51 protein-coding genes (2 of these 51 cut by a window edge) are annotated in these 55,717 nt (G+C 67.8%); 21 read left to right on the top strand and 30 right to left on the bottom strand.

What is annotated here, in order from left to right; translation table 11 throughout:
• Positions 1 to 228, bottom strand: partial view of an ABC transporter permease gene (locus tag B161_RS0109190; RefSeq protein ID WP_018633100.1) — the 5' end (the start) only. It extends 459 nt beyond the left edge of the window; only the first 228 of its 687 coding nucleotides appear in the window; its start codon is at positions 226 to 228; its stop codon lies off the left edge, out of view.
• 79 nt (positions 229 to 307) lie between these two features.
• Entirely contained in the window at positions 308 to 1,129 is an 822-nt protein-coding gene (locus B161_RS0109185) for a transporter substrate-binding domain-containing protein (protein ID WP_018633099.1), read from the bottom strand.
• A 234-nt stretch (positions 1,130 to 1,363) separates the two neighbouring features.
• On the opposite strand from B161_RS0109185, the gene B161_RS0109180 reads away from it, so the two are divergent.
• Positions 1,364 to 3,181 (top strand): ABC transporter ATP-binding protein, encoded by a 1,818-nt coding sequence (locus B161_RS0109180; RefSeq protein WP_018633098.1) that lies wholly within the window; start codon positions 1,364 to 1,366, stop codon positions 3,179 to 3,181.
• A gap of 68 nt (positions 3,182 to 3,249) precedes the next feature.
• Here B161_RS0109180 and phoB read toward each other — a convergent pair whose 3' ends face one another.
• The 7 genes from phoB to B161_RS17590 all read right to left on the bottom strand — a co-directional run bounded on the left by phoB (position 3,250) and on the right by B161_RS17590 (position 11,521).
• Positions 3,250 to 3,954, bottom strand: coding sequence for a phosphate regulon transcriptional regulator PhoB (gene phoB / locus B161_RS0109175; protein WP_018633097.1), 705 nt, complete (start codon positions 3,952 to 3,954; stop codon positions 3,250 to 3,252).
• Positions 3,951 to 4,694 carry a phosphate signaling complex protein PhoU gene (phoU, locus tag B161_RS0109170; RefSeq protein WP_018633096.1) on the bottom strand — a complete coding sequence of 248 codons (744 nt, stop codon included), beginning with the start codon at positions 4,692 to 4,694 and terminating at the stop codon, positions 3,951 to 3,953. The genes phoB and phoU overlap by 4 nt, the downstream gene beginning before the upstream one ends.
• Before the next feature lie 17 nt (positions 4,695 to 4,711).
• Positions 4,712 to 5,515, bottom strand: a complete 804-nt coding sequence (pstB, locus tag B161_RS0109165; RefSeq protein ID WP_051085757.1) for a phosphate ABC transporter ATP-binding protein PstB — start codon at positions 5,513 to 5,515, stop codon at positions 4,712 to 4,714.
• 23 nt (positions 5,516 to 5,538) lie between these two features.
• Positions 5,539 to 7,356 (bottom strand): phosphate ABC transporter permease PstA, encoded by a 1,818-nt coding sequence (gene pstA / locus B161_RS20240; protein WP_083922980.1) that lies wholly within the window; start codon positions 7,354 to 7,356, stop codon positions 5,539 to 5,541.
• A 70-nt stretch (positions 7,357 to 7,426) separates the two neighbouring features.
• The gene (gene pstC / locus B161_RS0109155) at positions 7,427 to 8,797 is read right to left on the bottom strand and encodes a phosphate ABC transporter permease subunit PstC (protein ID WP_018633093.1); all 1,371 of its coding nucleotides are present in this window, start codon (positions 8,795 to 8,797) and stop codon (positions 7,427 to 7,429) included.
• Positions 8,798 to 8,970: 173 nt separating this feature from the next.
• Positions 8,971 to 9,984: a substrate-binding domain-containing protein gene (locus B161_RS0109150; protein ID WP_018633092.1), complete on the bottom strand. Its 1,014-nt coding sequence runs from the start codon at positions 9,982 to 9,984 to the stop codon at positions 8,971 to 8,973.
• Between the two features lie 139 nt (positions 9,985 to 10,123).
• Complete coding sequence (locus B161_RS17590) at positions 10,124 to 11,521, bottom strand: sensor histidine kinase (RefSeq protein WP_240471616.1); 1,398 nt, start codon at positions 11,519 to 11,521, stop codon at positions 10,124 to 10,126.
• 167 nt (positions 11,522 to 11,688) lie between these two features.
• Here B161_RS17590 and B161_RS0109140 point away from each other — a divergent pair, with 167 nt between their 5' ends.
• Together B161_RS0109140 and B161_RS0109135 are read left to right on the top strand one after the other, a co-directional pair.
• Positions 11,689 to 12,189 (top strand): DUF1178 family protein, encoded by a 501-nt coding sequence (locus tag B161_RS0109140; protein WP_026310316.1) that lies wholly within the window; start codon positions 11,689 to 11,691, stop codon positions 12,187 to 12,189.
• Position 12,190: 1 nt separating this feature from the next.
• Entirely contained in the window at positions 12,191 to 12,877 is a 687-nt protein-coding gene (locus B161_RS0109135) for an O-methyltransferase (protein WP_018633089.1), read from the top strand.
• A gap of 143 nt (positions 12,878 to 13,020) precedes the next feature.
• On the opposite strand, the gene B161_RS0109130 is transcribed toward B161_RS0109135, so the two are convergent.
• The 10 genes from B161_RS0109130 to pdxH all read right to left on the bottom strand — a co-directional run bounded on the left by B161_RS0109130 (position 13,021) and on the right by pdxH (position 23,041).
• Positions 13,021 to 13,824 carry an alpha/beta fold hydrolase gene (locus B161_RS0109130; protein WP_018633088.1) on the bottom strand — a complete coding sequence of 268 codons (804 nt, stop codon included), beginning with the start codon at positions 13,822 to 13,824 and terminating at the stop codon, positions 13,021 to 13,023.
• Between the two features lie 182 nt (positions 13,825 to 14,006).
• Positions 14,007 to 14,723 (bottom strand): ATP12 family chaperone protein, encoded by a 717-nt coding sequence (locus B161_RS0109125; RefSeq protein ID WP_018633087.1) that lies wholly within the window; start codon positions 14,721 to 14,723, stop codon positions 14,007 to 14,009.
• Positions 14,720 to 15,418: an HAD-IA family hydrolase gene (locus tag B161_RS0109120; RefSeq protein ID WP_018633086.1), complete on the bottom strand. Its 699-nt coding sequence runs from the start codon at positions 15,416 to 15,418 to the stop codon at positions 14,720 to 14,722. Before B161_RS0109120 ends, B161_RS0109125 begins: the two co-directional genes overlap by 4 nt.
• Before the next feature lie 2 nt (positions 15,419 to 15,420).
• A complete protein-coding gene (locus B161_RS17585) occupies positions 15,421 to 16,539 on the bottom strand; it encodes a hypothetical protein (RefSeq protein ID WP_018633085.1) in 1,119 nt (372 codons plus the stop codon).
• Positions 16,539 to 17,375 (bottom strand): enoyl-ACP reductase FabI, encoded by an 837-nt coding sequence (gene fabI, locus B161_RS0109110; protein WP_026310313.1) that lies wholly within the window; start codon positions 17,373 to 17,375, stop codon positions 16,539 to 16,541. The genes B161_RS17585 and fabI overlap by 1 nt, the downstream gene beginning before the upstream one ends.
• A 93-nt stretch (positions 17,376 to 17,468) precedes the next feature.
• The gene (locus tag B161_RS18840; protein WP_018633083.1) at positions 17,469 to 18,755 is read right to left on the bottom strand and encodes a tetratricopeptide repeat protein; all 1,287 of its coding nucleotides are present in this window, start codon (positions 18,753 to 18,755) and stop codon (positions 17,469 to 17,471) included.
• 139 nt (positions 18,756 to 18,894) lie between these two features.
• Positions 18,895 to 20,157, bottom strand: coding sequence for a threonine ammonia-lyase IlvA (gene ilvA, locus B161_RS0109100; protein WP_018633082.1), 1,263 nt, complete (start codon positions 20,155 to 20,157; stop codon positions 18,895 to 18,897).
• A 75-nt stretch (positions 20,158 to 20,232) separates the two neighbouring features.
• A complete protein-coding gene (locus B161_RS0109095) occupies positions 20,233 to 21,480 on the bottom strand; it encodes an MFS transporter (protein ID WP_018633081.1) in 1,248 nt (415 codons plus the stop codon).
• Positions 21,473 to 22,225 (bottom strand): SDR family NAD(P)-dependent oxidoreductase, encoded by a 753-nt coding sequence (locus B161_RS0109090; protein ID WP_018633080.1) that lies wholly within the window; start codon positions 22,223 to 22,225, stop codon positions 21,473 to 21,475. The genes B161_RS0109095 and B161_RS0109090 overlap by 8 nt, the downstream gene beginning before the upstream one ends.
• A 111-nt stretch (positions 22,226 to 22,336) precedes the next feature.
• The gene (pdxH, locus tag B161_RS0109085) at positions 22,337 to 23,041 is read right to left on the bottom strand and encodes a pyridoxamine 5'-phosphate oxidase (protein WP_018633079.1); all 705 of its coding nucleotides are present in this window, start codon (positions 23,039 to 23,041) and stop codon (positions 22,337 to 22,339) included.
• A 186-nt stretch (positions 23,042 to 23,227) separates the two neighbouring features.
• Here pdxH and B161_RS0109080 point away from each other — a divergent pair, with 186 nt between their 5' ends.
• Positions 23,228 to 23,722 (top strand): RT0821/Lpp0805 family surface protein, encoded by a 495-nt coding sequence (locus tag B161_RS0109080; protein WP_018633078.1) that lies wholly within the window; start codon positions 23,228 to 23,230, stop codon positions 23,720 to 23,722.
• Between the two features lie 130 nt (positions 23,723 to 23,852).
• Here the strand turns inward: B161_RS0109080 and B161_RS0109075 are convergent, their stop codons facing one another.
• The gene (locus tag B161_RS0109075) at positions 23,853 to 25,562 is read right to left on the bottom strand and encodes a hypothetical protein (RefSeq protein WP_026310310.1); all 1,710 of its coding nucleotides are present in this window, start codon (positions 25,560 to 25,562) and stop codon (positions 23,853 to 23,855) included.
• A gap of 195 nt (positions 25,563 to 25,757) precedes the next feature.
• Here B161_RS0109075 and B161_RS0109070 point away from each other — a divergent pair, with 195 nt between their 5' ends.
• The 4 genes from B161_RS0109070 to B161_RS0109055 all read left to right on the top strand — a co-directional run bounded on the left by B161_RS0109070 (position 25,758) and on the right by B161_RS0109055 (position 31,548).
• Positions 25,758 to 26,147, top strand: coding sequence for a MerR family transcriptional regulator (locus B161_RS0109070; RefSeq protein ID WP_018633077.1), 390 nt, complete (start codon positions 25,758 to 25,760; stop codon positions 26,145 to 26,147).
• 106 nt (positions 26,148 to 26,253) lie between these two features.
• On the top strand, positions 26,254 to 28,047 hold the full coding sequence (locus tag B161_RS0109065; protein ID WP_018633076.1) for an acyl-CoA dehydrogenase C-terminal domain-containing protein: 1,794 nt from the start codon (positions 26,254 to 26,256) through the stop codon (positions 28,045 to 28,047).
• 81 nt (positions 28,048 to 28,128) lie between these two features.
• Entirely contained in the window at positions 28,129 to 29,340 is a 1,212-nt protein-coding gene (locus tag B161_RS0109060) for an acetyl-CoA C-acetyltransferase (protein ID WP_018633075.1), read from the top strand.
• Between the two features lie 12 nt (positions 29,341 to 29,352).
• Complete coding sequence (locus tag B161_RS0109055) at positions 29,353 to 31,548, top strand: 3-hydroxyacyl-CoA dehydrogenase NAD-binding domain-containing protein (RefSeq protein ID WP_018633074.1); 2,196 nt, start codon at positions 29,353 to 29,355, stop codon at positions 31,546 to 31,548.
• 48 nt (positions 31,549 to 31,596) lie between these two features.
• On the opposite strand, the gene B161_RS0109050 is transcribed toward B161_RS0109055, so the two are convergent.
• On the bottom strand, positions 31,597 to 32,142 hold the full coding sequence (locus B161_RS0109050; protein ID WP_018633073.1) for a DUF3617 domain-containing protein: 546 nt from the start codon (positions 32,140 to 32,142) through the stop codon (positions 31,597 to 31,599).
• A gap of 213 nt (positions 32,143 to 32,355) precedes the next feature.
• The gene (locus B161_RS0109045; RefSeq protein ID WP_018633072.1) at positions 32,356 to 32,958 is read right to left on the bottom strand and encodes a response regulator transcription factor; all 603 of its coding nucleotides are present in this window, start codon (positions 32,956 to 32,958) and stop codon (positions 32,356 to 32,358) included.
• A gap of 608 nt (positions 32,959 to 33,566) precedes the next feature.
• On the opposite strand from B161_RS0109045, the gene groES reads away from it, so the two are divergent.
• The 3 genes from groES (at position 33,567) to B161_RS0109030 (ending at position 36,282) form a co-directional block, all read left to right on the top strand.
• Positions 33,567 to 33,857, top strand: coding sequence for a co-chaperone GroES (groES, locus tag B161_RS0109040; RefSeq protein WP_018633071.1), 291 nt, complete (start codon positions 33,567 to 33,569; stop codon positions 33,855 to 33,857).
• A 59-nt stretch (positions 33,858 to 33,916) separates the two neighbouring features.
• A complete protein-coding gene (gene groL / locus B161_RS0109035) occupies positions 33,917 to 35,557 on the top strand; it encodes a chaperonin GroEL (protein ID WP_018633070.1) in 1,641 nt (546 codons plus the stop codon).
• Between the two features lie 164 nt (positions 35,558 to 35,721).
• Positions 35,722 to 36,282, top strand: coding sequence for a YbhB/YbcL family Raf kinase inhibitor-like protein (locus B161_RS0109030; protein WP_018633069.1), 561 nt, complete (start codon positions 35,722 to 35,724; stop codon positions 36,280 to 36,282).
• A gap of 76 nt (positions 36,283 to 36,358) precedes the next feature.
• Here B161_RS0109030 and B161_RS20040 read toward each other — a convergent pair whose 3' ends face one another.
• Positions 36,359 to 36,490 (bottom strand): hypothetical protein, encoded by a 132-nt coding sequence (locus B161_RS20040; RefSeq protein ID WP_018633068.1) that lies wholly within the window; start codon positions 36,488 to 36,490, stop codon positions 36,359 to 36,361.
• 566 nt (positions 36,491 to 37,056) lie between these two features.
• Between B161_RS20040 and B161_RS0109020 the strand changes: the two genes are divergently transcribed.
• A complete protein-coding gene (locus B161_RS0109020; protein ID WP_018633067.1) occupies positions 37,057 to 37,518 on the top strand; it encodes a RidA family protein in 462 nt (153 codons plus the stop codon).
• Here the strand turns inward: B161_RS0109020 and B161_RS0109015 are convergent.
• Both B161_RS0109015 and B161_RS17570 read right to left on the bottom strand, forming a co-directional pair.
• Positions 37,515 to 38,129 (bottom strand): 2-hydroxychromene-2-carboxylate isomerase, encoded by a 615-nt coding sequence (locus tag B161_RS0109015; protein WP_018633066.1) that lies wholly within the window; start codon positions 38,127 to 38,129, stop codon positions 37,515 to 37,517. The two genes, B161_RS0109020 and B161_RS0109015, sit on opposite strands and share 4 nt — an antisense overlap.
• Positions 38,130 to 38,222: 93 nt before the next feature.
• Positions 38,223 to 39,485: a TIGR04063 family PEP-CTERM/XrtA system glycosyltransferase gene (locus B161_RS17570; RefSeq protein ID WP_018633065.1), complete on the bottom strand. Its 1,263-nt coding sequence runs from the start codon at positions 39,483 to 39,485 to the stop codon at positions 38,223 to 38,225.
• A gap of 273 nt (positions 39,486 to 39,758) precedes the next feature.
• On the opposite strand from B161_RS17570, the gene B161_RS0109005 reads away from it, so the two are divergent.
• The 6 genes from B161_RS0109005 (at position 39,759) to mutL (ending at position 46,421) form a co-directional block, all read left to right on the top strand.
• Positions 39,759 to 40,052: a hypothetical protein gene (locus tag B161_RS0109005; protein ID WP_018633064.1), complete on the top strand. Its 294-nt coding sequence runs from the start codon at positions 39,759 to 39,761 to the stop codon at positions 40,050 to 40,052.
• A gap of 217 nt (positions 40,053 to 40,269) precedes the next feature.
• Positions 40,270 to 40,755, top strand: a complete 486-nt coding sequence (gene lspA, locus B161_RS0109000; protein ID WP_018633063.1) for a signal peptidase II — start codon at positions 40,270 to 40,272, stop codon at positions 40,753 to 40,755.
• A gap of 205 nt (positions 40,756 to 40,960) precedes the next feature.
• Positions 40,961 to 41,572 (top strand): DUF3035 domain-containing protein, encoded by a 612-nt coding sequence (locus tag B161_RS18835; RefSeq protein WP_169338276.1) that lies wholly within the window; start codon positions 40,961 to 40,963, stop codon positions 41,570 to 41,572.
• A gap of 129 nt (positions 41,573 to 41,701) precedes the next feature.
• Positions 41,702 to 43,072, top strand: coding sequence for a M16 family metallopeptidase (locus tag B161_RS0108990; protein ID WP_169338275.1), 1,371 nt, complete (start codon positions 41,702 to 41,704; stop codon positions 43,070 to 43,072).
• The gene (locus tag B161_RS17560; protein ID WP_018633060.1) at positions 43,069 to 44,490 is read left to right on the top strand and encodes a M16 family metallopeptidase; all 1,422 of its coding nucleotides are present in this window, start codon (positions 43,069 to 43,071) and stop codon (positions 44,488 to 44,490) included. Before B161_RS0108990 ends, B161_RS17560 begins: the two co-directional genes overlap by 4 nt.
• A gap of 74 nt (positions 44,491 to 44,564) precedes the next feature.
• Positions 44,565 to 46,421: a DNA mismatch repair endonuclease MutL gene (gene mutL / locus B161_RS0108980; RefSeq protein ID WP_018633059.1), complete on the top strand. Its 1,857-nt coding sequence runs from the start codon at positions 44,565 to 44,567 to the stop codon at positions 46,419 to 46,421.
• A gap of 181 nt (positions 46,422 to 46,602) precedes the next feature.
• On the opposite strand, the gene B161_RS0108975 is transcribed toward mutL, so the two are convergent.
• The 3 genes from B161_RS0108975 to B161_RS0108965 all read right to left on the bottom strand — a co-directional run bounded on the left by B161_RS0108975 (position 46,603) and on the right by B161_RS0108965 (position 49,912).
• A complete protein-coding gene (locus B161_RS0108975) occupies positions 46,603 to 47,760 on the bottom strand; it encodes a site-specific DNA-methyltransferase (protein ID WP_018633058.1) in 1,158 nt (385 codons plus the stop codon).
• Between the two features lie 113 nt (positions 47,761 to 47,873).
• Entirely contained in the window at positions 47,874 to 48,515 is a 642-nt protein-coding gene (locus tag B161_RS0108970) for a ribonuclease HII (protein ID WP_018633057.1), read from the bottom strand.
• Positions 48,515 to 49,912, bottom strand: coding sequence for a glutamine synthetase family protein (locus B161_RS0108965; RefSeq protein ID WP_083922939.1), 1,398 nt, complete (start codon positions 49,910 to 49,912; stop codon positions 48,515 to 48,517). The genes B161_RS0108970 and B161_RS0108965 overlap by 1 nt, the downstream gene beginning before the upstream one ends.
• 325 nt (positions 49,913 to 50,237) lie before the next feature.
• Here B161_RS0108965 and B161_RS0108960 point away from each other — a divergent pair, with 325 nt between their 5' ends.
• From B161_RS0108960 to B161_RS17555, 3 genes are read left to right on the top strand one after another with little or no spacing between them, the layout of a single operon-like run.
• Complete coding sequence (locus B161_RS0108960) at positions 50,238 to 51,641, top strand: circularly permuted type 2 ATP-grasp protein (RefSeq protein ID WP_018633055.1); 1,404 nt, start codon at positions 50,238 to 50,240, stop codon at positions 51,639 to 51,641.
• Between the two features lie 14 nt (positions 51,642 to 51,655).
• Positions 51,656 to 52,600: an alpha-E domain-containing protein gene (locus B161_RS0108955; protein ID WP_018633054.1), complete on the top strand. Its 945-nt coding sequence runs from the start codon at positions 51,656 to 51,658 to the stop codon at positions 52,598 to 52,600.
• Between the two features lie 4 nt (positions 52,601 to 52,604).
• Positions 52,605 to 53,498: a transglutaminase family protein gene (locus tag B161_RS17555; RefSeq protein ID WP_018633053.1), complete on the top strand. Its 894-nt coding sequence runs from the start codon at positions 52,605 to 52,607 to the stop codon at positions 53,496 to 53,498.
• 80 nt (positions 53,499 to 53,578) lie between these two features.
• On the opposite strand, the gene B161_RS0108945 is transcribed toward B161_RS17555, so the two are convergent.
• Entirely contained in the window at positions 53,579 to 55,420 is a 1,842-nt protein-coding gene (locus tag B161_RS0108945; RefSeq protein WP_018633052.1) for a M3 family oligoendopeptidase, read from the bottom strand.
• 109 nt (positions 55,421 to 55,529) lie between these two features.
• Positions 55,530 to 55,717, bottom strand: the 3' end of a protein-coding gene (locus B161_RS0108940) for an AAA family ATPase (RefSeq protein WP_018633051.1). The gene runs 943 nt beyond the window's last position; the window shows 188 of its 1,131 coding nt (coding positions 944–1,131); its start codon lies off the right edge, out of view; it ends in the stop codon at positions 55,530 to 55,532.

Here is a 55,717-nt window from a genome sequence, read left to right as displayed (position 1 = left end):
CCGCTGTCCGCCATAAAAGGCCAGCAGCATCAGCACGAGCTCGGGAACGCCGCGCACCACGGTCGAATAGACTCCGGCGAGGCCCCGCGCGAAGCCTCCGCCCGCGATCTTGGCCGCCGCGCCCAAAGCGCCGAGAAGGGTCGCCAGAAGCATCGCGCAAACCGCGACCGTCACGGTCAGCACGGTCCCGCGCAGCAAAGCCGGGCCATAAGCGATCAGATGCTCCACAGGCGGTCCCCCTCTTCGGCCTCCGGATATGGATTTCGGGCGGCGCCGGATCCTCCCGACGCCGCCCGCTCAAGGCTTCTTATTCGGCGGGGACCGCCTCTTCGGCGGGCGCGGCGGTCGAGCCGCCTTCGCCCTCCTCGGCGCCGTAGACGTCATAGGGGAAATATTTCTCGTTGATCGTCTTATAACGGTCGTCGGCGCGCAGGGCGAGGATCGCGGCGTTGAAGGCCTGCTTCAGCTCCTCGTCGCCCTTGCGGATCGCCACGCCCGCGCCGGGGCCGTGATATTTCGGAACGGCCTGATCGCCGCCGAAGAACTCGAAGCCCTCGCCGTCGGCGGAGCGCAGGAAGCCGAGATCCAGCGTCGCCTTGTCGGCGGCCACGGCGTCGAGGCGGCCCACCGCGAGATCCGCCGTCGCCTCCTCCTGCGTGCCGTAGCGGACGAGGTTCGCCTTCGGGAATTCGCCGACCATGTAGTCGTCGTGGATGGTGCCGCGCTGCACGCCGACCCGCTTGCCCGCGAGGCCCTCGGGCGTGCCTTCGAGGCCCGCGCCCTTCTCGGCCACGAAGGCGCCGGGGGTGTGGTAATATTTATTGGTGAAGTCCACCACCTCCATGCGGGCGGGGGTGATCGACATGGAGGCGATGATCGCGTCGCATTTCTTGGTGTTCAGCGATTCGATGATGCCGTCCCAGTCGGTGGCGACGAGATCGCAGCTTTTGCCCATCTCGTCGCAGAGGGCCTTGGCCATGTCGATGTCGAAGCCGATCAGCTCGCCGGAGGGGGAGATCTCGGAGAAGGGCGGATAAGCCCCCTCGACGCAGATCCGCAGATCCGCGGCGGCGGCGGGAGCGGCGAAGGCCAGCAAGGCGGCGAAGGCCGTCAGCGGCGCATGTCTCATGGAAGCCCTCCTCTTCGTCTTTCAAACCTCTGAAAGGCGAATGTCAATATTTCGTCTTGATCCTTGACGCGCTTTCCCATCGCGTCAAGAGGGGGCGCGCCCTCAAGGGAGAAAACGCGGAGAAAAACGCGGGAGAAAAACATGGCGCCCCGTTCGGCGGCGGGCTATGCGCAGAGAGGCGCCGGCCCGCGATTCACCCAGGGCGCGAGCCCACCTTGAGGAGACTCTTTCCGCATGACCCGCCTCAAGGCGCTTCTGGCGCGCCGCTTCGGCGCTCAAGACGACACTTGGCCCCTCATCGCGCGCCTGCTGCGGGAGAATCTGCCCAAGCATAAGGTCGATTACGCGAAAGCCTTTCTCTGCATGGCTCTGGTGGCGGCCTCGACGGCGGCCAGCGCCTGGATCATGCGCGACGTGATCGACGAGATCTTCGTCGCGAAGAATCTGACGGCGCTCTGGTGGGTTTCGGGCTTCGTGGCGGCGGCCTTTCTGGTGAAGGGCTTCGCCTCCTATGGGCAAGCGGCGATCCTCGCGCGGGTGGGCAACGCCGTCACCGCCGAGGTTCAGAACCGCGTCTACGCCCGCAGCCTGCGGCAGGGGCTCGGGGCCTTCGACGACCGCTCCGCCGGGGCGGAGCTGACCATGCTGCTCGTGCGTCAGGCCGCCGCCGCCCGCAGCGCCATCGAAATGGTGCTGGTCTCCTTCGGGCGGGATCTCGCCATGCTGATCGGTCTGGTCGGGGTGATGGTCCTGCAGAATCCGCGGCTTTCGCTGCTGGTGCTGGTCATCGCGCCGCCGATCATCATCGGCGTCTCGCGGATGGTGCGGCGGATGAAGCGCCTCGCCGCCGACGAGATCGGCATGGTCGCCCATGTCATCGCCCTCGCGCAGGAGACCGGCGCAGGGCTGCGGGCGATCAAGGCCTTCGGCGCCGAGCCGCGCATGGAGGCTCAGATGGGCGAGGCCGTCGAGGCCACGCGGCTTCAGGCCGACCGCATCGCCCGGCTTCAGGCCCGCACCAGCCCGATCATGGAGACTCTCGGCGGATTCGCGGTGGCTCTGGCGATTCTCTACGGCGGCTGGAGCGTCATCGTCCGGGGAGAGAGCTCCGGCGGCTTCTTCGCCTTCATCACGGCGCTGCTCATGGCCTATGAGCCGGCGAAGCGGCTCTCGCGGCTGCATCTGCAGATCGAATCCCAGATGGCGGGCGTGCGCGGACTCTACGCCGCGCTGGACGCGCCGCTCGCGCTGGCCGACAAGCCCGGCGCCCCCGCGCTCCGGGCGACGGCCGGGCGGGTGGAGTTCGAAGACGTCTGGTTCTCCTATGGCGACAAACCCGCTCTGCGCGGCCTGAGCTTCGTGGCGGAGCCCGGCGAGACCACGGCCCTCGTGGGGCTTTCAGGGGGCGGGAAATCCACCGCCCTCGCCCTGATCGAACGGTTTTACGACCCGGATCAGGGCGCCCTGCGGATCGACGGCCAAGATCTGCGCGAGGTCTCGCAAGCCTCGGTGCGGGAGGCTCTGGCCTATGTGGCGCAGGATTCCTTCCTCTTCGACGCCAGCCTGCGCGAGAACATCGCCCTCGGGAGGCCCCCCGGCGCCCCGCAAGCCTCCATGGCCGAGATCGAGGAGGCCGCCCGCGCCGCCAACGCCCATGACTTCGTCACGGCTCTGCCGGGCGGCTATGAGGCCATGGCCGGAACCGGCGGCGGCAAGCTCTCGGGCGGCCAGCGCCAGAGGATCGCCATCGCCCGCGCCATGCTCCGCGACGCCCCGATTCTGCTGCTCGACGAAGCCACCAGCGCCCTCGACGCCGAATCCGAAGCCAAGATCCAGGAGGCCATGGCGCGGCTGATGAAAGGCCGCACCGCCCTCGTGGTGGCGCATCGGCTCTCGACCATCCGCTCGGCGGATCGGATTCTGGTGCTGGATCAGGGGCGGCTGGCCGAAAGCGGACGCCACGCCGAGCTGCTCGCGCGCGGCGGGCTCTACGCCCGCTTCCATCGTCTCCAGTTCGGAGAAGACGCCAAAAACCTGACGGCGGCCCCCTGAACAGGGGCCGCCGCCGGGGTGACGAAGCGACAGAAACGCTTAAGCAAAATCGTCGGGCCGCGCCCTGATCAGGGGCCGACGCCTTCGTAAGTCTCGTCCAGCGCATAGCCCGCCGCGCGCACCGTGCGCAGAGGATCGCGCTCGCCGGGCTCGTTGAGGGCCTTGCGCAGACGCCCGATATGGACGTCCACCGTGCGGGCCTCGATCTCGGTCTCGGCGCCCCAGACCAGCGACAAGAGCCGCTCGCGGCTGAAGACCCGCCCCGGACGGCGCATCAGCGCCTCCAGAAGCCGGAATTCGGTCGGGCCGAGCTTGAGATCCCGCTCGCCGCGCCGCGCCCGATGGGTCACGCGGTCCAGCGTGAGGTCGGCGAAGCGCAGCACGTCGGCCATGGCCTGCGGATTGGAGCGCCGCAGAACCGCCCGCACCCGCGCCAGAAACTCGGTCACGGAGAAGGGCTTCGCGATATAGTCGTCGGCCCCGGCGTCGAGCCCCCGCACGCGATCCTCTTCGGCGTCGCGGGCGGTGAGCATGACGATGGGCGTCTCGCGGGTCTCGGGCCGGGCGCGGGCGCGGCGGCAGATCTCCACCCCCGAGAGATTCGGCAGCATCCAGTCGAGGACCAGAAGATCCGGCGGCTCCTCCAGCAGGCGCAGGAGGGCGAATTCGCCGTCCTCCGCCAGCTCGACCTCATAGCCTTCCTTACGGAGGTTGTAGTCGAGGATCGCCGCGAGGCTCTCCTCGTCCTCCGCGACAAGGATGCGGACGCTCATTCGATCTTCGCGCCGCCGGAGGCCGCGCCCTCGGAGGCCGCGCTCTCCTCAAGCTCGTCGAAGCCCGCTTCGAGCGGCGCCTTGGGGCGGTCGTCGGCGGGGGGCGGCGCCTCGGCGGAGACGACGTAATTGGTCATCTCGGCGATGAAGGTCGCGTGGTCGCCGATGCGCTCGATGTTCTTGGCCACGAACATCAGCTGCGCGCAGGCGCCGATGGTCCGCGGATCCTCCATCATATAGGTCAGAAGCTCGCGGAAGACGCTGTTGTAAAGCTCGTCCACCTCGACGTCGCGCCGCCAGACCTGCTGCGCCAGCTCCAGATCGCCGTTGGCGTAGGCGTCGAGCGCCTGAGTCAGCTGCTGGAGGCTCTGACGCCCCATGCGCACCACCGGACCGATGGAGCGATGGGCCGGGCCCTCGGCGAGGATCTGGGCGCGTTTGGCGGTGTTCTTGGCCATGTCGCCCACGCGCTCCAGCGTGGAGGCGATCTTCAGCCCGGCGATCACCGCGCGCAGGTCGCGGGCCATGGGCTGGCGCATCATGAGGATGCGCACGGCCAGCTCGTCGACCTGCTTCTCCATGCGGTCGAGGCGCTTGTCGTCTTGAATCACCTCGGCGGCGAGGGCGGCGTCGCGTTTGGCGAGGGCGTCCAGCGCCCGCGAGAGATTGGCCTCCGCGACTCCGCCCATCTCGGCGATGGCGTTGGAGAGCTTACGGATGTCCCCGTCGGTTCCGATCATGGCTCTGAGCCTCCCCGTCAGCCGAAACGGCCGTTGATGTAATCTTCGGTGCGCTTGTCGCGCGGCTTATTGAAGATGTCGGTGGTGTCGCCGTATTCGACCAGATGGCCGAGGTGGAAAAAGGCCGTTTTTTGGCTGACGCGCGCCGCCTGCTGCATCGAATGGGTCACGATGACGATGCAGAACTGGCTGCGCAATTCGCCGATCAGCTGTTCGATGCGGTCGGTGGCGATGGGGTCGAGCGCCGAACAGGGCTCGTCCATCAGCAGAACCTCGGGCTTGGTCGCGATGGCGCGGGCGATGCAGAGGCGCTGCTGCTGGCCGCCCGAAAGCCCGGTGCCGGGCTTGTCGAGGCGGTCCTTCACCTCGTTCCAGAGGCCGGCCTTGGTCAGGCTGGCCTCGACCAGCTCGTCCAGCTCTTCGCGGTTGGAGGTCAGGCCGTGGATGCGCGGGCCATAGGCCACGTTGTCGTAGATCGACTTCGGGAAGGGATTGGGCTTCTGAAAGACCATGCCCACCCGGGCGCGCAGCTGCACCGGATCGACGCGCGGGGCGTAGATGTCTTCCCCGTCGAGCTTCAGATCTCCCGTCACGCGGCAGATCGCGATGGTGTCGTTCATGCGGTTGAGGCAGCGCAGGAAGGTCGACTTGCCGCAGCCCGAAGGCCCGATGAAGGCCGTGACGAGGCGGTCCTCGATGTCGATGGCGAGGTCCTTGATGGCGTGGGCGTCGCCGTAATGGACGTTCACGCCGCGGCAGGCGAATTTCAGATCGTTCCGGGGCGCGGCCTGAGCGGCGGGGGCCCCCACAGAGTTTTCCATCGTCAGGGTCATGGTTCTCACTCTCACCAGCGGCGTTCGAAGCGGCGGCGGACCAGCACGGCCGCGGCGTTCATCAGGATCAGGAAGCCCAGCAGCGTCACGATGGCCGCCGCCGTGCGGAATTCAAAGGCGCGCTCGGGGAAATCGGCCCAGCGGAAGATCTGCACCGGCAGGACGGTCGCCGGAGAGGTCACGCCCGTCGGGGTGTCCACGATGAAGGCCACCATGCCGATCATGATCAGCGGCGCGGTCTCGCCGAGGGCCTGAGCCATGCCGATGATCGCGCCCGTCATGATGCCCGGCATGGCCAGAGGCAGCACATGATGGAAGGTCGCCTGCATCCGCGAGGCCCCGAGGCCCAGAGCGCCGTCGCGGATCGAGGGCGGAACCGCCCGGATCGCGGCGCGCGAGGCGATGATCACCACCGGCAAAGTCATCAGACCCAGCACGAGGCCGCCCACCAGAGGCGCCGAGCGCGGCATGCCGAGGAAGTTCAGGAAGACGCTCAGGCCCAGAAGGCCGAAGACGATGGAGGGCACCGCCGCGAGGTTGTTGATGTTCACCTCGATGAAGTTGGTCAGGCGGTTCTTGGGCGCGAACTCCTCCAGATAGATCGCCGCCGAGACGCCGATGGGGAAGGCGAAGAGGAAGGTCACCAGCAAAGTCCAGAAGCTGCCGATGATCGCGCCCTTGACGCCCGCCAATTCGGCCTCGCGGCTGTCGCTGGAGGTGAAGAAGCGCCAGTTGAAGCCGCTTTCGACTTCGCCGCGCGCCTCCAGAGTCTCCAGCATGGCGATCTGGCGGTCGCTGACGCGGCGGCCCGCCGAAGGACGGCCCGTCTCATAAAGGCCCCAGGCGCCTTCGGCGGAATCGCCGGCCGCCGCGCCCGTCAGGGGCTCCAGACGCAGGCCCAGCGGCCCGGCCTCGGCGACGCGCGCCCAGCTCTCGCCGGTGCGGAAGAGGAAGCTCGGAATCTGCGGATTGAGGATCCCCGAAGCGCCCGGCGCGTCGGCCTGAGCCTCAAGGGCGACGGCCTGAGCCGTCAATTCGTCGCGGCGGGCCGCGAAGGCGTCGAGGCTGGCCTGATTGGCGGCGGCCTCCGCTCCGGCCAGCCCGGCGGCGAGGCCCTGATGATGGACGACGCCGCGCTGCTGAGCCTCGGCCTGAGCGCGCAAAGTCGTCGCCTGAGCGCGCAGGTCGGCGTCGAGCGCCGCATAGACCGGGGCGGCCTCGTCATTGGGCAGGGTCAGCCAGAAGGAGCCCTCCGCCTCGGCGACGCGGGCCGTTCCCGCCGCCGGAAGATCGGTCAGGCGGCCGTAATAGCCCTTATAATACAGATCGGCGTCGTCCGAAGCGAGGAGCTTCAGCCGAACCGGCTGATCCAGCGGCAGAGAGCCCGCGGAGACCTGTTCGCGCAGATCGTCCGGCGCGCCGCTGCTGAGGATGGCCGCCAGCTCGCGGCGTCCGGCGCGGTCGGTCACGCCGGGGAACTCGGCCTGCATCGCGCCGCGCACGACGCCCTGATAATCGCCCCGGCGCAGAGCCTCGGGCGTGCCCAAGCCTTGCGGGTCGATCTGAGCGGCGGGCAGGCTCGCGGTCATGACCACCGAATGGGCGGTCATGGCGGCGCCCGCCTTGCCGAAGGTCGACCAGAGCAGAGCCACCAGCGCCAGAGCGGCGAAGCCGATGGCCGCGAGGCCGTAGATCCTCAGACGCAGATCGGCGGCGCGGCGGGATTTGAGCCGACGCGCGGCGGCCTCGGTCAGATGCGGGCTCAGAGCAGCCGGGCGGCCCGGCTCGGCGGAGGCCGCGGGGAGTTCGGGGGAGGCGACGACGGTCATCGCGGAATCTCCGGCGGAAGGCTGGAAGGAGGCGCGCGCGGGATCTCCCGGCGCGCCCAGGCTCGGCTGGTCAGTCATAGGCTTCGCGGTATTTGCGCACGAGGCGCTGGGCCACGATGTTGAAGCCGAGCGTCACCACGAAGAGCGTGAAGCCGAGCGCGAAGGCGGGGCCCGCGGCGGTCGAGGCTTCGGTGTCGCCGGTGATCAGCATGACGATCTGCACCGTCACGGTGGTCACGGCCTCCAGAGGATTGAAGGTGAAGTTGGCGCCTTGTCCGGCGGCCATCACCACGATCATCGTCTCGCCGATGGCGCGGGCGAAGCCCAGAAGCGCCGCCGAGACCAGACCCGGCAGAGCGGCGGGCAGAACCACCTTCTTGATGGTCTCGGCGTGGGTGGAGCCGAGCCCCAGCGAGCCGTCGCGCAGCGCCTGAGGCACCGCCGTGATCACGTCGTCCGAAAGCGAGGAGATGAAGGGGATGATCATGACGCCCATGACCAGACCCGCGCCCAAGGCGCTCTCGGAGGCCACCGAAAGCCCGAGGGCCTCGCCGATGCCGCGAATCACCGGCGCCACCGTGATGGCGGCGAAGAAGCCGTAGACCACCGTGGGCACGCCCGCGAGGATCTCAAGGATCGGCTTGACCGTCGAGCGCATGCGCGGCGAGGCGTATTCCGCCAGATAGATCGCCGCGAACAAGCCGATGGGCAGAGCCACCAGCATGGCGATGAAGGTGATGAGCAGCGTGCCCGCGAAGAGCGGCAGCGCGCCGACGCGCTCCTGATCGAGGCGGCCCTCGAAGACGCCCGACAGCGGCGACCAGGTCGAGCCGAAAAGGAACTTATGGACCGGGATCTGGCTGAAGAAGCGCGCCGTCTCGCCGATCAGCGAGGTGAGGATGCCGACCGTGGTCAGAATCGCCACCACGGCGGCGGCGATGAGCACGCCCATCACGATGCGCTCGGAGAGATTGCGCGCGCGGAAATCCACGTTCACGCGCTTGAGCGCCGTCCAGAGCGTCGCGAGGCCCGCCGCGAGGGCGAGGCCCGGAATCAGAACGGCCGAGAGGCCCGCCAGCGTCCCGTGACGCGCGGCCACCGTCTGGCGCAATTCGTCCACCCGCGAGGGGAAGCCGCCGCCCGAAATGGCCGCCGCGTCCGAACGCACGAGGTCGCGCTCGATGGAGGAGAGGCTCGGCGCCAGCTCGGAGATCAGGGAGTTCAGCGAGCCGTCCACGAACCAGCGCAGAACCAGCGCCGCGACCGCAGCCGCGGCGAAAGCCGCCAGAAACGTCAAAAGCGCCGCATAGGCGCCGTGATAGACGGGCCGGGAATGCAGGACCGAGAGATCCCCACCCGCCGCCGCAGTCGCGCGCCGCCGCCCCAGAACATAGGCGGCGATCGTCAGGACCGCCAAAATCAACGCCATCAGGCCGAACATGTATCCCCCTTGGCCCTAAAAACTCGGCGCGCGATCCGAAAATCCTGAAAGGCTCCCCGAAGGCGTCGCGCGGCCAGACGAAAACTTAGAGCGTTTGAAACGATCCGGATCGGCGGAGAACGCTCTAAAGACCGAAGGCGCGCCCGCGGACGCGCCTTCGGCCGAGGCGAAGCTTAGTGCTGCAGATCGGCGGCCGTCAGGGCCTTGCCCGCGCCGACGGCGGCGCGCTGAGCGGCCAGCTGATCGGCGGGCAGCGCGATCAGGCCCTTGTCGGCGAGATAGCCCTCTTCGCCCGAAGCGGAGTCGGAGAGATATTCCTGCACGAACTCGTCGAGGCCCGGGACCGCGCCGATATGCTCGCCCTTCACGTAGATGTAGAGCGAACGGGCCAGAGGATACTCGCCGCCGGCGATGGCTTCGGCCGAGGGCGCCACGCCCGCGATGGTCGCGCCCTTCACCTTGTCGCCGTTCTCCTCAAGATAGGAGAAGCCGAAGACGCCCACGGCGCCCGGATTGGCGGAGAGCTTCTGCACGATCACGTTGTCGTTCTCGCCGGCGTCGATCCAGACGCCGTCCTCGCGGATCTCCGTGCAGGCCTCTTTGCCGCCCGCGGCGTGGCAGCCGGGCTCAAGGCCGAGCTCGGCGAAGCTGTCGCGGGTGCCGGAGGTCGGCGGGGGGCCGAGAACCTCGATGCGCGCGGCCGGAAGCGAAGGATTGACCTCGCTCCAGGTCTTGGCCGGGTTCGGGGCTCCATCGGGGCGGTTCTTGCCGACGGCGAGGTAAAGATCCTGCAGCGACAGGTCGAAATCCGGACCCGAGACGGCGTTGGCGATGACCACGCCGTCATAGCCGACCATGATCTCGCGGATGCTGACGACGCCGTTGGCGGCGCAGGTCTCGAGCTCCGAGGCCTTGATGCGGCGCGAGGAGTTGGCCACGTCGGGGAAATCGGCGCCGACGCCGCCGCAGAACAGCTTCAGGCCGCCGCCCGAACCGGTCGACTCGACCACGGGGGTCGGGCGGCCGGTGATCTTGCCGAACTGCTCGGCCACGGCGGTGGTGAAGGGGAAGACGGTGGAGGAGCCGACGATGCGGATCTGGTCGCGGGCGGCGGCCTCTCCGGAGACGAGCGCGACGGCGGCGGCCATGAGGGCGGCGGGAAGGATCGCCGAACGAGTGCGCAGCATGGGGATGCTCCAAAATTCCTGCGAGGCGGGTGGGGCCTCGGACCCGCGCTCCTCCTACCGCGCGCTTTGCGATGATTTTGTGACAGGACCGTCATGTTTCGGCGACGCCCTTCGGCGCCGCAACAAAATCCGGCCGCGATCAGGCCCCGGCGCGGGCGCCCGCGCCCGCCTTCGCAGCCCCCCCGACAAGTTGGGCGGCGGGCTTGGCGGGAGGCTGGGGCGTCGCCGGAGCGGTCGGCAGCCAGACCGCGAAACGGGCGCCCTTCCCCGGCGCGCCGTCGATCTCCAGAACCCCGCGATGGCGGTTGACGATATGCTTGACGATGGCGAGGCCAAGCCCCGTCCCGCCCTTCGCCTTGCTGGAGGCCGCGCTGACCCGATAGAATCTTTCCGTCAGGCGGGCGCGTTCATGATCCTCGAAGCCGGGGCCGCGATCCTGAACCGCCGCGCCGACGAGGCGCGGATTCCCTTCGCGCAGGCCCAGCGCCTTGAGCCGCACCGGAGGCCCGCCGGGCTTGCCGCCGTATTTCACGGCGTTGTCGAGAAGGTTGACGAAAAGTTGCGCCAATTGGTCGCGGTCGCCGTAAATCGGCGGGCAGGCGGAGAAATCATCGGCTTCGACGCGGATGCCCCGCTCCTCGGCCAGAGGCCGCACCACGGACAAAGCCTCGTCGAGAATCGCGCCGAGATCCTCGATGCGGCGCGGCGGGACATGCTCGTCGGTCTCGATCCGCCGCAGCGAGAGCAGATCCTCGACGAGCCGCGTCATGCGGCCCGTCTGGGCGGCGATGAGGCGCAGAAACCGCGCCTGCGCCTCGGGATCTTCGCGGGCCGAGCCCTGAAGGGTCTCGGCGAGGCCCTGAATGGCCGCCAGAGGCGTCTTCAGCTCATGGCTGACGTTGGCGACGAATTCGGTGCGGATCTCGGCTTCGCGGCGGGCGGCGGTGACGTCCTCCATCACCACCAGCGCCTTGAGCTTGGGCGCGGGCGCGGGCGGAGAGACGGCGCCGGGCGGAATCGGCCGAACCCAGGCCTGAATCAGCCGCGCGGCGGGGCCATGGCGGGCGATGTCGATCTCGGCGCGGGGAGAAGCGGCGGCCAGAGCCTCGACCAGAGCCGGATCGCGCAGACTGGCGGTCAGGGGGCGGCCCGCCGGATCGCGCTCCAGCAGAACCCGGGCGGAGTGGTTGGCGAAGGCCACGCCGCCCTCGGAATCGATGAGCAGCATGGCGCGCGGGGCTTCGTCGATCAGCCGCGTGGCGGCGGCGAAGGCCTCGCCGGGATCGCGCCCCGGAGCGGGCTGAGGATGGGCGCCGCCCTCCCCCGCCGGATGCGTCGCCAGACGCGCGCTCCAGCGCGCCCTTCTGCGCTCGCGCCGGATCGCCCGCCAGAGCAAAGCCGCCGCGACCGCCGTCGCCAGCAGGCCGAGGAGCGGCCAGCCGCGCCCGAAGGCGAAGCCCGCCCCGACCGCCGAGGCCAGACCCAGCGCGGCCCGCGCCCAGAGAAATCCGCCGAGGTTCGCCGCATCCAACCGCATGACCACGCCCACGCTTTTCCCGGAAAAGCGTTTCCCATATCCGGATCGCGCTTTATGCTCGGTCTGTTTGAGCATGGAGCTTGCGGGAAAGCAACGACGCCTCGAAGACGGCGCTGCGGCCCTCTCTCCGCAGCCCCCGCGAGCAGGCCGGGCAAGGAGGCTGGAAGGTGATCCATTATCGTCTGCGTTGCGGCGGGGGCTCTGAAGGCGGATCTCATGAATTCGAAGGCTGGTTCGCCGACAGCGCCGCCTTTGAGGATCAAAAGGCCCGCGGACTCGTCTCCTGCCCCTCTTGCGGCTCGACGAAGGTCGAGAAGGCCATCATGGCCCCCGCCCTGACGCGCGCCTCAACCCACGACCAAGCTCCGGCCCTCGCGGAGGGGACGCCGGAGGCTCCCCCGCCCCCGGCGGAGGAAGGCCCCCTTGAGGACGCCATTCGTCTGCGCCGCCAAATCCGCGAGCATATGCGCCATCTGCGCCGCCGCATCGAAGCCGAGACCGAGGACGTCGGCCGGGGCTTCGCGCGTCAGGCTCTGGAGATGCATAAGGGCCTGCGCGAAGACAAACCCATCCGCGGAGAAGCCACCCCCGAAGAGACCCGCGAATTGCTGGAGGAAGGCGCTCCCGTGACTCCCCTGCCCTGGTTCGACGACCGCGAGGAGAATTAGAATGAGCCAGAATCCCCCCGATCAGACCTCGCCCGAGCTTTGGGCGGCCGTGGACGCCTATATGAGCGCCGCCCTGCCCGATTCCGATCCGGCCCTTGCGGCGGTTCAGGCCGCCAACGCCGCCGCCGGGCTGCCGAGCATCGACGTGGCCCCCAATCAGGGCAAGCTGCTGCATATCCTCGCGCGGCTGATCGGGGCGCGGCGGATCCTCGAAATCGGGACGCTCGGCGGCTATAGCGCCATCTGGCTGGCGCGCGCTCTGCCGCCCGGCGGAAAGCTCGTCTCGCTGGAGTTTCAGCCGCGTCACGCCGAAATCGCGCAACAGAACCTCGAAACGGCGGGCGTGGGGGATCTCGTCGAGATCCGCGTCGGCCCCGCTCTGGAGACTCTGCCCAAGCTGGAGGGCCATGAGGCTTTTGATTTCGTCTTCATCGACGCCGATAAGGAATCCAACGCCGCCTATCTCGATTGGGCGATCCGCCTGACGCGCCCCGGCGGGCTGGTGGTCTGCGACAACGTCGTGCGGCGCGGCGGCGTGATCGACCCCGACCATCCCAATACGGCGACCCAAGGCACGCGGCGATTCTTCGAGGCCCTCGCCAAAGAGAAGCGCCTCACCGCGACCGGGCTTCAGACGGTCGGCGTGAAGGGCTGGGACGGCCTCGTCATCGGAATCGTGGAGGCCTGAGCGCGATCCGAAAAGTTGAAAGATTTTTCGGACAAATCGCGCGACCCCCCAAAGACCAGCGCGATCCGAAAAGTTGAAAGACTTTTCGGATCAATCGCGCGACCACAAAAAAACCGGCGGGCCGCTGAAGACGCCCTCCGGCCTCAGGCGAGAAAGGCTTCGACCGCCTCGCGGAATTCGGTCGGCTTATCGGCGTGGAGCCAATGGCCCGCCCCCGCGAGGCTCTGAAACCGCGCGCGGGGAAAGAGCGCGAGAATCCCCTCGCGGTCTTCGGGGCGCACATAGCTCGACTCTCCGCCGGTGAGGACGAGCGTCTCGCCCTCGAAGGGCTTGGCGCCCTCGGGCGGCGCCCAGCCGAGAATCCCCGGCATGGCCTCCAGCAGGCCCCGGACGTCGGCCCGCCAGCGCCAGCCCTCGGCTTGGCTCCCCACGAGATTGCTCAGCAGGAAGGCCCGCACCGCCGCCTCCGGGACGACCTCCGCCAAGAGCTTGTCGGCTTCGCTGCGGCGGGTCAGGCTCCCGAGGTCCAGCGCCAGCAGGGCGCGGGCGTAATCGGCCTGCTGCGGATTCTCATAGGTCTTGGGCGCGATGTCGGCGACGATCAGCCGGCGAATGCGCTCCGGCTGGGTCAGCGCCAGAGTCATGACGACCTTGCCGCCCATGGAATGCCCGAGGACGTCCGCCACGCCGCCCGCCTCGCGCGCGATCAGGGCCCCGAGATCCGCCGCCATGGCCGCATAGGAAATCGGATAAGCGCGCGGGCTGTCGCCATGGCCGCGCAGATCCGCCGCGATGGTCTCGCGCTTGCGGGCGAAGGCCCGCGCCAAAGAGCCCCAATTGCGCGCCGAACCGTAAAGCCCATGGGCCACCACGAAAGGCGGCGCGCCCGGCGTCCCCGGCGCCTCTGAGGGCTGACGGGCGAAGGCGAGCGGAATGCTGGGGATCATCTGGCGTCTCCGGGCGGAGGAAGGGGCGGAAGGCTTTACTTGAGCGTTCTCCGATTCTTTGGGATCGTTCAAACGCTCTTGGTTTTCATCTGGCCGCATGTTCACGACGCTCAGCCGTTCCGGCTTCGCTGGAAAACGCTCTTGGCATAAACCCGCAACGAAGAAAACCCCTCGCGGCGCGTTCAGTCCTCTCCAGCCAGATCCCAAAGCCGGGCGGCTTGGAGGAAGGCCGCTTTGCGGCGGGCCATGCGGGCCTCGGCCTCTTCGTCGCGGCCCCAGCGGAGGGCCTGCCATTCCTCGCCGAGCATCGCCAGACGCCAGCCCTCCTCCGGCGTCACGCGCCCCCGCGCAACCGCCAGAGCCAGCACCAGCGAGCCGGACAGCGTCGTCAATTCATGCAGCGCGATCAGCCGGAGGCCGGAGAGCTCCGCGACCGCCGCCCGCAAAGCCGCCAGAGCCTCCGGCGCTTGATCCTTAGGCATGATCCCCGCGACCGGCTCCAGCCGCGCGCCCAGAGCCTCGGCGGCCCAAGCGAGCAGAGGATCCCAAGCCTCGCGCTCCAGATCCGCCAATTCGCCCTCATCCGTGCGATGGGCCAGAGCGTCGGAGCCGCCATAGGCCGCCGCGTCGTCGATCACGGCCTCGCGGGTCTCGGGCAGACGGTCGATGACCAGATTCAAGACGCGCGTCAGCGGGATGGTCTCGAAATCGAGATGTTCGCCCTGAGCGCCCCATTCGGCGGCCAGAGCCTCGCCGAAAGCGCGATTGGGCGCGAGCAGCAGATTTTTGCCCGGAGTCCGCGCCTCGCGCCCGTCGAGCAGCAAGGCGAAGCCCTCGGGCCGCTCTTCGGCGCGGGCCTCTTTCCAGAAACGCTTGGGCCGCAGGATTCCGCCGCTCACGCCTCCGCTCCTTCTCCGAAAAGCTCGCCCAGAGCCTGATCCAGCTCTGAGAAATCGCGGATCACCGCGTCGGCGCCGGCGGCGCGCAATTCTTCTTCGGCGTGATGGCCCCAAGTCACCCCCACCGCCTTGCAGCCCCGCACCGCCTTGGCCATGAGGATGTCGAAGATCGTGTCGCCGATCATCACCGACTCTTCGGCGGCGCATCCGGTTTCGGCGAGCAGATGCAGGATCATGCCCGGATCGGGTTTGCTCGGGGCGTCGTCGGCGGTCTGGGTGGCGTCGAAGAAGGGCCGCAGCCCGTGAGTCTCCAGCACGAGTTCAAGTCCGCGCCGCGAATTCCCCGTCGCCGCGCCGATCAGCGCCCCCCGCGCCTTCAGCCGCTCGACGGCGGCCCATGCGCCGGGGAAAAGCTCGGAATCGGCCTCGCCGGTGCGGCGGCGCTCCTGAAAGCGGGCGCGGTAATGGTCGACGATGGTCTCGACGAGATCGGCGGGCGGATTGGGCTCGATGGCGGCCACGGCGTCGGAGAGCGAAAGCCCCACCACCCGCAGACAGGCCGCAGGCGCCGGAGGCTCCAAACCAGCCCGACGGAAGGATTCCTGCATGTTCGAGACGATCACGGCGCCGCTGTCCACCAAGGTGCCGTCGAAATCGAAGATGGCCAGCTTCAGGGGGGCGGCGGATCGGGACATGCTCAACCTTTCCAAAGCAGCGTCTCTAGGCTTCCCGGCTGATCGAGTTCGGCGGGGAAGTCGGGATAGCGGATTTCGCCCTGAAGGCGGCGGAAGATCGCCCAATCGCCTTCACGGCGCAGGAGATCCTCAAGCTGCGCTTTTCCGAGCGGGCTGTCGAGCGCCAGACGTATGGCGCTGATCCATGAGGGATTCGTCTGACGGAATTCGCGCCAGATGGTTTCGATCCGCGCCAGACTCACGCGATAGGCCGCCGAGCCGTGGATGGGCTCCGGCACGAAGACCGAGAGCGTGCGCACGCCGAGATCGTCCAGCTTCTCGACGATGCGCGCCAGAACCTCGGGATGATCGTTCACGCCGCGCAAGAGCGGGAATTGATTATAGAGCCGCACGCCCTCCGCCTGAAGCTTGCGCAGGCCCGCCTCGACCTCGCCGCAAATCTCATAGGGATGGACGACATGCAGCACCAGCCGCGCCCGCGCCGCCCCCAGAGCGGCGGCCTTGGCGGCGGTGACGCTTTGCGGCGCGAAGATCGGCGCGCGGCTATGGACCCGCGGCGCCCGCAGGCCCGGACGCGCCGTCACCGCCTCCAGCACCCGCCGCAGAGCCGCCGCGGGCAAAGTCAGAGGATCGCCGCCCGAGATCACCACCTCGCGCAAGGCGGGCTCGGCGTCGAGCAGCGCCTCCAGCCGGGCGAGCCGGACGTCGAAGGCGTAATCCTCGCGTTCGTGGCGTTCGGCGAGGATGTCCTGCCGGAAGCAATAAAGGCAATGGCCCGCGCAGATCGAGGTCGGGGTGAAAAGCACCCGGTCGGCGTATTTGCGGATGGTCGCGTCTTCGCCGCCCTCGGGGGTGTTGGAGCGGTCGTCCACCCAATCGGCGATCTCATGAGGCGCCGAGAGGCTCAGCCGATCCTCGGAGGCCAAAGCCCCCCGCGCCAAAGGCCCCTCGAAGGAGCCGAGCGCCTCGAATTCCTCCTCCAGCTTGCGCCGGTAGAAGGGCGAGATTTTTTCCGGCAGAAAGCGCCGCGCGCGCGCCAGCTCCAGATAGCGGCGGCTGCGGTCGGCCTGAGCCTCCCGCGCCTCCTCCTGAGACATCCGGCGCGCGTCGAGGGGAGACATCAGGTCGCTTCAGCCTCAGGGCGATGCACGGAGATGTCCGGCGCGTCCTCGGCCTTCATGCCGACGACGTGATAACCGCAATCGACGTGATGGGTCTCGCCGGTGACGCCCGACGAAAGATCGCTGAGGAGGTAAAGCCCCGAGCGGCCCACGTCGTCCTGAGTCACGTTGCGGCGCAGGGGCGAATTATATTCGTTCCATTTCAGGATATAGCGGAAATCTCCGATGCCCGAAGCCGCCAGAGTCTTCATCGGCCCCGCCGACAAGGCGTTGACGCGGATGTTCTTCGGCCCGAGATCCATCGCGAGATAGCGCACGCTGGCCTCAAGGGCGGCCTTGGCCACGCCCATCACGTTGTAATGGGGCATGACGCGCTCGGCGCCGTAATAGGTCAGGGTGACCAGAGATCCGCCCTCGGTCATCAGCGGCTCGGCGCGCTGAGCCACGGCGGTGAAGCTGTAGCAGCTCACGTTCATGGTCAGATCGAAATTCGCCGAACTGGTCTCGACGTAGCGGCCTTTCAGCTCGTTCTTGTCGGAGAAGGCCACAGCGTGCAGCACGAAGTCGAGCTTGCCCCAGCGCTTTTGAATCTCTTCGAAAACGGCGTCGAGGCTGGCGGCGTCCGTGACGTCGCAAGGCAGCACGAAATCGCTGCCCAGGCTCGCGGCCAGCGGGACGACGCGCTTCTTCAGCGCCTCGCCCTGAAAGGTGAAGGCCAGTTCGGCCCCCTGCTCGGCGCAGGCTTTGGAGATGGCCCAAGCGATGGATTTATCGTTGGCGACTCCCATCACCAGCCCGCGCTTGCCGGCCATGAAACCCTGGTGGTGCGACGACATTCAGACCTCGTCCCTCGCGGCCCGAAAAGGGCCTTTCAGCCCCTTGGGGGCGCGCTCAAGAACCAAGGCTTATAGCGTCCCGCGTTCGGCCTGTCAGCGTCCTTCTCGCTCCTGCGCGGCGAAGGCGGTCTCCAGACGGTCGAGATCCGCCGGGTCCATACGGATGGCCAGATTATGCAGCGCCGTCACGGCCCCGCGATGGCCCTTGGCCGCCGCCGCGCGCCAGAGCATCCAGGCGGCCTCCACGTCCTGCGCGCCGCCCTCGCCGCGATTGGCCATGCGCCCGAGCCGGAAGGAGGCCTCGGAATCGCCCTTCGCCGCCAGAGGCGCCCAAAGCCGCAAGGCGGATTCGTAATCGCCGCGCTCATAGGCCGCCAGAGCGGCCTGCGCCGGAGTCTGAGGCTGAGCCGAAGCGGCGGAGGCGGGCGCCGTCCCGGCCGCCCCAGTCGCGGGCGTCGCGACGGCGACGCGGGTCGTCGCGGCCGGAGGCTCGGCTTGGGCGGGCGCCTTGGGCGCGGTCGTCTGGACCGAGGGCGCGGAGGGCTGGGCCGGAGCCGCAGCGACTCTGGGCCCGGTCGGAGCGGCGGTTTGGGCGGGCGCCTCCTCCTCTCCCGAGCGGCGGATGGTCATGCCGCCCCCGGATCCGGATTCCGCCGCCGCGCCCGCCGCAGGGGCGGCTTGCCCGTCGGGGCGGATGCGCAGAATGGAGGGCGTCGGCGCCCCCTCCTCTTCGGCCTGAGCCCGCGCCGCCGTGGGGCCGGGACGCGCGCCGCCCTCCGCCGCGGGGGTCGGCGTTTCGGTCGCGGCGGCGGCGCTCAGGCTCTCCAGACGCTCCAAAGCGCGGGCGTGGCCCTGGCTGGCGGCGCTTTGCAGCCAGCGGCGGGCCTGCCCGAGGTCTTTTTGCATCCCGATGCCGTTTTCATAGAGCAGCGCGAGGTTATATTGCCCGGCGGCGTCGCCCTGATCGGCGGCGCGACGGATCCAGCGGGCGCCCTCGGCGCCGTCGACGGGGACGCCTTCGCCCTTCACATGCATCAGCCCGAGGCTGATCTGCGCCTCCGAGACTCCCGCGTCGGCGGCGAGGCGCAGCAGATTCCGCGCCCGCTCGGGGTCGCGCCGCACGCCCAGCCCCAGACGATAAAGATTCCCGAGCTGGCTGGTGGCCTCCATGTCGCCCTGATTGGCGCGCTCCTCCCAGAGTTCGGCGGCGGCGGCGAAATCACGACGCTCGAAGGCCGCGGCGGCGAGATCCTCCCCGGCGGCCTGAGCCGAAAGCGGCGCCAAAGACGCGCTCGCGCCGAGAAACAGGGCTCCGAGCAGCAGAGACCGCGACGGAAGCGCGACGGAGGCGCGGATGAGGCGAAAATTCGTGATCTGCATGGCGCGGTCTTTCCGAAACGGACCAAAAATGGCCAGATTTGGGACGAGCCGCTCACGCATCACACTGAAAACCGGCCCACCCTTCGAGTGTTCCGGTCAATCCAGCAAAGTTCAAGCCATTTTGGAGCAGATTTGCGAATTAAACGATTAAATCGGAAATCAGCTGATCGTCGGTGATGTCCTCGACTTTGACGCCCTTCGCGGCGAAACGTTCCATAAGGACACGGAAATTCTGCGCGTCGCCGGTCTCCACCCCGAGCAGGATCGAGCCGTATTCCCGCGAGGTCTTCTTGAGATATTCGAAGCGGGCGATGTCGTCGTCCGGCCCGAGCAGATCGAGGAAGTCGCGGAGCGCGCCGGGGCGCTGCGGCAGACGCAGGATGAAGTATTTCTTCTTCCCCTCGAAGCGCAAAGCGCGCTCGCGCACGTCCGGCAGACGCTCGAAGTCGAAATTCCCGCCCGAGACCACCGCCACCACGGTCTTGCCGCGCAGCTCCTCGCGCAGATCGCGCAGGGAATCGATGGAGAGGGCTCCGGCGGGCTCCAGCACCACGCCCTCGACGTTGAGCATCTCCAGCATGGTCTGGCAAAGCCGCCCCTCGGGGCAGAGCGTCACCGATTGCGGCGAATGGCGCTTGAGGATCTCGAAATTCAGAGTTCCGATCTCGGCCACGGCGGCGCCGTCGGCGAAGCCGTCGATGCGCGGCAGCTTGGTCAGGCGTCCGGCTTTGAGGCTGGCGTGGAGCCCCGCCGCGCCCAGAGGCTCGGCGAAGCGCAGACGCATGCCCTCGCGGCCCTCGAAGAAGCGCGTCAGCCCCGCCGCGAGCCCGCCGCCGCCCACCGGAGCGATCAGCACGTCGGGCAGCTTGCCGCCCATCTGGCCCTCGATCTCCAGACCGATGGTGGCTTGGCCCTCGATGACGTCGGCGTCGTCGAAGGGCGGGGCCATCTCGGCGGCGCCCGAAGCGGCGTAGGCTTTGGCGGCGGCGTAGCATTCGTCGAAGAAATCGCCGGTCAACACGATCTCCACGGCGTCGCCGCCGAACATCTTGGTCTTGTCGATCTTCTGCTTCGGCGTGGTCACCGGCATGAAGATGCGGCCCTTGGCGCCGAAATGCTGGCAGGCCATGGCGAAGCCCTGAGCGTGGTTCCCCGCCGAGGCGGCGCAGAAATGCGCCCCCTTCCCCGCCGAGGCGATATGTTTGCGCATGAAGGTGAAGGCGCCGCGCAGCTTATAGCTGCGCACCGGACTCAGATCCTCGCGCTTGAGATAGACCGTCGCGCCGATCTTCTCCGAGAGATAGGCGTTGCGCTGAAGGGGCGTCGCGGGGAAGAGCTGACGCAGCGCCTCCGTGGAGGCGGCGACGCGGGCGCGGAAGTCGGAGAGGGAATCGGCGGTCATTGCATAGGGCCTTGGATGTTCGGAACCGGGCGCAGAACTGCGCTTTTCGCGCCCGGTTGTAAAGACGGGAGGGGATCAGCGGGTCTCGCCGATCCGCGGCAGCAGGAAGCCGAAGACGCCGAGCAGGGGAATCAGCCCGGCCATCTGGAAGGTCTGGACCACGCCATGCGTGTCGGCGTAGCCGCCGAAGGCCGCCGCCGCGATGCCGCCCACGCCGAACATCAGGCCGAAGAATCCGCCCGTCACCAAGCCGACATGGCGCGGCAGAAGCTCCTGAGCCATCACCACGATGGAGGGGAAGGCCGAAGCGATCAGCGCGCCCACGCCCATGCTCAGCAGCACGGCGGGGACCAGCGGGACATGCGGCAAGGCCAGAGCCAGAGGCGCCGCCCCCAGAATCGAGAAGATCGCCAGCCTGCGGCGCCCGATGCGGTCGCCGATCAGCCCGCCGAAGAAGACTCCCGCCGCCACCGCCGCCGCGAAGAGGAACAGCAGAATCTGCGAGGTCTTGATGGAGACGTGGAACTTCTCGATCAGGAAGAAGGTGTAGAAATTCGAGAGCACCGCCGAATAGGCGTTGGAGGCGAAGACGAGGATCGCCAGAATCCCGAGCGTGCCCCAGACCTTCGCCGGAGAGAAGTCATGCGCCGCCTTGAGCGTCTTGCGGGCGGCGGCGTGGGCGCGCAGGCGCTCCTTGCCCCATTTCACGCCGAGGATCAGAATCCCGAAGCCGATCGCCGCCAGCGGAACGAACCACAGCGCGCGGGACAAGCTGTAGGGCGTCACGAGGAAGGCCACCAGCAAAGGCCCCATGGCCGTGCCCGAATAGCCCCCGAGCTGAAACACCGATTGCGCGAAGCTCAGGCGCTTGCCCGCCGCCATGCGGGTCAGCCGCGCGGCCTCGGGATGGAAGATCGAGGAGCCGATCCCCACCAGCAGCACCGCCGCGAAAAGCGCCTCATAGCTCTGGACGAAGGCCAGAGCCAGAAGACCCGCCAGCGAAAACAGCATGGCGGCGGGCAAAGCCCAATCCGCCGGACGCCGGTCGGTGAGGAAGCCCACCGCCGGCTGAAGCAGCGAGGCCGTGAACTGATAGGCCATGGTCAGCACGCCGATCTGGGCGTAGTCCAGACCATAATCGCGCTGGATCATCGGATAGGCCGCCGGAACGACGGCCTGAATCAGATCGTTGAGGAAATGGCCCGCCGCCATGGCGCCCAGAACCGGCATCGCCAGCCCCGGAGCCGAAGGATGGGGAACGGAAGAATTGGGCGCGGGAGAAGGCGCGAAGCCCTCCGCTCCGCCTGAAGTCGCTTCAGACATGTTGTCCGCCGTTGATTTCGATCTCGGCGCCCGTGACGTAGGCGCTTTCCGAGGTGCAGAGATAATAAATCGTCCGAGCGACCTCCTCGGGCCGTCCGAGGCGGCGCAAGGGGATCTCGGCGATGAGCTTTTCAGTCCCCGGCGAGAGGATCGCGGTGTCGATCTCGCCGGGGGCTATGGCGTTGACCCGCACGCCGTGCGGGCCGAAATCGGAAGCCATCTCGCGGGTCAGCCGCGCCAGCCCCGCCTTGGAGGTGGCGTAGGCGGCCCCCGCGAAGGGGTGCACCCGGCTGCCCGCGATGGAGGTCACGTTGACCACCGCGCCCTTGGCTTCGCGCAATTCCGGCAGAAGTCCGCGCGCCAGCATCACCGGCGCGAAGAGGTTGACCTGAAACACCTGCTTCCAGAGGTCGATTTCGGTCGAAATCGTGTCGAGCCGCGCCCCGCCCGGACCTTTGGGCGAGATTCCGGCGTTGTTCACCAGAGCGTCGAGCCGCCCATGCGGCAGACGGCGGCGGATGTCCTCGACCGCGCGGAGCGTGTCGGCGGGATCGCCGAGATCGACCTGAACATGGTCTTCGGCGCCCTGCGCCCAAGGACAGTCTTCAGGCACGGCGTGGCGCGAGCAGGCGATCACCCGCCAGCCCGCCGAAGAAAAACGCTTCACCGTGGCGTGGCCGATGCCGCGGCTGGCGCCGGTGAGCAGCAGAATCTTTTGCGGAGCGTTGGAGGCCGGATCGGACATAGGGAGAGTCTCCTGAAGCGACCGATCATATCGGGCGGGGAAAAGAAAGAAAGCCGCCTTCCAGCAAGGCGGCCTCCGGCTTTCGGGGGGTCGCGGGGAGGGGCGGAGCCCTCAGGGATTCAGCCGCGTCGCGCGCCACTCCCCGGAATCGACGGACTCCCGCCGCCAGAGGAAGCGGTCGTGCAGCCGGAATTCGCCGTCGCGCCAGAGCTCGATCTCCAGAGGCCGGAGGCGGAAGCCGCCCCAATAAGGCGGACGCGGCGGATTCTCCGGATAAAGCGCGGCGTAGCGCTCGGCTTCGGCGATCAGCGCCGCCCGCGACTCTAGAGGCCGCGACTGCCGCGAGGCCCAAGCGCCGATGCGGCTTTGATAGGCGCGGCTCCGGAAATAAGCGTCGGATTCCTCGGGCGAAACCCGCTCGACGAGCCCCCGCGCCCGGACTTGCCGCCGCAGGCTCTTCCAATGGGCGACGAAGGCGGCCTTGCCCTGCCCCAGAAGCTCCGCGCCTTTGGCGCTTTCGGCGTTGGTGTAGAAGACGAAGCCTCCCGCCGCGCCTTTTCCGTCGATCTCCTTGAGCAGCACCATGCGGACGTTGGGCAGCCCTCCGGAATCCACGGTGGCGAGGGCTATGGCGTTCGGATCGTTGATTTCGGCCCCGGCGGCCTCCTCCAGCCATCCGCGCGCCAGATCGAAGGGATCGGCCGCGAGATCCAGACCTCCCGTTTCAGCGCCTCCCGTTTCAGCGCCTCCCGTTTCAACGCCCCCCGTTTCAACGAGAGTCCCGGCAGTCCCGGCGAAACCATCCTTTGCACGCATTGAATCGGACCTTTGAAAAGCTTATATCCCCAAGGCGCGCGGGAATTCCGGCCTATCTCTGAGCTGGGCCCTCGCGCCTTTGACGAAGTTTCGAGGTGACGCGGGGTTCCTTGTTGCGATGCGGGCTCTGGGCCCCGGACGCGATTCGCCTCCCGCTCCCTTCTTATATGGATGGAGAGACGCCACATGAAGCGCCTTCGCATTCCCGCCGCCCTCCTGTTGGCCGGCTCCCTCGCGGCTTGCCAGAACACCGGCTACGGCGGCGGCGGCAGCACCGGCGGCGGCGCCGCCCTCGGCACCTTGGGCGGCGCGGTCGCCGGCGGCCTGATCGGCAACCAGTTCGGCGGCGGCCGCGGCCGCACCGTCGCGACGCTCGCGGGCGTTCTGATCGGCGGCGTGCTCGGCAATCAGATCGGCCAGCATCTGAGCCAGCAGGATCAGGTCTACGCGCAGAACACCGCGCTGCAGTCTCTGGAGACGCGCCAGGCCACCACCTGGAGCAACCCGGAGACGGGCGCCCGCGGCACCTTCACCCCGGCGCCGCAGTATTTCCACGACCAATATGGTCGTCTCTGCACCAACTACCAGCACCAGATCTACACCGCTCAGGGCCAGCCCTTCACCGACAGCGGCACCATGTGCAAGCAGGACAACGGCGACTGGCGCACCGTCAGCAGCTGATCCGGCGCGGCCCGGCGGCCCTTAGGGGCGGCCGGGCGCTTCCTCAGGATCGGACGAAACGCGAAAAACCCCCGCCGAGCTTCTCGGCGGGGGTTTTCCTTTGGGCGTCCTCAAGGGGCTGGGGAGGCGCTCAGGCGCCGCCCCGCATCTTCATCAGGACGAAGCCGGCCGCCGCCGCGAGCAGCAGCAAGGCGAGCAGAACGAGGAGCCGTTTGCCGCGTCCGCGCGACACCTCGTCCTCCCAATCCTCTTCTTCATCCTCGTCGAGATCCTCGTCGAAGGCGTCGAGGGCGGCCTTATCGGCGGCGCGCAGGCGTTTGCCGACGGGCGGCGCGGCCTTCGCGGCTTTCCGGCCGCGCGGCGCGGGCGCCTCCTCCTCTTCATGCTCCTCGTCTTCGTCCTTGGCCTTGCCGCGCTTCAGAAAGCCGAAAAGGCCGCCGCGCTTCTTGGGCGCCTCCTCCTCCGCCTCGACGGCGGCGGCGGCGGCTTTGGCGGGCTTCGCGGGTCTGGCCTTGCCGCGGCGTCCGCGGCCTTTCTCCTCCTCGCCCGCTTCGGCGGGGGCGGAGGGCGCGCTGCGCAGACGATTGCGCAAATCGCCCACGCTCACGTCGGCGGCGGCCTCCTCCTCGTCGGAGAAGGCGGCGTCGAATTCGTTGCGGGGATTGGCGGCGGCGCGTCCGTTGGCCGATTTCGCCTTGCGGCCCGGCACCACCGCGAGATCGCCGACGCCGTAAGCCTCCTCGTCGCCCTCCGCCATCGCCGGATCATGCGGCGCGGGCTCGGGCTCGCGGCGGGGCTGAGCCGCCGCGGCGGCGGCGACCGCGGCGCGCGGGTCCATCCGGGGCGGCGGAGCCTCGGCGCGGGGTTCGGCGCGAGGGGGAGGCGGCTCATAGGGGGCGGGCTCCGGCGCGGGCTGCGCGGCGGCCCGATCCGTCACATAGCCTTCGTTCTCCTTGGCGCGCGGCATGCGCCCCACATTGACGCGCGCTTCGGCGGCGGCGGCGATGCGGTCGAAGAAATTGGAGCCCCGCGAAGCGGCGGCGTCGAGCTCGCGCTCGACGCGGGCCACATAGGGCGCGACGTCCTTATGTCCGTAATCGTCCGGCGCTTCGAAGCCCGGCTCATAGGCGGGCGCGACGCCCGGCGCAGAGGCCAGCCCCGACGCGGCGAGGCCCAAAGGCGCGGCCCCGACGGGCGGCGGCGCGGCCACGCGTTTCTCAAAGGCGTCCACGCGGGCGGCCACGCTGGCCAAAGCCCGGCTCAGCTTGGCGGAGACCTCGTCCGCCCGCCGATTCGATTCGCCCGCCTGCGCCAGAGCCTCGCGGGCGGCGCGTTCGGCCGAGCCGCCCGCGCGGGCGGCTTCGGCTCGGGTCTGCTCCAGTCTGGCGTTGAGGGCGCGCATGAGTTCGGCGTTGGGCGGCGCGGCGCCTGCGGCGCCTTCGGCGGCGGCGGGAGAGCTCCCGCCCTGCTCGATGCGGCGGCGCAGCGATTCGATGTCGCCCGAAGCGGCGGCTAAGGCGTCGGACATATCCTCAAGCCTCTGAGCTAAGGCCTCGATCTGGGCGGTTTGCGCGCTGGAGGACGCGGAGGATTCGGCGCCCGCAGAGCCGTTTCCCGCCTCCATCTTGCGCTCCACCTCGTCAAGGCGGGCTAGAATTCGACGGAGATTGTCGCCGACGGCCCCAAAGGCCTTCTCCGACCGTTCCTCCGTGCGTTTGAGGCGTTGAGCCATGTCGCGCAACGCCAGAGCGGCGGCGTCCGGCGCGACCCCCGGCTCCTCATGCGCGAAATGGCGCTGAGGTGCGGAGGCGGGCGGGTGGTCGCGGTTCGGATCGGTCATGTCGGGGTTCCGTCTGCGGAGCGGAGCTTTCGGGAAATGAGGTAACCCTGAGCGCCTTAAAAACCTTCTAACGTTTGACGTTCGGAGAAAGAACCGCGCCTAAGAAGGGGGTTTTCGCCGCGAAGCATGTTGACGTAAACGTCAAAATACGAAAGACTGAATCCGTCGCCCCCCTCCTTTCGGCCAAGGCTACGCATGACCGAAATCTACACCATCACGGCGCTTTGCCGCGAATTCGGGGTCACCCCGCGCACCCTGCGCTTCTATGAAGCCAAAGGGCTGCTCCACCCCGGCCGAGAAGGCGAGCGCCGCCGCTTCACCCCGCGCGACCGCGCGCGGCTGAAGTTGATTCTGCGCGGCAAACGCTTCGGCTTCAGCCTCGCGGACATCCGCGAGCTGCTCGACCTCTACGACCACGGCCAGCCTGAGAATCGGCTGCGCCAGCTCAGCGCCACGCTCGTCAAGGCCGACGCCCGGCTGGAGATGATGCGCGCTCAGCGCGACGAGCTGACCGAAGCCATCGACGAGCTGGAAGCTCAGATGGCCGAGGCCCGCCGCACCATTTCGGGCTCCGGCGCGCGCTGACGCCCCCCGGAGCCGACGACGCCGGGCGGCGCAGGCCGCCCGCGCCTCCAACGCGAAATCAGCGCGCGTCCCAGCGCGCCTAAAAAACGTCTCAGGGAGAAGACCCATGGCCGATTACGCGCCGCCCCTCCGCGATCTCCGATTCGCCCTGCATGAAGTCCTGCGCACGCAGGATCAGGGCTCGGTCGCGGGCTACCCCGACCTGACCGAAGACCTCACGGGCGCGGTTCTGGAGGAGGCGGGCAAGATCGCCCGCGACCTGCTCGCGCCGCTGAACGTCGAGAGCGACCATCTCCATCTGAAGCTTGAAAACGGCGTGGTGCGCACGCCCGAGAGCTTCAAGACCGCCTTCAACGCCCTGCGCGAGGGCGGCTGGACGGGCCTCGACTGCGCCGAGGAATATGGCGGACAGGGCATGCCCTATGTGCTGAACTCCGCCGTGGGCGAGATGCAGTCCGCCGCCGCCATGGCCTTCATGATGTATCCGGGCCTGAGCCACGGCGTGTATTCGGCGATCAGCGTCCACGGCTCCGAGGAGCTGAAGAACCTCTATTTGCCCAAGATCGTCTCGGGCGAATGGACCGGCACGATGAACCTCACCGAGCCCCATTGCGGCACGGATCTCGCGCTTTTGCGCACCAAGGCCGAGCCCAACGGCGACGGCTCTTATAAGATCTCCGGCCAGAAGATCTTCATCTCGGCGGGCGAGCACGACCTCGCCGAGAACATCGCCCATCTGGTTCTGGCGCGCATCGTCGGCGGGCCGGAGGGCGTGAAGGGCATCTCGCTCTTCGTCGTGCCGAAGTTCATTCCGAAGGCCGACGGCTCCTTGGGCGCCCGCAACAGCCTCGCTTGCGGCAAGCTTGAGGAGAAGATGGGCATCCACGGCAATTCGACCTGCGTCATGAATTACGACGAGGCGACGGGCTGGCTCGTGGGCGCCGAACATAAGGGCCTCAACGCCATGTTCACCATGATGAACGAGGCGCGGCTCATGGTGGGCATGCAAGGACTTTCGCAGGGCGTGGCGGCCTATCAGCACGCCCTCGCCTACGCCAAGGACCGCCGCCAAGGCCGCGCTCTGACCGGCCCCGTCGAGCCCGACAAGCCCGCCGACACGCTCATGGTGCATCCGGACGTGCGCCGGATGCTCATGGAGGCGAAAAGCTTCGTCGAGGGCGGAAGGCTCTTCTTCCTCTGGGCGGCGACCCTCATCGACGCCGAAAAGCGCCATGAAGACCCCGTCGAGCGCGAAAAGGCCGGATTGCTCATCGCCTTGCTGACTCCGGTGGTCAAGGGCTTCCTGACCGACAAGGGCTTTGAAACCGCCGTCGACATGCAGCAGATCTTCGGCGGCCATGGCTACATCGAGGAGACGGGCGCCTCGCAATTCGTCCGGGACGCGCGCATCGCCATGATCTACGAGGGCGCCAACGGCGTTCAGGCTCTGGATCTGATCGGACGCAAGCTGCCTCAGAAGGGCGGCGCGGCCATGCAGGCCCTGATCGGCGAGATCAAAGCCTTCCTCAAGGCCAACGAAGGCGACGAAGAGCTGAAGGCGCAATTCCTCGATCCGCTCAAGGCGGCCTCCAAGGACATGCAGGAGGCGCTCATGTTCTTCCTTGAGAAGGGCATGAAGAACCCCAACGACGCCGCCGCGGGCTCCACCGACTTCCTGCATCTGATGGGCCATGTCTGCCTCGCCTATGTCTGGGCGCGGGCGGCGGTCGTGGCCAAGGCGGCGCTCGCCGCCGGGACCGACGAGAGGGCCTTTTACGAGACCAAGCTCGCCACGGGCCGCTATTACATGCAGCGTCAGGCGCCCGAGACCGCCTTCCGCCTCGCGCGGATCAAAACCGGCTCGGCGCCGCTGATGGCGCTCGCCGACGACGCTTTTTAAGTTGCACGCCTCGCCCCCGCCCGCCGCACGTCTTCGCCGCGCGGACGGGGGTCGCTCCCATTCCCCCAAGGAGAGATTCCTATGGCCGAGGCCTATATCTACGATTCCGTGCGCACGCCGCGCGGCAAGGGCAAATCCGACGGCTCTTTGCATGAAGTCACCTCTTTGCACGCCGCCGCCACGACGCTGAAGGCTCTGCGCGACCGCAACGGCCTCGACACCTCGCTGGTCGAGGACGTGATCCTCGGCTGCGTCGCCCCGGTCGGCGAGCAGGGCGCGGACGTCGCCCGCACCGCCGCCATCTACGCCGATTACCACGACCGCGCGCCAGGCCTGCACATCAACCGCTTCTGCGCCTCGGGCATCGAGGCGGTGAATCTGGCGGCCAATCAGATCAAGGCCGGAGACGGCGAGCTTTACGTCGCGGGCGGCGTGGAGATGATGTCCCGCGTGCCGATGGGCTCGGACGGCTTCGCCCTCGCGGTGGATCCCATCTCGGCCTATAAGGCTTATTTCGCGCCTCAGGGCGTGGCGGCGGATCTCATCGCCACGAAATACGGCTTCAGCCGCGAGGATTGCGACGCCCTCGCCGTGGAGAGCCATAAGCGCGCAGCCCAGGCTTGGGCCGAGGGCCGCTTCGCGAAATCCGTCATTCCGGTGAAGGACGTCAACGGCGTGACCATCCTCGACCGCGACGAGACCATTCGTCCCGGCACCACGCTGGAGATCCTCGGCGGACTGAAACCCAGCTTCAAGGAGCAGGGCGAGGTCATGCCCGGCTTCGACGCCGTGCTTCAGCTGAAATATCCCGAGATCGAGCGCATCAACCACGTGCATCACGCGGGGAACTCCTCGGGCGTGGTGGACGGCGCGGCGGCGATCCTCGTCGGCTCCAAGGAGATCGGCGAAAAGCTCGGCCTCAAGCCGCGCGCCCGCATCCGCAGCAGCGTCAAGGTCGGCTCCGACCCGAGCATCATGCTGACCGGCCCGGTTCCGGCGACGGAGAAGATCCTCGCGCGGGCGGGCATGTCGATCAGCGACATCGATCTCTTCGAGGTCAACGAAGCCTTCGCCGCCGTGGTGCTGCGCTTCCTTCAGGCTTTTCAGGTCGATCCGGCGAAGGTCAACGTCAATGGCGGGGCCATGGCGATGGGCCATCCTCTGGGCGCGACCGGCGCCATGATCATCGGCACGGCGCTCGACGAACTGGAGCGCAGCGGCAAGGGAACCGCGCTCTGCACGCTCTGCGTCGCCTCGGGCATGGGCGCCGCCACCATCATCGAGCGCCTGTAAGGAGGAATGGTCATGACTGAAGCTTTCACCACCCGCATCGACGGCGGCGACGTGGCCGTCCTCACCTTCGACCTGCCCGGCCGTTCGATGAACGTGCTGGACGAGGCCGGAATCAAAAGCCTCTCCGCCGAAGTCGAGGCCGCTTTGGCCAATGACGCGGTCAAAGGCATCGTCATCACTTCCGGCAAGCCCGATATGGGCGGCGGCGTGGATCTCAACATGCTGGCCGAAATCCGCCTGAAGGCCGAGGCCGCAGGCGGCAATCCCGCCGAAGCGCTCTTCGGCTTCGTCATGGCGCTGCATGGCGTCTACCGGCGGATCGAGACCGGCGGCAAGCCGGTCGCGGTGGCGACTCCCGGCACGGCTCTGGGCGGCGTCTTCGAGCTTCTGCTCGCGGGACATCGCCGCTTCGCCGCCGACAACCCCAAGGCCAAGCTCGGCCTGCCGGAAGTGATGGTCGGCGTCTTCCCCGGCGCGGGCGGCACCACCCGCCTCGTGCGCATGCTCGGACTTCTCGGCGCGGCGCCCCTTCTGCTCGAAGGCAAGCTGCTCGATCCGAAGAAGGCCAAGGCGAATATGGTCATCGACGAGATCGTCCCCGCCGACGAACTCGTGCGGAAGGCCGTCGACTGGGCGCGCGCCGCGACTCCCGCCGACGCCGTGAAGCCTTGGGACGCCAAGGGATTCAAATTCCCCGGCGGCGCGCCTTACACGCCTCAGGGCATGCCGAACTTCCTCGGCGGCGCGGCCATGACCCATGGCAAGACCGCCGGAGTCATGCCTCAGGTCAACGCCATGCTCTCGGCGATCTACGAGGGCGCGATGGTCCCCATGGACGCCGCGCTGCGCATCGAGGCGCGTTGGTTCACCCATGTGCTGATGGACCCGCGCTCTTCGGCGATGATCCGCAGCCTCTTCATCAATAAGCAGGCCATCGAGAAGGGCGCCAACCGCCCGACGGGCGTGCCGGACATGAAGACCAAGAAGCTCGGCGTTCTGGGCGCGGGCATGATGGGCGCGGGCGTGGCCTATGTCTCGGCCAACGCCGGAATCGAGGTCGTGCTGATCGACCGCGACCAAGCCGCCGCCGACAAAGGCAAGGCGACCATCGCCGGGCTGCTTGAGGAAAGCGTGAGCAAGAAGCGCATGACCAAGGAGGCCGCCGAGGCCGTCTTGGCCCGCGTGACCGCCACGCCGGATTACGCCGCGCTCAAGGGCTGCGATTTCGTCATCGAGGCGGTCTTCGAGGATCCGAAGATCAAGGCCGAGGCCACTCAGAAGGCGGAGGCCCATCTCGCCCCGGACGCGATCTTCGCCACCAACACCTCCACCTTGCCGATTTCGGGCCTCGCCAAGGCCAGCCGCGACGCCAAGAACTTCATCGGCGTGCATTTCTTCTCTCCGGTCCACAAGATGAACCTCGTCGAGATCATCAAGGGCGAGAAGACCGGCGACGCCGCCGTGGCCAAGGCTCTGGATTACGTCCGGCAGATCCGCAAGACGCCCATCGTGGTCAACGACGCGCGCTTCTTCTACGCCAACCGCTGCATCATCCCTTACCTCAACGAGGGAATCCGCATGGTGGCCGAGGGCGTCGAGCCCGCCTTGATCGACAACGCCGCCAAGAACGCCGGAATGCCCGTCGGGCCGCTTCAGCTCACCGACGAGACTTCGCTTGAGCTTGGCCTGAAGATCGCGACGGCCACCAAGGCGGCCATGGGCGCGGCCTATCCCGCCTCCCCCGCCGACGACGTGCTGGAGGAGCTGGCGGGCAAGCGCGGACGCCTCGGCCGCAAGTCGAAGTCGGGCTTTTACGTCTATGACGAGGCGGGCAAGCGTCAGGGGATCTGGCCGGAGCTGCGTCAGCTCTGGCCGCCCAAGGCCGACCAGCCCGCCGCTCAGGAGGTCACGAACCGCCTCCTGCTGATTCAGGCTCTGGAGGCCGTGCGGGCGCTCGAAGAGGGCGTGCTCACCGACATCCGCGAGGGCGACGTGGGCGCGATCATGGGCTGGGGCTTCGCGCCCTGGTCGGGCGGGCCTTTCTCCTGGCTGGATCTCATGGGCGCGAAAAAAGCCGTCGCGCTTTGCGACGAGCTGACCGCCAAATTCGGCGAGCGCTTCACGGCGCCGAAGATCCTGCGCGATTTGGCCGCGAAGGGCGAAAGCTTTTATGGCCGCTTCGCCCCTCAGGAGAAGGCGGCGGCCTGATCGGCCTCACCTCACGCCGCATGGAAGGGGGCCTCGCGGCCCCCTTTTTCAATCCTGCTCCTGAAGATCCGCCGCGCGCTCGACGAGATTGCTGACCACCGCGCCGTCGATGAGGAAATCCCCGGGCCGGATCCCCGCCGGACAATCCCCGATCCGCCGCGCCGAGATGGTCGCGGAGGGCGCGGGCGAGGACGCCATGAGCTTCTCCATAGGCGTGGCCTTGTCGCCCGCCGCCATGCGGGTGGAGATCTTCATCTCATAGGCGCTTTTGAAATCGCCCGAGAGCGCGATGTCATTGGTGAGGATCAACCCGCCCTGACGGCATTCCGCGACATAGGCGCCTCCGGCCTTCTTCTCCTTCAGAGCACAAAACCCCTGCCCTTGCGAAAAGGCCCAGAGGGTCTGATCCGAAGCGGAATCCACGCAGACCCGGGAGACGCCCCGCGCCTCCAGCCCGTCTATGGCCGAAAGCTGCTCCCAGAGCCCCGGCGCGCGCTCGGGAAAGCCCGGAGCGGCGGCCTTCTCGCTCTCGCCGCAGCCTGCGAGCGGCGCCCCAAGGGCGAGGGCGAGGGCGAAACGACGGCTGAGGCGCATGCAGGGCTCTCCGGGATCAGGATCATGGGCTCTTCGCCCTTGGGCCTTCTGACCGATCCGCCCTCCCCCGGTCAAGCCTCCCCCCGATCAGGCCCTTGATCGGATTGGGACAGGAAAAAAGCCTCGTCCGCAAGGAACGAGGCTCTAAGTCAGTGGAGATAGCGATAAAGAAGCGCGCCTGTCCCTCTGCAGGCGATCCGAAGGGCGACCGCGTCAAATGGTCGGCAGGACGCCCATCTCACGGCCGCGCATGGCGGCCTGAGTCCGATTGGCCACCTTCAGCTTGCGGCAGACCGAACGCACATGGAGCTTCACGGTCACTTCGCGCAAGTTCAGCACCCGGGCGATCTCTTTGTTTTGAAGCCCTCGATAGAGATAGCTCAAAACCTCGCGTTCGCGGCGGGTGAGGCCGGTTTCATCCGAGGGGCCGATGGGCTCTTCGGGGAAGATCTGCTCGCCGTCGGCGATTTCGTGGATGGCGTCCACGAGGGCCTCGGCGCCGTCGGTCTTGGAGAGGAAGCCGGCGGCTCCCGCGGCTTTGGCGCGCGCGGCGACCTCGCCCGCGGCCGCGCCGGAGATGATGGCCACGGGGGCGCCTTTGGCCTCCGCCTTCATCTTCTCCAGCCCGTCGAGGCCGTTCATGCCGGGCATCATATAGTCGAGGACGATCGCGCTGAAGGGCTCCGAAGCCGCCGCAGCCACGGCGATGGCTTCGTCGAGCGACGAAGCCAGAATCGGCTCGGCGTCGGTCCGGCGCAGCAGATCGCCCAGCGCGTCGCGCACCAGTCCATGATCGTCGGCCAATAAAATCCGCATTCGGTCCCCCGCTGGATCGTGGCCCAACGCGGCGAAGGAGCGACGTCGGACAGGTCTTCAAACTCGTTTTGGAACTGGCGTTAACTTTAAGCGAATCAGCGCCTCCCCACAAGGGCTTGAGCGGCGTCGGGACCCTATTCGGTGGGTTAGTCTTGCTCTCTCATCACGAGATTTTATCAGAGATTTTCGTCTGATAGCGGAATATCGCCTTATTCTCGCCTTGATCCGCCCCGGCTTGCGGAGCGCGCCCGGCCTTCTTCGCCGCCGCAGCGCGGAAGCGGGGCGTGATTCGCGCATCGCAAAAAGAGAGATGCGGAGTTTATCCGATCCTGTTCCTTCGGATAGGTTTCCCGCCGCCCCGCCCCCGCCCCGCCCCCGCCCCGGCCAAGGCCCCGAACCTCCGCCCGCCTCCTCCGGACCGCCTGATCTTTTGCGCGCGACGGCCTTGACGCTCTTCCGGGCCCGGTCTATATCCCCCCTCGACGTCGTTAGCACTCGCCTTTGATGAGTGCCAACGCCCCGGAGGCGGCCCGCTCGGGCCAGCGCCGGGCTCCAGAATTCCGCCCGGCCCGCCGGCCGGGGCAAGCCGAAAGCTTCAGGAGCTTCCCATGAAATTCCATCCCCTGCACGACCGCGTGCTCGTCCGCCGCGTCGAGAGCGACGAGAAGACCAAGGGCGGCCTGATCATCCCCGACAGCGCCAAAGAGAAGCCCCAGGAGGGCGTCGTGGTCTCGGTGGGCAAGGGCGCCCGCGACGAGGACGGCAAGCGCGTGGCCCCGGACGTCAAGGCCGGCGACCGCATCCTCTTCGGCAAATGGTCGGGCACCGAAGTGAAGATCGACGGCGAAGACCTTCTGATCATGAAGGAATCGGACATCCTCGGCGTTCTCGAGGTCTGAGACGGAGGCTGATCGCCCCTCCCTTCCTTCATCGCCATAGAATTTAAGGAGCGCCTCTCATGGCCGCCAAAGACGTGAAGTTCAACAGCGACGCCCGCGACCGCATTCTGCGCGGCGTCGACACCCTCGCCAACGCCGTGAAGGTCACGCTGGGTCCCAAGGGCCGCAACGTGGTCATCGACAAATCCTTCGGCGCCCCCCGCATCACCAAGGACGGCGTGAGCGTCGCCAAGGAGATCGAGCTTTCCGACAAGTTCGAGAACATGGGCGCCCAGATGGTCCGCGAAGTCGCTTCGCGCACCAACGACGAGGCCGGCGACGGCACCACCACCGCCACGGTTCTGGCTCAGGCCATCGTCCGCGAGGGCATGAAGGCGGTCGCCGCCGGCATGAACCCGATGGACGTCAAGCGCGGCGTCGACAAGGCCGTGCAGCAGGTCGTCGCCGAGATCAAGGCCATCGCCAAGAAGGTCGAGACCTCGGATCAGGTCGCGCAGGTCGGCACCATCTCCGCCAACGGCGAGAGCGAGATCGGCCGTCAGATCGCGGACGCCATGCAGCGCGTCGGCAACGAGGGCGTGATCACCGTCGAGGAGAACAAGGGCCTCGACACCGAGACCGAAGTCGTCGAGGGCATGCAGTTCGACCGCGGCTATCTCTCCCCTTACTTCGTGACCAACGCCGACAAGATGGTCGCCGAGCTTGAGGACGTGCTGATCCTTCTCCATGAGAAGAAGCTCTCCTCGCTTCAGCCGATGATCCCGCTGCTCGAGTCGGTCATCCAGTCGCAGAAGCCGCTGCTGATCATCGCCGAGGACGTCGAGGGCGAGGCTCTGGCCACGCTGGTCGTCAACAAGCTGCGCGGCGGCCTGAAGATCGCCGCCGTCAAGGCCCCCGGCTTCGGCGACCGCCGCAAGGCCATGCTGCAGGACATCGCGATCCTGACCGGCGGCCAGCTGATCTCCGACGACCTCGGCATGAAGCTTGAGAACGTCACCCTCGACATGCTCGGCAAGGCCCGCAAGGTCCGCATCGCCAAGGAAGACACCACCATCGTGGACGGCGCCGGCGACAAGGCCGAGATCGACGCCCGCGTCGGCCAGATCAAGGCGCAGATCGAGGAGACCACCTCGGACTACGACCGCGAGAAGCTGCAGGAGCGTCTGGCGAAGCTGGCGGGCGGCGTGGCCGTCATCCGCGTCGGCGGCATGACCGAAGTCGAAGTCAAGGAGCGCAAGGACCGCGTGGACGACGCCCTCAACGCGACCCGCGCGGCCGTGCAGGAAGGCATCGTCCCCGGCGGCGGCGTCACGCTGCTGAAGGCCTCCAAGAAGATCGACTCCTCGGCCGCCGCCAACGACGACCAGAAGCGCGGCTTCGAGCTGATCCGTCTCGCGCTTCAGGCGCCGATCCGTCAGATCGCCGACAACGCCGGCGTGGACGGCTCGGTGGTCGTGGGCAAGGTGCTCGAGTCCAGCGACGCCAACTTCGGCTACGACGCTCAGAACGACTCGTACGGCGATCTCTTCAAGATCGGCATCATCGACCCCGCGAAGGTCGTGCGCCATGCTCTTGAGGACGCGGCCTCCATCGCGGGCCTGCTGATCACCACCGAGGCGGCCATCGCCGAGAAGCCCGAGAAGAAGGCCCCCGCCATGCCCGGCGGCGGCATGGGCGGCATGGGCGACATGGATTTCTGATCTCAGGATCGGAAGCCCGGTCCTCCGGCCTTCGCAAGTCAGGCCCCCTTCCGCGCGAGCGGGAGGGGGTTTTTTCAGGGCGCGCGACCATCGGGGAGAAGACGCCGCCGCGCGGAGCCGTCAGAATGGCGCGGCCGTTCTTTCATGGATTCGGGAGATCCTCCATGCGCCGCCCGCCCCTCGCCTTCCTGAGCGCCCTGCTCGCCTCCTCCTCCGCCTTCGCTCAGGAGGCCGCGCCCTTCACGCTGGAGGTCGGCGGCCTCGCAGAGGGCGCCCGCGTCCCTGAGGAGATGGTCTTCGACGGCTTCGGCTGCTCGGGCGGCAACGTTTCGCCGGAAGTCTCCTGGAGCGGCGCGCCCGAAGGGACCAAAAGCTTCGCGCTCGTGATGTACGATCCGGACGCCCCGACCATCTCCGGCTTCTGGCATTGGGCGGTTCTGGACATCCCCGCCTCGGCCACGGGACTGGAGCAAGGCGCGGGCGGCCCGGAAAGCGGCGCTCTGCCCGAGGGCGCGCGTCAGGGCTACACCGATTTCGGCCCCTTCGCCTATGGCGGCCCCTGCCCGCCCGTCGGCCATGGGCTGCATCGCTATCAATTCACGCTCTACGCCCTGAGCGTCGGGAAGCTGCCGGATCTCGCCGGAGCCACCGGCGGCCTGACCGGCGCCATGGTCGAGGGGCATAGCCTCGGCTCGGTCCGGCGGACGCTGACCTACAGCCGCTGAGGCCCTGACAAGACGAAGGCCGCGCCCCTCCTCGGAGGAGCGCGGCCCGACGCGGAGGCTCAAGCCTCTGAAATCCTCACCGGACGACGTCTTCGACGGCCTGAGCGGTGCCCTTCACGTCGGCGCCGACGCCGCGCACGGTGTTGGCGCAGCCGGCGGCCAGAGCCGCGACGAGCATCAGAACGGCGGAAAGGCGGAGGTTCTTCATCTTCTGTCTCCCGGAACAAGATTTCACGCCGGATTCACCTTGGAGGCGCGAGCCCCGGAAACAAGGCTCGGCGGGCGGGAAAGCGCGTTTTTTTCCGTCGCGCCGCCTCTGCGCCCGGCCTCAGGGACAAGCTTCGGGCTCCAGCGGCGTCAGGGCGCGAAGCCGGAGGCCCAGCTCTCCCGCCTCCCCCATGCGGTTGCGGGAGGACAGCGGCACGCCGCCCTCCGCGACCCGGTCGTCGCTCTCCTAGAGCGGAGGGCCGTCCCCGCCGCCCGCCGCCCGCCGCCCGGAGCGAATTCCGCAGCCGCCGCATCCGGCGCCCTTCCAGAGCCGCGCCGAAGGCCGCCGCGAGAATCGCCGAACCGCCGGGCCTCATGCTCCGCTCCGCGCCCATCCTCCCCTCCCGTTCGCTGAATTCGCCGGAGTTAGAAGCTGCGGAGACGCGGGAGGAACTCCATCTTTCATTGCCCATGCGCCGCCGCCGTTTTGCGCGGAGGCCCTTCCCTCTTGCCTTCGCGGCTCCGGCGCGCGAGTTTCGCGGATCATCTGCACAAAAGGAGATCCGCATGTCCGTCGAAGCCCGCCTTGCCGAACTCGGCCTGACTCTGCCGAGCGCCGCGGCGCCCGCCGCCAATTACGTGCCTTTCGTGGTTTCGGGGAATCTGGTCTTCGTCTCGGGGCAATTGCCGATGTCGAACGGCGCTCTGACGATCAAAGGTCTGGTCGGTCAGGACGTGAGCGTCGAGCAGGGCAAAGAAGCCGCCAAGCTCTGCGCGCTGAATCTGCTGGCTCAGGTCAAGGCGGCGCTCGGCGGCGACCTCTCGCGGCTGAAGCGCGTGGTGAAGCTGACGGCCTTCGTCGCCTCCGGCCCCGAGTTCACGCAGCATCCCGAAGTGGTCAACGGCGCCTCGGACGTGCTGGTCGAGATCCTCGGCGACGCCGGACGCCACGCCCGCGCCGCCGTGGGCGCGCCTTCTCTGCCGCGCGGCACGCCGGTCGAGATCGAGGGCGTCTTCGAGATCGCCTAAAGCTTCTCGGGCGCGGCGGCCCAATCGAGCGCCTGTTCGAGGCGGTCGTCGCCCCAGAAGAGTTCTCCGCCGGAGGTTATGAAGCTCGGAGCGCCGAAGAGGCGCTTCTGAGCCGCCTCCTCGACCCGCGCCCGCAAGGCCGCCTTGAGGTCGAGGTCGTTCCGGGCGCGCTCGACGAGCGCCGCGCCGTCCCGGCCCATGGCGTCGAGGATCTCCGCCAGAACCGCCGGATCCTGAAGCTGGGCGCCCGCGCCGAATTCGGCGCGGAAGAGGCGGACGTAGAAATCTTCAGCCCAAGGCTCCGCCTCGACCGCCAGAGCCAGCCGCACGGCCATAACGCTGTTTTGCGGAAAGGGCTCGGGCAGGCGGAAGCTCAGGCCGAGCGGCGCGCAAAGGCGCTCCAGATCGCGGATCATATAGGCGCGCTTATCCTCGCTGACGAGGAAAGGCGGCTGAGTCAGGCCGTTGCGGGCGAAGACCGGCCCGAGGATGAAGGGCTTCCAGAGAATCCGGCCCCCCTTCGCCCGCGCCAGATCTCCGACCCGGATCACGGCGGGACAAGAATAGCTCGACGCGAAATCGAACCAGACCTCAAGAACAGGCTCAGACATCCGGGCTCCTCCTGCGCGCCCGCCCTCTTGAGTTCGGGGCGGCGGGACGCAGGATGCGCCGGGAGGAGCCCCGACGCAATCCGCCTTCGCGGCCTAGCCCAGAGAAGAGGCCCAGGCCGGAAGCGGCGCTTTGGTCCGCGCCGCCCGTCGCCGCGCCGCCTCGGCGTAGAGCGCCGCATAGCGCGGCCCCGCCGCCGCCCAATCGCGTTCGCGCAGGACTTCGGCCCGCGCCGTCTCGATCTGCGCCTCCAGCGCCCCGGAGCGCCAGTCCCGCGCCGTCTCGACCATGGCCGCCACCAGAGCCGCGCGGTCTCCGGCGGGGAAAAGCCGCCCCGTCTCGCCGTCGCGGATCAACTCCTTGTGTCCGCCGACGTCCGAGGCCGCCACCGGACGCCCCAGAGCCATGGCCTCCAGAGGCTTGAGCGGCGTGGTCAGATGAGTCAGACGCATGGCCCGGCGCGGCAGGACCACCGCGTCCAGAGCCGCGAAGCGCCGCCGCAGCTCCTCGCGCGCGAGCCGCCCCGTGAAGACCACGGCCTCGCCCAAAGGCGCCGCCAGACGCCGCAAAGCCTCCTCCTCCGGCCCGCCGCCCATGAGCAGCAGCCGCGCCCCCGGCAGAGCCTGACGGACCTCCGGCAGGGCCTCGATCAGCAGATCCAGCCCTTCATAGGCGTAAAAGGAGCCCGCGAAGCCGAAGATCGGCCCCGCGCCCAGACCCAGAGCCGCCGCCGCCTCGGGGTCGCGCGGCCCGAGGCTCGGGAAATCGGCGGCCCGCACGGCGTTGGGCAGCAGCGTCAGACGCTCCGGCGCGAATCCCCGCGCCACGAGATCCGATTTCAGCCCCTCGCAGATGACAGCCGCCGCGTCCGAGGAGCGCACGGCGGCCTCCTCCATGCGTCTTTGCAACCGCCAGCGGAGCCCGCCTTCCCTCAATCGCCCGGAATCGACGGCGGCGTCTTCCCAAAAGGCGCGGATTTCATATACGACGGGAAGACCGAGTCGGCGCCCCGCCTGGATCGTCGGCAAGGCGTTCAAAGCGGGGGAATGGGCATGAATCACGTCGAAGGAGTCTTCGGACGCCGCCTGAAGGATTCGCCGGTAGCTCGCCGACATCTCGCGCAGCAGGGCCGGAAATCCGCCGCGCGAATCCGGCGTGCGCAGAAAACGGCGCCCTCCGGCGCGCTCCTCGCGCGGAGCGGCCGCGGCGGCGCGGCGCAGAGCCCGCTCATGACGCGGCGTGGTCAGCCCGACGGGCGTCCAGCCCATGGCCTCCTGCGCGGCGAAGACGCCGAGGCTGCGCGTGACGTAGCCGCTCTGCAGCGGCGCGGAATGATCGAGGACGTGCAGGACGCGCATGGAGGCTCCGCCGTGAAAGGTCTTCTCCGGCTATGCCCGATTCGCTCTCAAGAAGGGCTTAAGGCCGCTCAGGTTCCGACGAGCGTATCCTTTCGCTCGTATTGTGAGAATTCAAAGTCTTACCATGTTTTACGCCGCAATAAGGCGATGATTTGGACTGATTCGCCGAACCCTCGCCCTATTTCCGCCGCGCGTTCGCGTCAAGTTGTCGTCCACGGGGCGCCCCAAAGCTTCGGGCGGTCGCGTTCCGGGGCTCAGAGACAAGGATTTGACATGATGATCGCAGCGCTGCGTTTGGCCGCCGCCGCGATTGCGGCGACGGGTCTGTGGCTTCAGCCCGCCGCTGCAAACGGCTTCACCACCTCGACGGGGCACAGCCTCCAGCTCCCCGACGTCCGCAGTCTGGACTGCGGCGGCATGCAGGCGGCCATGGACCGCATCGACGCCACCGGCTACCGCACCGGCCCGACGCCCCGCAATCCTTCGGACGGCCCGCTCTATGATTATGAGAAGCGCCTCGCCGAAGAGCGATATCAGCGCTGCCTGCGCGGCGGCGGACTCCGCTGAAGCCCCCTGCGCGCGGAGCCGGGCGCGGCTCCGGCCCGCTTCCGGCCCGCCCCCCCGGCTCGCCCTGGCCTTTCCGATTTCTCCTTTCCCCCTCTCCCGCCCCCTTTTCGACGACGTCCTGAGCGAAGGATAGGGTCGGCCTCCGGGTCTTGAGCCTCCGGCGTCGAGCGCCTATGGTCGCGCCCTTCCCGGTTCCGGGCCCTCAGGAGAAAGCCGCATGAGCCTCGCGCGCGCCGGATTGGCCGGTTCGATCGCCTTCGCCGTCTTCGCCGCCGATCAGATCAGCAAATGGTGGGTTTTCGAACGTCTCGACCTCAGGGGTCTGGGCGTCATCGAGGTTTTGCCGCCTTGGCTCTCTTTCCATCTCGCTTGGAATCCGGGGATCAATTTCGGCCTCTTCGCCTCGGACGCGCGCTGGACGAAATGGGCGCTGGCCGGTCTGGCGCTCGTGGTGGCGGCCGGAGTTCTGATCTGGGCCGGGCGCCGGGCGGGCGACCGGCTGTTCGCTTTGGGCGCGGGCCTGCTGGCCGGTGGGGCGCTCGGCAATGCTTTGGATCGCGTGCTTCATGGGGCCGTGGCCGATTTCCTCAACGTCTCCTGTTGCGGGATTCGGAATCCTTTCGCCTTCAATATCGCGGACATAGCGATTTTTCTGGGGGCGCTTCTGGTCGCTTGGCGCAGCGGGTCTCCGACGCCTTCGTGAGCGCGTCCCGTTTCGACGCGCCTTGTCCGGCGAACCGAGGTGGGATATGAAAATCAGAGAGATCCGGGCGCTTGAAGGCGCCCCAAGGGCACCTCAAAGGAGGCCTGAAATGGCGAAAATCAGAACGGCGTCCGCGCTTATGGCCATCGCCGTTTGCGCATCCGGTTGCGGGGGCGCGGGCTTCCAAATTCGGGAGGCTCTCGGCGTGGACAAGAATCCTCCGGACGCCTTCGTCGTGATGCCGACGCGAGCGCTTGAAATCCCGCAGGATCTCGCCGCTCTGCCGCCGCCCGCGCCCGGCGCCGTCTCGCCGCTGGAGGCCGACCCGCGCGCCATGGCCCTCAGCGCCCTTGGCGGCCAGCCCGTCGGAGCCCAGCCGATTGCGCCGAACACGGTCGTTTTGGGACAAGCGCCGCTGGGCGCCGGCTCTCTCGGATTTTCGGCGCCCGGCTCTCCGGCGGTCGGCTTTGCGGCGCCCGGCTTTGCGGCTTCAGCGCCTCTCTCCTATGCGCCGGCCCCTTCGGGCGCGGAAAGCGCTCTGCTCAGCGCGGCGGGGGCTCCGGCCGCCTCGGGCGAGGTGCGGGCGCTCGTCGCGGCCGAGGCCGCCGAACAGCCGGAATATCTCCTCGACCGCTGGTTTCCCGGCCTGAAGCGTCTGCGCGGCGAATCCTCCGGCGAGCTCGTGGAGCCTCTGGCCGAAATGCGCCGCCTCGGTCAGGACGCCCCCGAAGCCGCGCCGCTGTCGGACGTTCGGGCGATTCCGCCTTTGCTGCTTCCGCCTTCCGCCTCCGCCGCCTCGGCCTCCACGGCGCCCTGAGCCATGAGGGCCGTTCTGGAGCCTCTTGCGAAAATCTTGCTCGCGCGCCGCGAAAACCTTACATCGTGCGCACAATCCGACCCGACGCGCCGGCCCCGAGCGACGCAGGGCCTCAAAAGGAAACTCTACGTGCAGACAAGGATTCCGCCAGGCGGATCTCTTTTCCTGAGCTTGGCGGCTTGCCTCGCATTGGGAACGGCGGCCGCAGCCGCCCCGGCGGTCACCACCTTCAATCTCGACAACGGCCTTCAGGGCGTGGTGATCGAGGATCACCGCGCGCCCGCGGCCACGCATATGATGTGGTATAAGGTCGGGGCCGCGGATGAGGAGCCCGGCTTCTCGGGCGTGGCCCATTTCCTCGAACATCTGACCTTCAAAGGCGCCGGAGACTTCGGCAGCGGCGATTTCTCGCGGATCATCGCCGACCACGGCGGCGTGGACAACGCCGGGACGACCCATGAATACACCACCTATTATCAGCGCATCGCGCCGCAATGGCTGCCGCTGGTCATGGAGATGGAGGCCGCCCGCATGAGCAGCCTCCGGGTCGACGCCGCCGAGGTGGAGACCGAAAGGCGGGTGGTGCTCGAAGAGCGCATGTCGCGCGTGGACAGCGATCCTGTCGAACGCTTCGGCGAGGAAATGAAGGCTGCGCTCTACAAGAACCATCGCTATCGCACGCCCGCCATCGGCTGGCGCCATGAGATCGAAAGCCTGAGCCTTGAGAAGGCTCTGGAGTTCTATCACCGCCATTACGGCCCGAATCGGGCGGTTCTGGTGGTCGCCGGAGACGTGGACCCCGAGCAGGTCGAGGCTTGGGCCCGCGAATATTACGGGGCGCTCAAGCCCGTCGGCGCCCGCCCGCCCCGCGCCTCGGAGCCGCCGTCCTACGCCGCCCGACGCATCGAAATGCGCGATCCCCGGGTGGTGCTGCCGCTGTTCCAGCGCTTTTACGCCGTGGCCACCACCGCCGATCCTCAGGACGGGCCCGCTCTGGCGCTGCTCGCCCAGATCTTCGGCTCCAGCGATTCGGCCGACAGCCGTCTGCGCCGGGCCCTCATCGAAGGCGAGGAGGCCCCCGCCGCCTACGCCGGAGCGCGCTATCAGGGAGAAATGGCCGACATCGGCACTTTCTCCATCTTCGTTTTTCCCAAGGACGCCAGCGTGGACATGACTCTCGTCGAGGACCTCGTGGACCGGGAGATCGCCCGCATGATCGCCGAAGGCCCCACCGAGGAGGAGCTGGCCCGCGCCAAGACCCTCATCCTTTCGGACGCGCTCTTCACGCAGGATAATCAATTCCACCTCGCCGAACGCTACGGCGCGGCGCTGGCCGTCGGCCGGACCATCGAGGAGGTCGAGGCCTGGCCCGACCGCCTGCGCGCCGTCACGCCCGAGCAGATGCGCGAGGCCGCCGCGCGCTGGCTGAAGATCGAATATTCGGTGACCGGCCGCCTTCAGACGCCCCAACAGCCTCCTCAGACGGAGGTCGCGCCATGACCGCCGCTTTCATCTCCTCCTTCTCCGCCGCGCGGAGTCTCTCGCAGGCGCCGCTGCGGCTTCTGCGGCGGGCGGGTCTGGCGCTGCTGCTGCTCGGCGGCGCGGCGGCGGCCGAAGAGGCCGCCCATTCCCTCCCCGATCCCGCCGACGCTCCGCAGGAGATCGTCACGCCCAAAGGGCTCTCGGTCTGGCTGAAATACGAGCCGAGCCTTCCGGCGGTGGCGCTCAACGCGCAATTCGGCGGCGGCGGGCTCTCCGACGCGCCGGGGCGCACGGGGGCCTCCTTCCTCGTCGGCGGGCTTCTGGAGGAGGGCGCGGGCGGACTCGACGCGCGGGCCTTTCAAAACGCCCGCGACGAATTGGGCGCGCGCCTCGTCTATATGACCGCCTCGGAGGATCTGTCGATCACGCTCTGGTCGCCCTCCGAGCATCTGGAGGCGGCCATGGAGCTGGTGCGCCTCTCGCTGGTCGAGCCGCGCTTCGATCCCGAGGCCATCGCGCTGGTCAAGGCCCAGAGCACGGCGCTCATGCGGCACCAGAACGCCGATCCGCAGAATCTCGCCGAGATCGCCCTGCTGAAGCGCCTCTTCCCGAACGACCCCTATAGCCATGATTATCGCGGCGGAGAGGCCGATTACGCGAAGCTGACCCGCGCGGATCTGCTGGAGGTTCTGCCCCGGCTGACGGATCGGAGCCGGCTGATCGTCTCGGCGGTGGGCGACGTGACCCCGGAGCGGCTCGCCGCCTTGGTGGACGCCGCCTTCGGCGATCTGCCCGCCGGAGCCGCTCAGACTCCGCCGCCCGTCCAGCCCGCCCGGGCGCCGGGGGTGATCCGCGAATTCCTCGACCGGGAGCAAAGCGTGATCGTCTTCGGCCATGGCGGAATCGACAACGACGATCCCGAATATGAAGCCGCCCGGGTGATGACCCATATCCTCGGCGGCTATGGGGCGAACTCCCGGCTCAACGCCGCCTTGCGCGATAAGCGCGGCATGACCTACGCCGTCTCGGCGGGCCTGCGGGTCTATGACCGCGCGGGCGTGGTCATGGGCATGGTGGCGGTCGCCAACGAGCGGGTGGAGGAGGCCATCGGGATCCTGCGCGCCGAATGGACCCGCATGGCGGAGGAAGGCCCCACGCAAGCCGAGCTGGATCGCTCCAAACGCTATCTCATCGGCTCCTTCGGCTTGGGGATCAGCTCCAACATGGGGCTTTCGGAGTTCCTCGTGCGCAGCCGCAGCCAAGGGCTCGGCATCGACTACATCCACACCCGCAATCAGGCCATCGCCGCCGTGACCCTTGAGGACGTGAAGCGCGCGGCGCGGCGGGTGCTCAAGCCGGAGGATCTCGTCTTCTCGGTGGTCGGCGGCCCGGCCGCTCAGGCGCAGGCGCCCGGCGCGCAGGAGGCGGTCCCTTAAGCTCAGGCGCTTCGCGCGGCGGCCGGAGCGGGCTATAAGGGCGGAAGACCCTCAAGAGAGAGGATTCCGCCCCCATGGCTCCCGCTCCGTCCCGCATCCGGCTGCTCTCCGAAGAGGCCGTCAACCGCATCGCCGCCGGAGAGGTGGTCGAGCGCCCGGCTTCGGCGCTCAAGGAGCTGGTCGAGAACGCCCTCGACGCCGGCGCCAAGCGCGTCGAGGTCGCGCTGGAGGGCGGCGGGCTCAAGCTCATCCGCGTGGCCGACGACGGCGAAGGCATGACCCCCGAGGAATTGCCCCTCGCCGCCACGCGTCACGCCACTTCGAAAACCGACGGCTCAGGGCTTTTCGGCGCGGGAAGCCTCGGCTTTCGCGGCGAGGCCCTGCCCTCCATCGGCGCGGTGGGGCGTCTGGAGATCCGGTCGCGGCGCAAAGGCGCGGATCAGGCTTGGCGGCTGAAGATCGAAGGCGGACGCCTGACGCCCGTCGAGCCTGCGGCTCTGGGGGGCGGCACGGTCGTCGAGGCGCGGGATCTCTTCTTCGCCACCCCCGCCCGGCTGAAATTCATGAAGACCGAACGCGCCGAAGCTCAGGCCGCCGCCGAAGCGCTCAAGGCTCTGGCTCTGGCGCGGCCCGAAGTCGCCTTTCATCTGACCGACGAAGGGCGCGCGGTTCTGAATTACGTCACCGGCTCCGGCGATCTCTTCGACGCGCGTCGGGCGCGGGTGGGGGCGGCGCTCGGGCGGGAGTTCTTAGAGAACAGCCTGCCGCTGGAGGCCGAACGCGACGGCATGAAGCTCGGCGGGCTGATCGGCCTCCCGAGCTGGAGCCGCTCGACGGAAGGCCAGATCTTCATCTCGCTGAACGGACGGGCGATGAAGGATCGTCAGCTTCTGGGCATGCTGCGGGCGGCCTATCTCGACTTCCTCCCCGCCGGACGCAAGCCCGGCGCGGCGCTTTATCTCGAAGTCCCGCCCGAGCGCGTGGACGTCAACGTGCATCCCGCCAAGGCCGAGGCCCGCTTCCGCGACGCTCAGGCTTTGCGCGGCTTCCTCATCGGTTCGGTTCGGGCGGCTCTGGCGGCGGCGGCGGGACGCAGCGTCAGCTTAGGCGGCGGATCGGTCGTCGCGGGGCCTTTCCCTTCGGCGAGCCCCGCCCCCGCCTTCCCCGCCCCTGCCCGGCGCCCGGATTTCGCGCCCGCTCCGCCCCATCCGGCTTTACTGGCGCGTCACGCCGCCGCTCAGGCGCCTTTGGCTCTGGAGGAGAACGCGACGGCCCATCTCTGGACCGAAGAGCGCCCTTCCCCGCCGCCCGCCGCCGAAGCGCAGCCCGAAGCGCCTCCCCCGCCGCAGGAAGAGCCGCCTTTGGGCTATGCGCGGGGGCAGGTCTTCGAGACCTATATTCTGGCGCAAAGCGGCGAGGCTCTGGTCCTGGTGGATCAGCACGCCGCCCATGAGCGCCTCGTCTATGAGCGCTTCAAGCGTCAGCGCAAGGCGGGGGGCGTGGCGCGTCAGCCGCTGCTGATTCCGGAGATCGTCGAAATGGACGCCCTCGCGGCGGAGCGCATCCTCGCCGCCGCCGAGGAGCTGGAGGCTCTGGGGCTGGTCGTGGAGCCCTTCGGGCCGGGCGCGCTCTGCGTGCGGGAGACTCCGGCTTTGCTCGGGACCGCCGCCATGGGGCCGCTGCTCGGCGATCTGGCGGAGGCTCTGGCCGAGGAGGCCGCTTCGCCGCTGGAGGCGCGGATCGACGCGGCCTTATCGCGGATGGCTTGTCACGGCTCGGTGCGGGCCGGAAGGGCGCTGACCCTCGCCGAGATGAACGCCCTTCTGCGCGAGATGGAGGCCACGCCGGGCTCCAACGTCTGCAACCACGGCCGCCCGACGGCCATCAGGCTCAAACAGGCGGATCTCGAAAAGATGTTCGGGCGGCGATGAGCGCAATCCGAAAACTCAGCAGAGTTTTCGGATAAATTGCGCGCCCCCCAAAACAACCAGCGCAATCCGAAAACTCAGCAGAGTTTTCGGATAAATTGCGCGCCCCCCAAAAAAACCAGCGCAATCCGAAAACTCAGCAGGGTTTTCGGATAAATTGCGCGATCAGATCAAGAAGCGGCCTTCATTCGGCGTATTGGGCGCGGATCTCCTGACGCAGCAGGTCGATGGGCACGAGCCGCCCGTCGCGGCGGGTGCGCCAATAGGTCCAGCCGTTGCAGCTCGTCGCGCCGAGGGCCTCGGCGGCCACGCGGTGAATCGAGCCCACCAGCTCGCGCCCCGCCAGATCCGCCACCCGCAGACTGCCGTCGGCGTGGACCTTGGCGTAGACCCGGCCGTCCGGCGAGACGAGATCCGCGCCGGGCTCCAGCATGCGGCGCTCAATCAGGGCGCCGAAAGGCACGCGCGGCTCCTTGCGCTTGGAGGGAGCGCCGCGCACCACGCCCGGATCATAGGGCTGGATGGCGTCGATGCGTTCGCGGGCGAGGCGGATGTATTCCGGCTCGCGCTCCAGCCCGATGAAGCGCCGCCCCAGACGACGCGCCGCCGCGCCGGTGGTGCCGCTGCCGAAGAAAGGATCCAGCACCACGTCGCCGGGCTCGGTGGTGGCGAGCAGCACGCGGCGCAACAGAGCCTCGGGCTTCTGGGTGGGATGGGCCTTGTCGCCCTCCTCGTTCTTGAGCCGCTCCTCGCCGGCGCAGATCGGGATCAGCCAGTCGGAGCGCATCTGAAGATCCTCGTTGAGGGACTTCATGGCCTCGTAATTGAACTGATAGCTTTTCTGATTCTCGGATTTGACGCACCAGAGCAAAGTCTCATGGGCGTTGGTGAAGCGGCGGCCCTTGAAATTGGGCATGGGATTGGACTTGCGCCAGATGATGTCGTTCATCACCCAATAACCGAGATCCTGAAGGATCGCGCCCACCCGGAAGATGTTGTGATAGCTGCCGATCACCCAAAGCGCGCCGTCGTCCTTCAGCAGCCGCCGCGCCGCCGCGAGCCAGTCGCGGGTGAAGCGGTCATAGGCGCCGAAGCTGTCGAAGCGGTCCCACTCGTCGTCGACGGCGTCGACGCGGCTGTCGTCGGGGCGGCGAAGCTCGCCCCGCAGCTGAAGATTATAAGGCGGATCGGCGAAAATCAGATCCACCGAACGCTCCGGCAGAGCGTTCATGGCGGCGATGCAGTCGCCGGAGAGGATCTGATCAAGAGGCAAAGGCGCCGCGGCCTCGGCCGTGCGAGGCGCCCGGTTCGCGCCGCGCCGGATCTTGCTTGGGGCCGTCATTGTGATTCGCTGCTCCCTCAGGGATTTACGCGAATCTTGATTCAACGAATCACCAAGGTCAAGCGAAAATCGAATCAACGCCGATAACGCGCGGACTCGAAAGCCGATTCGAGTCAAATGAGAATCATCTGAGCCACAGGCTTATAACTGCGGCGATGATGCGCGGTCGGGCCGTATTTCGCCAGAGCCGCGCGGTGAATCGGCGCGCCATAGCCTTTATTGCGCTCCCAGCCATATTGCGGATGCAGCTTCGCCAGATCGCGCATGACCTGATCCCGCGCCGTCTTGGCGAGGATGGAGGCGGCGGCGATGGATTCCTCCAGATCATCGCCCCCCACGATGGCCTCGGCGGGCGCGGGCAAGCCTTTCGGGAGGCGGTTCCCGTCGATCAGAATGCAGGCCAGAGGCTGATCCCGCCCCATGGCCGCGCCCAGCATCTCCACCGCCCGGAGCATGGCCGTCATGCTGGCTTGCAGCGGATTCAGCTCGTCCACTTCGGCGGCGCTGGCCTCGGCGACGGCCCAAAACAGAGCCTTGGCGCGGATCTCCTCCGCGAGGGCCTCGCGGCGGGCCTCGCTGAGCTTCTTGGAATCGCGCAGGCCCTGAGGCCGCAAGGCCGGGTCCGGCGACAGCGCGACCGCGCCCGCCATGAGCGGCCCCGCCCAAGGCCCGCGCCCGGCCTCGTCCACGCCGCAGACGAGGCCGCCGCTCCGCGCCCAAAAGGCTTCGCGCAGGCTGAGAAGCCGCCCGGACATCAGACCGTCAGCAAGAGATATTCGCGCTCCCAAGGCGAGATCACGCGCATATATTCGTTATATTCCGCGCGCTTGACCCTTGCGTAGAGATCGCAGAACTCCGGCCCGAGCACGTCGCGCAATTCCGGCGTCCCCTCGAAAAGGCTCACCGCCTCCAGCAAGCCGTGCGGAAGCTCATGCTGGCCGGAATAAGCGTTGCCCTCCAGCATGGGGCGGGCCTCCACCTTGTCGCGGATGCCGAGATAGCCGCAGGCCAGACAAACCGCCAGAGCCAGATAAGGATTGGCGTCGGCGCCCACCACGCGGGTCTCGACGCGCCGCGCCTCCGGCCCGGAGATCGGCACGCGCAGACCCGCCGTGCGGTTGTCCTCGCCCCATTCGAGATTCACCGGCGCCGCCATGTCGGGCGTCAGGCGGCGGTAGGAATTGACGTAAGGCGCGAAGACGCAGCCCGTCGCCGCGAGGAATTTCTGCTGTCCGCCGATGAACTGATGAAATTCCGGCGTCGGATCGCCCTTGGCGTCGGTGAAGATGTTGCGGCCCTCGGCGTCCACCACGCTCTGATGAATATGCATCGCCGAGCCGGGCTGTCCCTCCATGGGCTTGGCCATGAAGGTGGCGTAGCAATCATGGCGCAGCGCGGCCTCGCGGATGGTGCGCTTGAACATGAAGACCTGATCCGCGAGATCCATGGGATCGCCATGGATCAGATTCATCTCGATCTGTCCGGCGCCGGCCTCTTGAATCACCGTGTCGATCTCAAGGCCCTGAGCCTCGGCGTAATCATAAATATGCTCGATCACCGAGTCGTATTCGTCCACCGCCGAGATCGAATAGGCCTGATTCCCCATGCCCTGACGCCCCGTGCGCCCAATGGGGGGCTCCAGCGGATAATCGGGATCGGTGTTGCGCTTGGTGAGGTAGAACTCCAGCTCGGGCGCCACGACCGGCTTCCAGCCGCGCTCCGCATAGAGCTTCAGCACCCGCCGCAGCACCTCGCGGGGAGCGAAGGGGACGGGCTCGCCCTTTTTATCGACGAGGTCGTGAATCACCTGCACCGAGGGCTCCAGAGCCCAGGGCACCGCGCGCATGGTCGAGAGATCGGGGATCAGCCGGAGGTCGTGCTCCGCCCAGACGCCCTGATCCTCGAACTCGACGTACATGCCGGTGATCGTCTGGAAGAAGATCGAGACCGGCATGTAGATCGCCTTCATCTCGGCGAATTTCGAGCAGGGCATGGCCTTGCCGCGCGGCACGCCCGCGAAATCGGGCGCGACGCACTCCACTTCTTCGATGCGATGATCCCGCAGCCAAAGCCGCGCCTCCTCCACGTCATAGGGGCGATTCTCGGGCGAAACGGTCAGGCTCAAACCGCGGTTGTTTCTTCTGTCGGCCATGTGATCATCTGCGTGTTTCGCGACGCCCAAGGCGCGGGAGGCGCGAGACGACGCGGACCCTCGGGCCGCGCCCCATGGGCCGCGAAGCCTGACTATAGACGCGGAAATCCGCTTCGCCCAGAGGGGGCGATCCAAAGCGCCTCCCCCTCTCCGAAAGCTTAGGAAAGGGGCGAATCGCTTAATTTTTAGGCGTAAGGGCTTCAATCTTGCTGCATTGCGTCAAAGACGCGCAGCTTCCAGAGAGAGACGACTTCACATTTCCGTCTTGTGGCGGGCGCCGCATCGCGTAACCTTGGCGGCGGAGGACCATGAAAGGGGGACGCTCATGTATGATGAAATGGGGCCTGCAGGGCGACCGGACGACCCGTATCGGGACATCCGCGACTGGCTGAACGCCACCGACCTTGAAACCCTCCGCCGCAAGAGCCTCGAAGCCGAGACGCTCTTCCGCAAAATCGGCATCACCTTCGCCGTCTACGGCGAGGGCGGCGACCCGGAAAGGCTGATCCCCTTCGACATCGTGCCGCGCGTCTTCAACGCCGAGGAATGGCGCAAGCTGGAGCGCGGCGTGATCCAGCGCGCCCGGGCGCTGAACATGTTCCTGCACGACGTCTATCACCGCGGCGAGATCATCCGCGCGGGCGTGGTGCCCGCCGATCTGGTCTATCGCAACGCCGCCTTCGAGCCCGCCATGATCGGCGTGGACCCGCCGCGCGGCGTCTACAGCCATATCGTGGGCATCGACATCGTGCGGGTCGGCCCCGGCGACTTCTACGTGCTGGAGGATAATTGCCGCACGCCCTCCGGCGTCTCCTACATGCTGGAGAACCGCGAGATCATGATGCGCATGTTCCCCTCGCTCTTCGCGAGGGGGCGCGTGCTGCCGGTGGACGACTACCCGACCCAATTGCGGCGCACCCTCAGCGGCGTGCGGCCGATCAAGTCGCAGTCGGATCCCACCATCGTGGTGCTGACGCCGGGCGCCTATAACAGCGCCTATTACGAGCATAGCTTCCTCGCCGATCAGATGGGCGTGGAGCTGGTCGAGGGTCAGGATCTCTACGTCGAGGGCGGGTATGTCTGGATGCGCAGCACCGGCGGCCCCAAACGCGTGGATGTGATCTATCGGCGCATCGACGACGATTTCCTCGATCCGCTCTGCTTCCGCCGCGACTCCATGCTCGGCGTGCCGGGGCTGATGGACGTCTATCGCTCGGGCGGGGTCTCTCTGGCTTCGGCGCCGGGCTCGGGCGTGGCCGACGACAAGGCCGTCTACACCTATGTGCCGGACATGATCCGCTTCTATCTCGGCGAGACTCCGGCCCTGAACAACGTGCCGACCTATAAATGCGCCGATCCCACGGATCTGAAATACGTGCTCGAAAACCTGCATGAGCTGGTGGTGAAGGAGGTCCACGGCTCGGGCGGCTACGGCATGATCGTCGGCCCCAAAGCCACGCAGGCCGAACGCGAGGCTTACGCCGAGCGCATCAAGGCCGATCCGCGCGACTTCATCGCCCAACCGACCCTCGCGCTCTCGACCACCCCCACCCTCGTGGAGGAGGGCGTGGCGCCGCGTCATGTGGACTTGCGCCCCTATGCGCTGGTCGGCGACGAGGTCCGGCTGATCCCCGGAGGATTGACGCGCGTGGCCATGCGTCAAGGCTCTCTGGTGGTGAACTCCAGTCAGGGCGGCGGCGTCAAGGACACTTGGGTTCTGGCCGAATAAGGGGGCGCTTCATCATGCTCAGCCGCACCGCTGAAAATCTTTACTGGATGACGCGCTACGTCGAGCGGGCCGAGAACATGGCCCGGCTCGTCGAGATGGGCGCGCGCATGTCGGCTTTGCCCACCTCGACCGGGCATCGCACGGAATGGGAATCGGTGTTGTCCGCGGCCTCCGCCGCCGACAGCCACGCCGAAAGCTATGGAGAGATCACCCGCGAAAGCGCCGTGGAGCACATCCTCTTCGACCTGAAGAACCCTTCCAGCGTGATCTCCTGCTTCGCGGCGGCCCGGCATAACGCCCGGGCCATGCGCACCGCCCTCACCACCGAGGCCTGGGAGGCGATCAACGACGCCTGGATCAAGCTGCGGCGCGTCCGGGCCGAAGAGGTGCAGGGCGAGCGCCTCATCGACTTCCTCGGCTGGATCAAAAGCCGGGGCGCCCTGTTCCGCGGCGCCCTCGACTCCACCAGCCTGCGCGACGAAGGCTACGACTTCATGCGGCTCGGCTTCTTCGTCGAGCGCGTCAACAACACCGCCCGCATCCTCGACGTGAAATATTACCTCCTGCTCCCCGCCACGGAGCAGGTGGGCGGCGGCGTGGACCATTATCAATGGACCACCGTCCTGCGGGCGACCTCTTCGCTGCGCTCCTATCACTGGGTCTATCGCGGCGAATACCGGCCCGCCTACATCGCGGATTTCCTGATTCTCAATAAGCTCTCGCCGCGCTCTCTGGCGCATTGCTATGAGATGATCCTCCAGCATCTGGACAGTCTGGAGCGCAAGCATGGCCGGCGCTTCGCCTGTCATGATCTGGCCTCCATCTCCTTCGGGCGGTTGAACGGCTGGACCATGGAGGACATCTTTCAGGAGGGCCTGCATGAATTCCTCTCGGACTTCATCTCGCGCACGAACGAGGTCTCGGCGGCCATAGCCGACGCCTATTGGTATGGAGGGTGAGGCCATGCGGCTGACCATCACGCATGACGTCGAGCTGCGCACGGCCCAGCCGATCCGCTCGGCGGTCTTCAGTCTCCGGCTCCAGCCGGGGGATTTCGACGGACAAAGAATCGTCGACTGGACCATCGACGGCGGAGAAGAGGCGAAGCTCGCCGAACCCTTCTCCAACGGCTCCGGCGACCGCATCCGCAGCCTGACCCTCGCCGGACCGGTCGAGGCCGTGAAGATTCAGGCCCGCGGAACCGTCGAGACGCGGGATCTGGCGGGCGTGGTCAAGGGCTGGCGCGAAAGAGCCCGCCCCGCCGTCTTCCTGCGCCGGACCAAGGCCACGCGCGCCGACGCCGCGATCGAGGCTCTGGCCGAGGCCGCCGCCGAGCCCGCCAGTTCGGGGCTGGACGTCGCGCATCGGCTCAAGGCCGTCCTGCGCGAGCGCATGATCCATGAGGAGGGCCTCCCTGAAGAGGAGAAGCCCCACACCGCCGCCGAGGCTCTCGGCGCCGGACGCGGCTCCCTGCGCGACTTCGCCCATATCCTGATCTCGGCGGCCCGGACGCGCGGCCTGCCCGCGCGCTACGTGCTGGGCTATCGCCATGCGGAGGAGGAGGCCGAAACCGAAGCGCTCCACGCCTGGGCGGAGATCTTCATCGAGGGCATCGGCTGGATCGGCTTCGACGCCGCCAACGACCTCTCGCCGACCGACGCCTATGTGCGGCTCTGTTCGGGGCTGGACGCCGCGGACGCCGATCCCTTCCGCTTCGCCTATAAGGGCGGCGAAGGCGCGGCGGTCGTGGCCGCGCGCCTTCTGGTCCGGCGCGCGGAGGGAGCGGAAACGCCCTCCCCGACTCGCGGACAAGGCCAGTTTCAGGGAATCGGCGGGCAAAGCCAATCTCAGGGCTGATCCCGCCGCCCCACAGACGAAGCCCGCCGCGAGGAGATCGCGGCGGGCTTTTTTTCAGAAGCGGAGGAAGGTTCGAATCCTCACTCCATGGCCTCCAGCTCGTCGATCATGCGGCTGATGACGTCGAGGCCCTTGCTCCAGAATTTCGGATCGCCCGCGTCGAGGCCGAAAGGCGCGAGCAGCTCCTTATGGCGCTTGGAGCCGCCCGCCGCGAGCAGATCGAAGTAATCCTTCACGAATTCCTCGGCGCGGCCCTGAGCCTTGCGCTCCTCGTAGACGCCGTAAAGCGCGTTCACGAGGCCATCGCCGAAGGCGTAGGCGTAGACGTAGAAGGGCGAGTGGATGAAATGCCCGATATAGACCCAGAAGCTTTCATAGCCCGGCGCGAAGTTGAAGGCCGGACCGAGGCTCTCGGTCTGCACGGCCAGCCAGATGGCGTTGAGGTCGTCGGGCGTGAGTTCGCCCTCGCGGCGGGCGGCGTGGACGCGGGATTCGAACTCATAGAAGGCGATCTGACGGAAGACCGTGTTGATCATGTCCTCGACCTTGCCCGCGAGCAGGGCCTTGCGGGTCTTGGGATCGGTCTCGGCGTCGAGCAGGGCGCGGAAGGTCAGCATCTCGCCGAAGACGCTGGCCGTCTCGGCGAGGGTCAGGGGCGTGCTGGACATCAAAGGCCCCTGCTCTCCCGCGAGGATCTGATGCACGCCATGGCCAAGCTCATGGGCGAGGGTCATCACGTCGCGGGTCTGGCCGAGGTAGTTCACCAGCACATAGGGATGCGCCGAGGGCACCGTCGAATGCGCGAAGGCCCCCGGCGATTTGCCGGGACGCGCCGGAGCGTCGATCCAAGGCTTCTCGAAGAAATTGGCGGCCAAATCGCGCATCTTCGGCGAGAAGGCCCCATAGGCGCCCAAGACGGTCTCGCGGGCTTCGTCCCAAGCGATCACGCGCTCGGGGCGGTCGGGGAGCGGAGCGTTGCGGTCCCAGAACTCCAGCTTGTCGAGCCCGAGCCATTTGGCCTTCAGCGCGTAATAGCGATGCGGCACCCGGGGATAGGCCGCCGTCACCGAATCCCGCAGCGCCTGAACCACCTCCGGCTCGACGCTGTTGGAGAGATGGCGCATGGTCTGAGGCGAAGGCGCCTTGCGCCAGCGGTCCACCACCTCCTTGGATTTCGCGAGGGTGTTGGTGATCAGCGCGAACAGGCGGAGGTTCTTCGTGAAGACCTTGGCCAGAGCCTCGCCCGCCGCCTGACGCTTGGCGCGGTCGGCCCGCGACATCAGCGTGAGGGTCTCCTCAAGGGTCAGGCTCTCGCCGCCGACCTCATAACGCAGATCGCCCATGGTCTCGTCGAAGAGGCGGCCCCAGGCGGAATCTCCCGCGACGCTCTGGTCATGGAGGAATTTCTCCAGATCGTCGGAGAGCTGATAGGGGCGGAAGGCCCGCACCTCCTCGATCCAGGGCTTATAGCGGCGGAGCGCGGCGCTTTCGGCGTATTTGGCCTCCAGATCGGCGTCGGGGATGCGGTTCAGCTCCAGCGTGAAGAAGACCGCCAGAGACGAGGCCTCCGCCAGACGCGCCTGTGAATCCGCGAGGAACTTCGCCTTGGCGGAATCCGTCGTGTCGGCGTAATAGCGCAGGCCCGCGAAGGAGCCGATCCGGCCCATGGTCTCGCCGGTGTCCTCATAGCGCGAGATCGCCCGCGCCAGCCCGTCGCCGGAGAGCCCCGCGACCTTCTCCTGATAATCGGCGGCGAAAGCGGCGTTTTCGGCCTGAACGCGCTCGAAATCCCGTTTGATCTCCGCGCAGTCGGGCGAGGAATAGAGATCGGTCAGATCCCATTCCGGCAAAGGGCCGAGCTCGCGGCGGCCGGAGACGGCTTCGGCGGAATCGAAAAGGGGCCCAAAAACGGGATCGCGCATGGAGAGGCCTTTCAGAACGAACGATTCGGGGAGTCTCGGAGTTCGATATAGGAGCGGGGCCTTGCGGAGAAAAGGCCGCGAAAGACGGATCGTCAGAAGGCGGAGATCGTCAGAAGGCGGAGTCCGGCAGACGCGTCTCGCCGCGCAGCTTCTCCAGACGCAGAACCCGCGCCCCGCCCTCCTGCTCCAGCAGCCGCGCGAGGGCGTCGGAATGGCTGACGACGAGAATCTGAGCCTCCGCCGAAGCCCGCAGGATCAGCCGCCCCAAAGGCGCGATCAGCGCGGGATGGAGGCTCG

Origin of the sequence: Neomegalonema perideroedes DSM 15528 (assembly GCF_000374145.1) — a bacterium.
Classification (GTDB): domain Bacteria; phylum Pseudomonadota; class Alphaproteobacteria; order Rhodobacterales; family Rhodobacteraceae; genus Neomegalonema; species Neomegalonema perideroedes.
This window is presented reverse-complemented; position numbering and strand designations above follow the sequence as displayed.

Coding starts and splice junctions, on each gene's coding strand:
- B161_RS0109185 (WP_018633099.1), bottom strand. CDS start 1,129: ATGAGACATGCGCCGCTGACGGCCTTCGCCGCCTTGCTGGCCTTCGCC.
- B161_RS0109180 (WP_018633098.1), top strand. CDS start 1,364: ATGACCCGCCTCAAGGCGCTTCTGGCGCGCCGCTTCGGCGCTCAAGAC.
- phoB (WP_018633097.1), bottom strand. CDS start 3,954: ATGAGCGTCCGCATCCTTGTCGCGGAGGACGAGGAGAGCCTCGCGGCG.
- phoU (WP_018633096.1), bottom strand. CDS start 4,694: ATGATCGGAACCGACGGGGACATCCGTAAGCTCTCCAACGCCATCGCC.
- pstB (WP_051085757.1), bottom strand. CDS start 5,515: ATGGAAAACTCTGTGGGGGCCCCCGCCGCTCAGGCCGCGCCCCGGAAC.
- pstA (WP_083922980.1), bottom strand. CDS start 7,356: ATGACCGTCGTCGCCTCCCCCGAACTCCCCGCGGCCTCCGCCGAGCCG.
- pstC (WP_018633093.1), bottom strand. CDS start 8,797: ATGTTCGGCCTGATGGCGTTGATTTTGGCGGTCCTGACGATCGCCGCC.
- B161_RS0109150 (WP_018633092.1), bottom strand. CDS start 9,984: ATGCTGCGCACTCGTTCGGCGATCCTTCCCGCCGCCCTCATGGCCGCC.
- B161_RS17590 (WP_240471616.1), bottom strand. CDS start 11,521: ATGCGGTTGGATGCGGCGAACCTCGGCGGATTTCTCTGGGCGCGGGCC.
- B161_RS0109135 (WP_018633089.1), top strand. CDS start 12,191: ATGAGCCAGAATCCCCCCGATCAGACCTCGCCCGAGCTTTGGGCGGCC.
- B161_RS0109130 (WP_018633088.1), bottom strand. CDS start 13,824: ATGATCCCCAGCATTCCGCTCGCCTTCGCCCGTCAGCCCTCAGAGGCG.
- B161_RS0109120 (WP_018633086.1), bottom strand. CDS start 15,418: ATGTCCCGATCCGCCGCCCCCCTGAAGCTGGCCATCTTCGATTTCGAC.
- B161_RS17585 (WP_018633085.1), bottom strand. CDS start 16,539: ATGTCTCCCCTCGACGCGCGCCGGATGTCTCAGGAGGAGGCGCGGGAG.
- fabI (WP_026310313.1), bottom strand. CDS start 17,375: ATGTCGTCGCACCACCAGGGTTTCATGGCCGGCAAGCGCGGGCTGGTG.
- B161_RS18840 (WP_018633083.1), bottom strand. CDS start 18,755: ATGCAGATCACGAATTTTCGCCTCATCCGCGCCTCCGTCGCGCTTCCG.
- ilvA (WP_018633082.1), bottom strand. CDS start 20,157: ATGACCGCCGATTCCCTCTCCGACTTCCGCGCCCGCGTCGCCGCCTCC.
- B161_RS0109095 (WP_018633081.1), bottom strand. CDS start 21,480: ATGTCTGAAGCGACTTCAGGCGGAGCGGAGGGCTTCGCGCCTTCTCCC.
- B161_RS0109090 (WP_018633080.1), bottom strand. CDS start 22,225: ATGTCCGATCCGGCCTCCAACGCTCCGCAAAAGATTCTGCTGCTCACC.
- pdxH (WP_018633079.1), bottom strand. CDS start 23,041: ATGCGTGCAAAGGATGGTTTCGCCGGGACTGCCGGGACTCTCGTTGAA.
- B161_RS0109080 (WP_018633078.1), top strand. CDS start 23,228: ATGAAGCGCCTTCGCATTCCCGCCGCCCTCCTGTTGGCCGGCTCCCTC.
- B161_RS0109075 (WP_026310310.1), bottom strand. CDS start 25,562: ATGACCGATCCGAACCGCGACCACCCGCCCGCCTCCGCACCTCAGCGC.
- B161_RS0109070 (WP_018633077.1), top strand. CDS start 25,758: ATGACCGAAATCTACACCATCACGGCGCTTTGCCGCGAATTCGGGGTC.
- B161_RS0109065 (WP_018633076.1), top strand. CDS start 26,254: ATGGCCGATTACGCGCCGCCCCTCCGCGATCTCCGATTCGCCCTGCAT.
- B161_RS0109060 (WP_018633075.1), top strand. CDS start 28,129: ATGGCCGAGGCCTATATCTACGATTCCGTGCGCACGCCGCGCGGCAAG.
- B161_RS0109055 (WP_018633074.1), top strand. CDS start 29,353: ATGACTGAAGCTTTCACCACCCGCATCGACGGCGGCGACGTGGCCGTC.
- B161_RS0109050 (WP_018633073.1), bottom strand. CDS start 32,142: ATGCGCCTCAGCCGTCGTTTCGCCCTCGCCCTCGCCCTTGGGGCGCCG.
- B161_RS0109045 (WP_018633072.1), bottom strand. CDS start 32,958: ATGCGGATTTTATTGGCCGACGATCATGGACTGGTGCGCGACGCGCTG.
- groES (WP_018633071.1), top strand. CDS start 33,567: ATGAAATTCCATCCCCTGCACGACCGCGTGCTCGTCCGCCGCGTCGAG.
- groL (WP_018633070.1), top strand. CDS start 33,917: ATGGCCGCCAAAGACGTGAAGTTCAACAGCGACGCCCGCGACCGCATT.
- B161_RS0109030 (WP_018633069.1), top strand. CDS start 35,722: ATGCGCCGCCCGCCCCTCGCCTTCCTGAGCGCCCTGCTCGCCTCCTCC.
- B161_RS20040 (WP_018633068.1), bottom strand. CDS start 36,490: ATGAAGAACCTCCGCCTTTCCGCCGTTCTGATGCTCGTCGCGGCTCTG.
- B161_RS0109020 (WP_018633067.1), top strand. CDS start 37,057: ATGTCCGTCGAAGCCCGCCTTGCCGAACTCGGCCTGACTCTGCCGAGC.
- B161_RS0109015 (WP_018633066.1), bottom strand. CDS start 38,129: ATGTCTGAGCCTGTTCTTGAGGTCTGGTTCGATTTCGCGTCGAGCTAT.
- B161_RS17570 (WP_018633065.1), bottom strand. CDS start 39,485: ATGCGCGTCCTGCACGTCCTCGATCATTCCGCGCCGCTGCAGAGCGGC.
- B161_RS0109005 (WP_018633064.1), top strand. CDS start 39,759: ATGATGATCGCAGCGCTGCGTTTGGCCGCCGCCGCGATTGCGGCGACG.
- lspA (WP_018633063.1), top strand. CDS start 40,270: ATGAGCCTCGCGCGCGCCGGATTGGCCGGTTCGATCGCCTTCGCCGTC.
- B161_RS17560 (WP_018633060.1), top strand. CDS start 43,069: ATGACCGCCGCTTTCATCTCCTCCTTCTCCGCCGCGCGGAGTCTCTCG.
- mutL (WP_018633059.1), top strand. CDS start 44,565: ATGGCTCCCGCTCCGTCCCGCATCCGGCTGCTCTCCGAAGAGGCCGTC.
- B161_RS0108975 (WP_018633058.1), bottom strand. CDS start 47,760: ATGACGGCCCCAAGCAAGATCCGGCGCGGCGCGAACCGGGCGCCTCGC.
- B161_RS0108970 (WP_018633057.1), bottom strand. CDS start 48,515: ATGTCCGGGCGGCTTCTCAGCCTGCGCGAAGCCTTTTGGGCGCGGAGC.
- B161_RS0108965 (WP_083922939.1), bottom strand. CDS start 49,912: ATGGCCGACAGAAGAAACAACCGCGGTTTGAGCCTGACCGTTTCGCCC.
- B161_RS0108960 (WP_018633055.1), top strand. CDS start 50,238: ATGTATGATGAAATGGGGCCTGCAGGGCGACCGGACGACCCGTATCGG.
- B161_RS0108955 (WP_018633054.1), top strand. CDS start 51,656: ATGCTCAGCCGCACCGCTGAAAATCTTTACTGGATGACGCGCTACGTC.
- B161_RS17555 (WP_018633053.1), top strand. CDS start 52,605: ATGCGGCTGACCATCACGCATGACGTCGAGCTGCGCACGGCCCAGCCG.
- B161_RS0108945 (WP_018633052.1), bottom strand. CDS start 55,420: ATGCGCGATCCCGTTTTTGGGCCCCTTTTCGATTCCGCCGAAGCCGTC.